General features: G+C 44.9%; 44 protein-coding genes (2 of these 44 cut by a window edge). 31 read left to right on the top strand and 13 right to left on the bottom strand.

The window, feature by feature from the left end; translation table 11 throughout:
• From ABD894_RS18690 to ABD894_RS18675, 4 genes are all read left to right on the top strand, one after another.
• Window positions 1-796, top strand: partial view of a DUF3108 domain-containing protein gene (locus ABD894_RS18690; RefSeq protein ID WP_345212594.1) — the 3' portion only. Its footprint begins 2 nt before the window's first position; 796 of the gene's 798 nt are visible here — the last part of the coding sequence; the start codon is cut by the window's left edge — 1 of its three bases falls inside, at window position 1; its stop codon occupies window positions 794-796.
• A 14-nt stretch (window positions 797-810) separates the two neighbouring features.
• Window positions 811-1,374, top strand: a complete 564-nt coding sequence (locus ABD894_RS18685; protein WP_345212593.1) for a DUF3109 family protein — start codon at window positions 811-813, stop codon at window positions 1,372-1,374.
• Window positions 1,375-1,982: 608 nt separating this feature from the next.
• Window positions 1,983-3,119, top strand: a complete 1,137-nt coding sequence (gene gmd, locus ABD894_RS18680) for a GDP-mannose 4,6-dehydratase (protein WP_345212592.1) — start codon at window positions 1,983-1,985, stop codon at window positions 3,117-3,119.
• Window positions 3,120-3,141: 22 nt separating this feature from the next.
• Window positions 3,142-4,761, top strand: a complete 1,620-nt coding sequence (locus ABD894_RS18675) for a gliding motility protein RemB (RefSeq protein WP_345212591.1) — start codon at window positions 3,142-3,144, stop codon at window positions 4,759-4,761.
• A 642-nt stretch (window positions 4,762-5,403) separates the two neighbouring features.
• On the opposite strand, the gene dxs is transcribed toward ABD894_RS18675, so the two are convergent.
• Entirely contained in the window at window positions 5,404-7,332 is a 1,929-nt protein-coding gene (gene dxs, locus ABD894_RS18670) for a 1-deoxy-D-xylulose-5-phosphate synthase (protein ID WP_345212610.1), read from the bottom strand.
• Between the two features lie 141 nt (window positions 7,333-7,473).
• On the opposite strand from dxs, the gene ABD894_RS18665 reads away from it, so the two are divergent.
• The 3 genes from ABD894_RS18665 (at window position 7,474) to ABD894_RS18655 (ending at window position 12,890) form a co-directional block, all read left to right on the top strand.
• Window positions 7,474-8,226, top strand: a complete 753-nt coding sequence (locus tag ABD894_RS18665; protein WP_345212590.1) for a segregation and condensation protein A — start codon at window positions 7,474-7,476, stop codon at window positions 8,224-8,226.
• A gap of 240 nt (window positions 8,227-8,466) precedes the next feature.
• Window positions 8,467-9,741: a serine hydroxymethyltransferase gene (gene glyA, locus ABD894_RS18660; protein WP_345212589.1), complete on the top strand. Its 1,275-nt coding sequence runs from the start codon at window positions 8,467-8,469 to the stop codon at window positions 9,739-9,741.
• A gap of 17 nt (window positions 9,742-9,758) precedes the next feature.
• Window positions 9,759-12,890, top strand: a complete 3,132-nt coding sequence (locus tag ABD894_RS18655) for a PAS domain S-box protein (RefSeq protein ID WP_345212588.1) — start codon at window positions 9,759-9,761, stop codon at window positions 12,888-12,890.
• A 209-nt stretch (window positions 12,891-13,099) separates the two neighbouring features.
• On the opposite strand, the gene ABD894_RS18650 is transcribed toward ABD894_RS18655, so the two are convergent.
• Window positions 13,100-13,798, bottom strand: a complete 699-nt coding sequence (locus ABD894_RS18650; protein WP_345212587.1) for a ComF family protein — start codon at window positions 13,796-13,798, stop codon at window positions 13,100-13,102.
• A gap of 23 nt (window positions 13,799-13,821) precedes the next feature.
• A complete protein-coding gene (rlmN, locus tag ABD894_RS18645; protein WP_345212586.1) occupies window positions 13,822-14,877 on the bottom strand; it encodes a dual-specificity RNA methyltransferase RlmN in 1,056 nt (351 codons plus the stop codon).
• Between the two features lie 162 nt (window positions 14,878-15,039).
• Between rlmN and ABD894_RS18640 the strand changes: the two genes are divergently transcribed.
• From ABD894_RS18640 to sov, 14 genes are all read left to right on the top strand, one after another.
• Window positions 15,040-16,221 (top strand): amidohydrolase family protein, encoded by a 1,182-nt coding sequence (locus tag ABD894_RS18640; protein WP_345212585.1) that lies wholly within the window; start codon window positions 15,040-15,042, stop codon window positions 16,219-16,221.
• 100 nt (window positions 16,222-16,321) lie between these two features.
• Window positions 16,322-16,609, top strand: coding sequence for an acylphosphatase (locus ABD894_RS18635; RefSeq protein ID WP_345212584.1), 288 nt, complete (start codon window positions 16,322-16,324; stop codon window positions 16,607-16,609).
• 30 nt (window positions 16,610-16,639) lie between these two features.
• Window positions 16,640-18,142 carry an oligosaccharide flippase family protein gene (locus ABD894_RS18630; RefSeq protein WP_345212583.1) on the top strand — a complete coding sequence of 501 codons (1,503 nt, stop codon included), beginning with the start codon at window positions 16,640-16,642 and terminating at the stop codon, window positions 18,140-18,142.
• Window positions 18,139-18,573 (top strand): dUTP diphosphatase, encoded by a 435-nt coding sequence (gene dut, locus ABD894_RS18625; protein ID WP_345212582.1) that lies wholly within the window; start codon window positions 18,139-18,141, stop codon window positions 18,571-18,573. The genes ABD894_RS18630 and dut overlap by 4 nt, the downstream gene beginning before the upstream one ends.
• Window positions 18,524-20,302, top strand: a complete 1,779-nt coding sequence (locus ABD894_RS18620) for a tetratricopeptide repeat protein (protein WP_345212581.1) — start codon at window positions 18,524-18,526, stop codon at window positions 20,300-20,302. The genes dut and ABD894_RS18620 overlap by 50 nt, the downstream gene beginning before the upstream one ends.
• Window positions 20,280-21,071 (top strand): lipoprotein insertase outer membrane protein LolB1, encoded by a 792-nt coding sequence (gene lolB1 / locus ABD894_RS18615; protein ID WP_345212580.1) that lies wholly within the window; start codon window positions 20,280-20,282, stop codon window positions 21,069-21,071. The genes ABD894_RS18620 and lolB1 overlap by 23 nt, the downstream gene beginning before the upstream one ends.
• 17 nt (window positions 21,072-21,088) lie before the next feature.
• The gene (locus ABD894_RS18610; RefSeq protein ID WP_345212579.1) at window positions 21,089-22,411 is read left to right on the top strand and encodes a murein hydrolase activator EnvC family protein; all 1,323 of its coding nucleotides are present in this window, start codon (window positions 21,089-21,091) and stop codon (window positions 22,409-22,411) included.
• A gap of 52 nt (window positions 22,412-22,463) precedes the next feature.
• Window positions 22,464-22,892 carry a Sec-independent protein translocase subunit TatA/TatB gene (locus tag ABD894_RS18605; protein ID WP_345212578.1) on the top strand — a complete coding sequence of 143 codons (429 nt, stop codon included), beginning with the start codon at window positions 22,464-22,466 and terminating at the stop codon, window positions 22,890-22,892.
• Window positions 22,893-22,932: 40 nt separating this feature from the next.
• On the top strand, window positions 22,933-23,112 hold the full coding sequence (locus tag ABD894_RS18600; protein WP_345212577.1) for a Sec-independent protein translocase subunit TatA/TatB: 180 nt from the start codon (window positions 22,933-22,935) through the stop codon (window positions 23,110-23,112).
• 111 nt (window positions 23,113-23,223) lie between these two features.
• Window positions 23,224-24,645, top strand: a complete 1,422-nt coding sequence (gatA, locus tag ABD894_RS18595; protein ID WP_345212576.1) for an Asp-tRNA(Asn)/Glu-tRNA(Gln) amidotransferase subunit GatA — start codon at window positions 23,224-23,226, stop codon at window positions 24,643-24,645.
• Between the two features lie 66 nt (window positions 24,646-24,711).
• Window positions 24,712-26,115, top strand: a complete 1,404-nt coding sequence (locus ABD894_RS18590; RefSeq protein ID WP_345212575.1) for a lytic transglycosylase domain-containing protein — start codon at window positions 24,712-24,714, stop codon at window positions 26,113-26,115.
• Between the two features lie 93 nt (window positions 26,116-26,208).
• Window positions 26,209-28,509, top strand: a complete 2,301-nt coding sequence (locus tag ABD894_RS18585) for an NADP-dependent malic enzyme (protein ID WP_345212574.1) — start codon at window positions 26,209-26,211, stop codon at window positions 28,507-28,509.
• A 22-nt stretch (window positions 28,510-28,531) separates the two neighbouring features.
• Complete coding sequence (gene ruvA, locus ABD894_RS18580; protein WP_345212573.1) at window positions 28,532-29,116, top strand: Holliday junction branch migration protein RuvA; 585 nt, start codon at window positions 28,532-28,534, stop codon at window positions 29,114-29,116.
• 225 nt (window positions 29,117-29,341) lie between these two features.
• On the top strand, window positions 29,342-36,334 hold the full coding sequence (sov, locus tag ABD894_RS18575; protein WP_486348230.1) for a T9SS outer membrane translocon Sov/SprA: 6,993 nt from the start codon (window positions 29,342-29,344) through the stop codon (window positions 36,332-36,334).
• Between the two features lie 519 nt (window positions 36,335-36,853).
• On the opposite strand, the gene ABD894_RS18570 is transcribed toward sov, so the two are convergent.
• Entirely contained in the window at window positions 36,854-38,614 is a 1,761-nt protein-coding gene (locus ABD894_RS18570; RefSeq protein WP_345212571.1) for a hypothetical protein, read from the bottom strand.
• Between the two features lie 385 nt (window positions 38,615-38,999).
• Between ABD894_RS18570 and ABD894_RS18565 the strand changes: the two genes are divergently transcribed.
• From ABD894_RS18565 to ABD894_RS18530, 8 genes are all read left to right on the top strand, one after another.
• Window positions 39,000-40,520 carry a MiaB/RimO family radical SAM methylthiotransferase gene (locus tag ABD894_RS18565; RefSeq protein WP_345212570.1) on the top strand — a complete coding sequence of 507 codons (1,521 nt, stop codon included), beginning with the start codon at window positions 39,000-39,002 and terminating at the stop codon, window positions 40,518-40,520.
• 79 nt (window positions 40,521-40,599) lie between these two features.
• Window positions 40,600-41,865 (top strand): sigma-54 interaction domain-containing protein, encoded by a 1,266-nt coding sequence (locus ABD894_RS18560; protein ID WP_345212569.1) that lies wholly within the window; start codon window positions 40,600-40,602, stop codon window positions 41,863-41,865.
• A gap of 6 nt (window positions 41,866-41,871) precedes the next feature.
• Entirely contained in the window at window positions 41,872-42,387 is a 516-nt protein-coding gene (locus ABD894_RS18555; RefSeq protein WP_345212568.1) for an LptE family protein, read from the top strand.
• A 21-nt stretch (window positions 42,388-42,408) separates the two neighbouring features.
• Complete coding sequence (locus ABD894_RS18550; RefSeq protein WP_345212567.1) at window positions 42,409-43,866, top strand: hypothetical protein; 1,458 nt, start codon at window positions 42,409-42,411, stop codon at window positions 43,864-43,866.
• A 9-nt stretch (window positions 43,867-43,875) separates the two neighbouring features.
• Window positions 43,876-44,238: a preprotein translocase subunit SecG gene (gene secG, locus ABD894_RS18545; RefSeq protein WP_345212566.1), complete on the top strand. Its 363-nt coding sequence runs from the start codon at window positions 43,876-43,878 to the stop codon at window positions 44,236-44,238.
• A gap of 247 nt (window positions 44,239-44,485) precedes the next feature.
• On the top strand, window positions 44,486-44,761 hold the full coding sequence (gene groES, locus ABD894_RS18540; protein ID WP_345212565.1) for a co-chaperone GroES: 276 nt from the start codon (window positions 44,486-44,488) through the stop codon (window positions 44,759-44,761).
• Between the two features lie 103 nt (window positions 44,762-44,864).
• Entirely contained in the window at window positions 44,865-46,502 is a 1,638-nt protein-coding gene (gene groL, locus ABD894_RS18535; RefSeq protein WP_345212564.1) for a chaperonin GroEL, read from the top strand.
• A 365-nt stretch (window positions 46,503-46,867) separates the two neighbouring features.
• Window positions 46,868-47,653, top strand: coding sequence for a mechanosensitive ion channel family protein (locus tag ABD894_RS18530; RefSeq protein ID WP_345212563.1), 786 nt, complete (start codon window positions 46,868-46,870; stop codon window positions 47,651-47,653).
• 3 nt (window positions 47,654-47,656) lie between these two features.
• Here ABD894_RS18530 and ABD894_RS18525 read toward each other — a convergent pair whose 3' ends face one another.
• Genes ABD894_RS18525 through ABD894_RS18500 form a run of 6 tightly spaced genes read right to left on the bottom strand, consistent with a single transcriptional unit; the run spans window position 47,657 to window position 53,790 of the window.
• Window positions 47,657-49,003: a DUF58 domain-containing protein gene (locus tag ABD894_RS18525; protein WP_345212562.1), complete on the bottom strand. Its 1,347-nt coding sequence runs from the start codon at window positions 49,001-49,003 to the stop codon at window positions 47,657-47,659.
• A gap of 11 nt (window positions 49,004-49,014) precedes the next feature.
• A complete protein-coding gene (locus ABD894_RS18520) occupies window positions 49,015-49,992 on the bottom strand; it encodes an AAA family ATPase (protein ID WP_345212561.1) in 978 nt (325 codons plus the stop codon).
• Window positions 49,993-49,995: 3 nt separating this feature from the next.
• Window positions 49,996-51,174 (bottom strand): DUF4350 domain-containing protein, encoded by a 1,179-nt coding sequence (locus ABD894_RS18515; RefSeq protein ID WP_345212560.1) that lies wholly within the window; start codon window positions 51,172-51,174, stop codon window positions 49,996-49,998.
• Complete coding sequence (locus ABD894_RS18510) at window positions 51,171-51,935, bottom strand: DUF4129 domain-containing protein (protein WP_345212559.1); 765 nt, start codon at window positions 51,933-51,935, stop codon at window positions 51,171-51,173. The genes ABD894_RS18515 and ABD894_RS18510 overlap by 4 nt, the downstream gene beginning before the upstream one ends.
• 3 nt (window positions 51,936-51,938) lie before the next feature.
• On the bottom strand, window positions 51,939-52,826 hold the full coding sequence (locus ABD894_RS18505; protein ID WP_345212558.1) for a hypothetical protein: 888 nt from the start codon (window positions 52,824-52,826) through the stop codon (window positions 51,939-51,941).
• Window positions 52,810-53,790, bottom strand: a complete 981-nt coding sequence (locus ABD894_RS18500; RefSeq protein WP_345212557.1) for a stage II sporulation protein M — start codon at window positions 53,788-53,790, stop codon at window positions 52,810-52,812. The genes ABD894_RS18505 and ABD894_RS18500 overlap by 17 nt, the downstream gene beginning before the upstream one ends.
• 95 nt (window positions 53,791-53,885) lie before the next feature.
• Between ABD894_RS18500 and ABD894_RS18495 the strand changes: the two genes are divergently transcribed.
• Complete coding sequence (locus tag ABD894_RS18495) at window positions 53,886-54,617, top strand: RDD family protein (protein WP_345212556.1); 732 nt, start codon at window positions 53,886-53,888, stop codon at window positions 54,615-54,617.
• On the opposite strand, the gene ABD894_RS18490 is transcribed toward ABD894_RS18495, so the two are convergent.
• A complete protein-coding gene (locus tag ABD894_RS18490) occupies window positions 54,599-54,952 on the bottom strand; it encodes a DUF2752 domain-containing protein (protein WP_345212555.1) in 354 nt (117 codons plus the stop codon). The two genes, ABD894_RS18495 and ABD894_RS18490, sit on opposite strands and share 19 nt — an antisense overlap.
• A 3-nt stretch (window positions 54,953-54,955) precedes the next feature.
• Window positions 54,956-55,408: a DUF5684 domain-containing protein gene (locus ABD894_RS18485; protein WP_345212554.1), complete on the bottom strand. Its 453-nt coding sequence runs from the start codon at window positions 55,406-55,408 to the stop codon at window positions 54,956-54,958.
• A gap of 107 nt (window positions 55,409-55,515) precedes the next feature.
• On the opposite strand from ABD894_RS18485, the gene ABD894_RS18480 reads away from it, so the two are divergent.
• Complete coding sequence (locus ABD894_RS18480; RefSeq protein ID WP_345212553.1) at window positions 55,516-56,943, top strand: L-serine ammonia-lyase; 1,428 nt, start codon at window positions 55,516-55,518, stop codon at window positions 56,941-56,943.
• Between the two features lie 3 nt (window positions 56,944-56,946).
• Here the strand turns inward: ABD894_RS18480 and ABD894_RS18475 are convergent, their stop codons facing one another.
• Window positions 56,947-57,671, bottom strand: the 3' portion of a protein-coding gene (locus ABD894_RS18475) for an SGNH/GDSL hydrolase family protein (protein WP_345212552.1). It continues 10 nt past the right edge of the window; the window shows 725 of its 735 coding nt (coding positions 11-735); its start codon lies off the right edge, out of view; the stop codon is at window positions 56,947-56,949.

The following is a 57,671-nucleotide window of genomic DNA, read 5'->3' as shown; positions in this document are numbered from 1 at the left end:
GCAAAAAGAACACTCTATAAAAAGATATATACTCGCCACGCTTTTGTTACTGGCAAGTGCTGTAAGCAGCTCTGCGCAGGACATCGATAAAGTGAACAATACCGTGTTTGGTGTTGGCGAGCAATTGAGTTATAAACTCAAATATGGTTTTTTTACCGCTGCCGAAGCGAATTTGCGAACAGAAGAAAGCAGTCAGAAGTTTAATGGTAAGCCCGCCTTTCATATCATCGCCGAAGGCAAAACTGCCGGAACCTTTGATATATTTTACAAGGTGCGCAATACCTACGAAAGCTTTGTAGATAAAAGCACGCTGCTGCCTTACCTCTACACCGAAAACCGTAAGGAGGGGAGCTACAAACATAGCGATAAGGTAAGCTTTGACCACGAAACAGGCAAGATCACCGCTGATAAAGGCGTGTTCCCGTTTAAGGGGCAGATGTTTGATTTTGTATCGGCCTACTATTTTGCCCGGTCGCTGGATATATCAAAACTGAAAATTGGCGAAACTATTGATATGCCCTACTTTTTAGAGGATGGCGTACATAAGTTAAACATCACCTACCTGGGTAAAGAGAAAATGAAATGTTCTATGGGGACTTTTAATTGTTTGAAGTTTAACCCGACAATTATTCCCGGTAAAATATTTAAAAAGAATAGTAAGCTATATTTGTGGATAACCGACGATGCCAACCGCATACCTGTACGCGCGCATGTTGAAGTAATTGTAGGGAGTTTAACAATGGACCTTACCGATGCCAAAGGGCTGAAGTATCCGTTAAACCCGATAAAAAAATAAGAAGAAAAATAAGGATGATCGAAGTAGGTAACATATTGGTGCACGAGGATGTGTTGAGAGAGAATTTTGTTTGCAACCTTAACAAGTGCAAAGGCGCATGCTGCCTCGAAGGTGATTCGGGCGCCCCTTTAGACTATGAAGAACTGGCCATACTCGACGAGATCTACCCTAAAGTAAAACCTTACATGACCGAGAAAGGCATAGCCACTATTGAGCGTGAAGGCACCTATGTAACCGATTTTGAGGGCGATTATACCACCCCATGTGTGGACACCAACAAAGAATGCGCTTATGTAACCTGGGAAAACGGCATCACTAAATGTGCCATTGAAAAAGCCTGGGAAGCCGGCGAAGTAAGCTGGAAAAAACCGATCTCCTGCCACCTGTACCCCATCCGCATTACCAAATACCCCGAGTTCGACGTACTCAATTACGACCGCTGGAGCATCTGTAGCCCGGCCTGTAGCTTCGGCAACGAACTCAAAGTACACGTATACGAGTTCCTGAAAGGACCCCTGATCCGCAAATACGGCGAGGAATGGTACAAGGAACTGGAAGAGGGTGTAGCGGGGATATAATTAAATTAGCCCACCTCATATAAATCGCGTCATTGCGGGGATTTTAAATATTTTGGACTTTGAAAGCAAAATGACGATCTGACAACCACTCTCCACTGTCATGCTGAGGAACGAAGCATCTATCGCAGATAAGTGTAGCGAAGAAGATTCTTCACTGCGTTCGGAATGACAGTTTTTTTAATTCGTCATTGCTGTAAGGTACGAAGCAATCTCTAATTAGGTTGAGCTTGTGTTGTAATTAACGTCAGTCTGCTCTTGGGCGCAGTACCCCATTACTTTTGTCGCCACAAAAGTAACAAAAAGGCTTGTCCAGCAATAGGCTTCTTTGCCGCACAAGGCCATGCCCTGCAAAACAGGCAAAACTTAGGGCTGGAACTTTTGCCCGCCACGCAATCCCTCCACACATGCAACAAGTTCGCTATGCCCGCCTTTGCGCTCATGGCCAACAAAGTTCTGCCCGTTTTCTCCCGAAGCTGTTTGCTGACTTTAAAAATATGGTTGTATTCTTATCGAAGAGGAGTGCTTAATCCCCCTCCCCAATAAACCCCAATCAACCATGCCTGTTTTTACAATTAAATTAGATAATATTGTAAAGTCTAACATTATCCATGAAGATTGCACTCATAACAGGTATTACCGGTCAGGATGGCGCTTATTTAGCAGAGTTTTTGCTGAAGAAGGGTTATGAGGTGCATGGGGTAAAACGGCGCTCGTCGTTATTCAATACCGATCGTATTGATCACCTGTACCGCGACCAGCACGAGCAGGGTGTAAAGTTCAAACTTCATTACGGCGATCTTACCGACTCAACCAATCTCATCCGTATTATTCAGGAAGTACAGCCCGACGAGATCTACAACCTTGCTGCGCAAAGCCACGTTAAGGTGAGCTTTGATACGCCCGAATATACTGCCAATGCTGATGGGATAGGTGTGCTTCGTATTTTAGAGGCCGTCCGACTGTTAGGGCTTACACAAAAAACACGCATCTACCAAGCCTCCACATCCGAACTTTATGGTTTGGTGCAGGCAGTTCCGCAAAGTGAAACCACGCCGTTTTATCCGCGCTCGCCGTATGCTGTGGCCAAAATGTATGGATATTGGATTACCGTTAATTATCGCGAAGCTTATGGCATGTATGCCTGTAACGGCATATTATTTAACCACGAAAGCCCTATACGCGGCGAAACATTTGTTACCCGTAAAATAACCCGTGCCGCTGCTAAAATAGCGCTTGGCCTGCAACAGTTTTTGTATGTTGGCAACCTTTCCGCACAGCGCGATTGGGGGCACGCCAAAGATTATATTGAGGCCATGTGGCTGATGTTGCAGCAACAAGTAGCAGAAGATTTTGTTATAGCCACCGGGGTAACCACCACCGTGCGCGATTTTATAAAGCTCGCTTTTGAAGAGCTGGGTATTGAAATTGAGTTCAGCGGAAAAAATGAATTTGAAAAAGGGGTGATTATTGACCTCGATGAACAAAAAATACACGATCTTGGCTTAAATGCCGATGCCTTGCGTTTTGGCCAAACGGTAGTAAAGGTTGATCCGAAATATTACAGGCCTACCGAGGTTGATTTATTAATTGGTGACGCTACAAAGGCCCGCGAAAAACTGGGCTGGATACCTAAATATGATTTGCAGGCACTGGTGACCGACATGGTGTTATCAGATCTGCATCTGGTGAAAAAAGACGACTACTTGCAAAAAGGGGGCTTTAAAACCCTTAATTATTTTGAATAGGTTTTAATGATAAATTTGATTTATGAAGAAGATATTTAGCAGCATTATACTTTTATTTTTAATTATTAATGTTGCGGGTGCGCAATCACAATATCAACCCTATTCATACCAGTTCTACCAAAAATTAAATGCCGACGTGTACTCTACCAAAACGCGGGTGCATACTTCATTGAAGCCATTTTTAGTGGATGACTCGCTGCTGCGTAAAGCCTATGATTCTGTAATGAACTACAATGTGGATGGCAGCACGCATAGCTGGGGATACCGCAAATTATTTACCGAACACCTGATTGATGAAAAATCGGCAAACAGTACTTTTTATGCCGACATTTTACCCGATATAACTGTTGGTCGTACTTTTAGGGGCGAAAAAAAGAATACTTACATTACCACCTACGGCCTGCAATTGGGCGGTACGGTTGGCAGCCAGTTCTCATATAACATTGGCGGCTTTTTAAACAGGGGTATATTCCCCGAATATTTAGATACTTACATTAACCAGGTGGGTATTGTGCCCGGCCAGGCTTATGACAGGAGCGGTGGCAAGGAAACCAAGGAGTGGTCGTACATTACGGCTAACGTATCTTACACGCCCATTAAATACCTGAATATCTCTGCGGGCAGAGACAGGACGTTTATTGGCGATGGTTACCGCTCGGTGTTTTTGTCGGACTATAGTTCGCCAGCGCCATTTTTCAGGTTGACCGGTACGCTGGGCAATGTGAAATATATGGCCATGTGGAGCTATTACAACGACCCGCAAAACGGATTGATCAATGATTATAGCCATGATCGTAAAAAGTGGGCCATCTACCATTACCTCGACTGGAACGTGACCAACAAGCTATCATTAGGCTTTTTCGATTGCGTAGTTTGGGCTAATGAGGACGATTTGGGCCACAGCCGCGGGTTTGATTTTTCGTACATCAATCCCATCATTTTCTTAAGGCCGGTTGAGGCCACAGGCGGATCGCCGGATAACGCGCTGATCGGCTTAAACAGTAAATACAAGTTTACCGATGGTATCACCGCTTACGGCCAGTTCGCGCTGGATGAGTTTGAGGCCTCTAACTTCTTCTCGAACGGTGGCAGCTCACGTAACAAATACAGCTGGCAGTTAGGTATCCGTGGCGCGAACCTGTTCCAGGTGAAGAACTTGAGTTACCTGGTAGAAACCAACAACATCAGGCCATATACTTATTCGGAACGTAGCACGGCTATTAACCATACCGGCAACAGCGAACCACTCGCACATCCATGGGGATCAAACTTCCGTGAGGTAGTGGGCTTGCTGAACTATTCTTACAAACGTTTTGATTTTTCTGCCGAAGTTGATTACGGTCACTACGGTTTAGATATGGACGGACTAAACTACGGTAAAGACCTCTTCCAAAGCTACCGCGATCCGGCAAAGGCCAACGGTAACTATATAGGCCAGGGCCTAACCACCAATATGGTATACGCCGAAGGCAAAGTAGCCTACCTGCTTAACCCTAAATACAATTTAAGGATAGAACTCGGTGGCATCATCCGCGATGAAAAGAACAGCCAATTTCATGATAAAACAGCCATGTTAACCTTCGGTATCCGCAGCTCGTTCCGCAATATTTATAATGATTTAGCAAGTTACAGGGCACATTAAATAGAAGTATCATTTAGCCAAATCGTCATTGCGAGGTGCGAAGCAATCTCGTCGCGTTCTGCGCTTCCTATATAAATCGCGTCATTGCGAGGAACGAAGCAATCTCTACTTAGGCTGTGCTTGTGCTATAATGAATGTTAGTCTGCTCTTGGGCGCAGGGCCCCATTACTTTTGAGGGCAAAAGTAACATACTAAGCGAAGCGATCTCATGAGTACCTATAAAAAACAAACAAACAGCGAATAAACCCTTGTCCAGCAAAAGGCTTCTTTGCCGCACAAGGCCATACCCCTGCAAGCCGTGCAGAACTTGGGGCTGGAACTTTTGCCCCGCCCCGCTATCCCTTCACACATGCAACAAGTTCACTATGCCCGCCTTTGCGCTCATGGCCACCAAAGTTCTGCCCGTTTTCGCCCGAAGCTGTTTGCTGACGGAGTAAATAAAAGAGCTGTCGCGAGTTTAGCATAGCGCAACTCGTGACTTAGCATGGCGTAAGCTTTCAGCTTACAGTTGAGGGTAATGGTTTTCGAGTAAACGACTCTGTATGCCGGGGATTGCTTTACTACGTTCGCAATGACGAGTTTTATATAAACAGGAAGAGCGGCCAATAGCCGCTCTTCCTGTTTATATATTAATATACTCCTTTACGAAGCTATAGTATGTGTATTCTTCTTAATGCCGATCTTTTTTACTTCTTCGGCGATGGAATTGGCATCGTAACCGCATTCGGCCCAAAGCTCGGGTTGTTCGCCGTGCTCAACAATAGCATCGGGCATGCCCAGGCGTTTTACTGTTGCACTGTAACCGTTATCGGCCATAAACTCTAATATAGCGCTTCCCATACCGCCATCAAGGCAGCCGTCTTCAACAGTAATAACCTTGCCGAATTTTTGGAAAACATCATGCAGCAGGTCGGCATCTAAAGGTTTTACAAAGCGCATATCATAATGGGCAGGGTAGTAGCCTTCTTCGTTAAGGGTAGCAATGGCCTTTGTTGCCTCGTTACCGATAGCGCCAATAGTTAATATCGCCACGTCTTCACCATCGCAAACCTTGCGGCCTTTACCTACAGGTATAGCCTTGAACGGACGTTGCCAGTCTACCATCACCCCATTACCACGCGGATACCTGATTACGAATGGCCCCATGTTTTCCTGCTGGGCAGTATACATCAGGTTGCGCAGTTCTTCCTCGTTCATCGGGGCAGATACCACTATGTTTGGAATGCAGCGCATAAACGCCAAATCATAAGCACCGTGGTGTGTTGGTCCGTCGGCACCGGCAATACCGGCACGGTCAAGGCAAAATATCACGTTGAGCTTTTGTATGGCCACGTCGTGTATCACCTGGTCGTAAGCGCGTTGCATAAAGCTGGAGTAGATGTTACAAAAAGGCACCATGCCCTGTGTAGCCAACCCGGCAGAAAATGTAACCGCGTGCTGCTCGGCAATACCCACATCAAAAGCGCGGTTAGGCATGGCCTTCATCATCAGGTTGAGCGAACAGCCCGATGGCATAGCCGGAGTAATCCCCATTATTTTAGGGTTTTGTTCGGCCAGTTCAATAATGGTATGCCCAAACACATCCTGGTATTTAGGCGGCTGGGGTTTATCGTATTTCGTTTTCTTGATCTCGCCGGTTATTTTATCGAACAAACCGGGAGCGTGCCACTTGGTCTGGTCTTTTTCGGCAAGGGCATAACCTTTACCTTTTACGGTGATGCAATGCAACAACTTAGGGCCGGGAATATCACGCAAATCACTCAATACTTTTGCCAGATGTTTTACATCGTGCCCGTCGATAGGGCCAAAATAGCGGAACTTCAGGGCCTCAAAAAAGTTGCTCTTTTTCAGCAGTGTGCCTTTAATGCTCTTCTCAATTTTTTGCGCTATTTTAAAAGCATCAGGCCCAATGGCCGAAAGCTTGTTCAGTACATGCGCAATATCATCGCGAAAGCGGTTGTATGATTTTGAAGTGGTAATATCAGTAAGATATTCCTTAAGCGCGCCCACGTTAGGGTCGATAGACATGTTATTGTCGTTAAGGATCACCAGCAGGTTTGAGTTTTCAATACCGGCATGGTTAAGCGCTTCAAAGGCTAAACCGGCGGTCATGGCGCCATCGCCAATTACGGCCACGTGCTGCCTGTCGGTTTCGCCTTTATATTGCGAAGCCACAGCCATACCCAAAGCGGCAGAGATAGAGGTAGACGAGTGGCCTACGCCAAAAGTATCAAATACGCTTTCGCCACGTTTGGGGAAACCACTAATGCCTTTATAAACACGGTTGGTATGAAAATCGTTACGGCGGCCGGTAAGTATTTTATGGCCGTAAGCCTGGTGGCCTACGTCCCAAACCAGTTGATCGTAAGGGGTGTTTAAAACATAATGCAGGGCCACGGTAAGTTCTACCACGCCAAGACTGGCGGCAAAGTGCCCACCGTTTACCGATACAACGTCAATAATATATTGGCGCAGCTCCTGGCAAACCTGTTCTAATTCCTCTTCTTTAAGCTGCTTTAAATCAGCCGGGTACTGTATTTTCTCCAACAAATTCCCGGCGGGTACCTGCATCGACATTAATTACAAATTTTAACCTGCAAATTACGGTAAATAATTATAAATATCACGACAAGCCGCAACATATAATTGTTTTAAATAAAACGCTGCCGGGTATTCATTTAAGTCTCAATTAACCTTAATTTTGAGCAGTTTATGTCTGACGATAATTTTGAAATAAAATTACCCCAGTTTGAAGGTCCGTTTGATCTGTTGCTTTTCTTCATAGAAAGAGATGAGCTCGATATTCAGGACATCCCCATCGCGCGCATTACCGACGACTTCCTGAACTACATTCACCAGATGACCATTTTGAACATGGAGGTAGCCAGCGAGTTTATTTTTGTGGCCGCTACCCTTATGCGCATCAAGGCCAAAATGCTGCTGCCCCGCTACGAAACCGACGAAGCCGGCAACGAAATTGATACCAAGGAAGAACTGATACGCAAACTGGTAGAATATAAACGCTTTAAAGACTTGTGCGAAGAAATTCGCCCATATGAAGATGAGCGCTTTAAGCAGGAAAAGCGCGGCAACATAAAGCAGGATTTGGAGCAGCTGGAAAAAGTTCCCATCCCCGGCGAAGAACTTTCAGACCTGAGCCTTTACCGCCTGATGGTAGTTTATGGCAGGTTGATGAAGAACTACTATAACCGTACCGAGGAAGTAAAGCATACTATTGTACAATACCCATATACTATAGAAGATCAAAAAACGGCCATCGGCGATTTGCTCCGCATAAACCGGATGATGGATTTTAAGGCGATGGTAAGCCAATCAGAAAATAAAGTGCATTTTGTATACAACTTTTTAGCCATGCTCGAAATGCTGCAGCAGGAACTGATAGATATACAGATAGGCTTAGGGTATAATAACTTTTGGATATCGGCCAAGGAGATTCAGGAATAAAGATTCAGGAGTCGGGACGACGTGGCTAAGCCAACCAGCGGAATAGATTAAAGAATAAGGAGATTGGGATAAGTCGAATCATATATAATCATAGCACTGCGAAGTGTAAATTGATTAAGATATTGTAAAGATCAGGTCATGAATACGTAAAACCAATTTGGTATTTGGTCTTGCCTCTTGATTCTTAACTCTTAATTCTCAACACAATTGCCTAACTTAGGGGCGTTTTTTAAATATAACATGAAAAGAGACAAATTAATTTTTAAGCTGCTTGACGAAGAACAGCAGCGCCAGGAAGAAGGCATTGAACTGATAGCATCTGAAAATTTTGTAAGCAAACAGGTAATGGAAGCTGCCGGTTCTGTAGCTACCAACAAATATGCCGAAGGCTTACCGGGCAAACGTTACTATGGCGGTTGCCAAATAGTTGATGAAATTGAAACCATCGCTATTGACAGGGCTAAGCAATTGTTTAATGCCGAGTGGGCAAACGTGCAGCCGCACTCTGGCGCGCAAGCCAATGCCGCGGTAATGCTGGCCTGCCTTCAGCCGGGCGATAAAATTCTTGGGTTCGATCTTTCTCATGGAGGTCACTTAACTCATGGTTCGCCGGTTAACTTCTCGGGTAAATTATATGAGCCTCATTTTTATGGTGTAGTTAAAGAAACAGGTCTTATTGATTACGCGCAGCTTGAAAAAGTGGCGCTGGAAGTAAAACCCAAAATGATCATCTGCGGTGCTTCGGCTTACTCACGCGATTGGGATTACGAATTTATACGTGCCGTTGCCGATAAGGTAGGCGCTATTGTATTGGCAGATATCTCGCATCCATCGGGTATGATTGCCCGTGGTTTACTGACCGATCCGCTGCCGCATTGCCACATTGTAACTACTACAACACACAAAACATTGCGCGGCCCGCGTGGTGGTTTAATATTGCTGGGTAAAGATTTTGAAAACCCATGGGGCATTAAAACGCCAAAAGGCGAAACAAGAATGATGTCTTCCCTGTTAGATATGGCAGTGTTCCCCGGTACACAAGGTGGCCCGCTTGAGCATATTATAGCAGCAAAAGCCATCGCGTTTGGCGAAGCCCTTAGCGATAGCTACATGAAGTACATTTTACAGGTTAAAAAGAATGCCGAGGCTATGGCGAAAGCATTTGTTGACAGGGGTTACGAAATTATATCGGGCGGTACTGATAACCACCTGATGTTAATTGACCTGCGCAACAAAAACATCACCGGTAAAGCTGCCGAAAACGCCCTGGTAACAGCCGATATCACAGTAAACAAAAACATGGTTCCGTTTGATGACAAATCACCATTTGTTACATCGGGTATACGTGTTGGTACGGCCGCAATTACCACCCGTGGATTGAAGGAAAAACAGATGGAGGAGATCGTAGAGCTGATTGACGCGGTAATTATTGACCCGGAAAATGAAACTTCTATCAAGAAAATACGTAAGAAAGTGCATAAGCTAATGGACGATTACCCTTTGTATAAAGAGTAAAAGTGTGGGAATAATAAATGGAGATAAAGCAACAATCTATTTCAGATATTGAACCTGAGCGCCTCCGGGCGCTTAGGTCTTACAATGTGTTAGATACATTACCTGAAAAAGAGTACGATGCCATTACCCGTTTAGCTTCCTATATATGCCAGGTGCCTGTTGCGCTCATCACCCTGATAGATGCCGACAGGCAATGGATAAAATCAAAAGTAGGCATTGATGCCGAAGAGATACCCCGCGCGGATGCTTTCTGCAATTACACCATCCTTAATGATACTATACTGGAGGTGCCCGATGCGCAGCAAAGCGAAATTTTTAAAGACAACGTATTTGTTTCGCAGGAGCCTAACATCAGGTTTTATGCCGGTGCCCCGCTGGTTGATCCGGATGGTTACCGTTTAGGTTCGTTATGCGTAGTTGATACCGTTCCGCGCGAACTGAACGATGAACAGCGCGATGCCTTAACCACGCTTGCAGGCGAGGTAATGTCGCACTTTAATCTGCGTAAGCAAAAACTGGAGCTTGAAGAAAGCCTTAAAGCTTACCAGGAGTTCTCCAATCTTTTCAATACCTCGCCCGAAATTCATTGCATAATGGATAAGGAGTTCAGGATTGAGCTGATCAATAAATCGGTTACCCGTATTTTGGGTTACGAGGTTGATGAAGCCATCGGCCATGCTATATGGGATTTCTTCCCGGAGGAAAACCGAGTAGCCTCGTTAAAAATATTAAAAGAAGGCCTTGGCAAACAGCAAAGGGCCATTGAGATGGAAACCCCCATCATCAATAAACTACAGGAAATTAAGTGGATAAGCTGGACAATTACCTTTAAGCAAAATAAATGGTATGCCAGCGGCCGCGATATCAGCTATCAAAAAAAGGTACTTGCCGATTTGGAAGAGCTATCGTTAGTAGCCAGTAAGATCAGCAATGGTGTGGTGATCAGTGATGCCAATGATAAGGTGACCTGGATAAACGATGCCTTTGAAACCATTACCGGCTTTAACCTTGCCGATGTAAAGGATCGCCGCTTGCGCGATGTGATACTGAAAGAACAGGGTCAAAACGCGTCGATAGATGAGCTGGATGAGTTGATGAGCCGTAAAAAGTCGTTCGAGATCGATCTGCTTAGTACCACCAAAGATGGCGAAGATCTTTGGATCACCGTGCTCAACTCCGTAATATGCGATCAGGATGGTAATGCCGATAAATACATCCGTGTAATTATCAATATTACCCCGCGTAAAAAAGCCGAGCAGGAATTGGAGATCATGTCGTTCGCGGCACGTAAATCGCCAAACGGTATCATCATTCGCGATGCTAACGGCGTGGTAATGTGGATGAACAAAGCCATGGAAGAGGTGATAGGCTATAGCTTTGAAGAGGTAGAAGGTAAAAGCATGGGCAAGATGCTGATAGGCGAAGAAACCGACCTTGACGTATTTAACTCGGCCGTAAAGGCAGTGCAGGAAAATAAGGCTTATGATGTTGAGCTGAACATATACCCTAAAGATGGCATTGTAAAATGGGTGAGCATGTCTAACAGTCCTCTGTTTAACGAAAGCGGTAAGGTAGAGCGCCAGATAGGGGTGATGTATGACATTACCGAACGCAAAAAATCAGACCAGCAACTGAAAATGCTGTCGCTGGTGGCCAGCAGCACTACGGGTGGCGTTATTATTAACGACCATAATGGCAATGTAGAGTGGATAAACAACGGTTTTGAAAAAATAACCGGTTATAATATAAATGACGTACGCGGCAGGCACCTTGGTGATGTGGTGAAGGGTGAATTAACCGACTTCAGCATTATTGAACGTACCCGCGAACTATCAAAAAATAAACAATCTTTTGAGGTTGATTTGCTGATATACCGTAAAGACGGGCAACCGCTATGGATCTCGGTGATCAATTCGGTAATTTTGAACGAGGTGGGTAAGGTTGATAAATACATTGAGGTAATTATTGATATCACCGCCAAAAAGAAGGTAGAGCTGGAACTGATAGCCGCCAAAGAAGAAGCCTTGCAACTTAACCGTGCTAAGGATATGTTCATATCGGTATTGAGCCACGAAATGCGCACGCCGCTGAACGCGGTGATAGGCATGTCGCACCTGTTGGTGGAAGATGCCGCTACCGAATCGCAGCGCGAAAACCTGAACATCCTGAAGTTTTCGGCAGAGAACCTGATGACGCTCATCAACGACGTGCTCGATTTCACCAAGATTGAAACCGGCAACGTGGAGCTGGAAAAAGCGAATATGAATATGCGCGAGCTGATACAAAGCGTTACCAGTTCTATACGCTACCGTACCCGCGAAAAGAACATCACCCTTACGCAGAATATTGACCCAACCATACCCGATGTAGTTATTGGCGACCGCACCCGCCTATGCCAGATACTGCTTAACCTGATGAGCAACGCGGTTAAGTTTACCGAAAAGGGTGGCGTAACAATTGATTTAAAAGTAATAGAACAAAGTAGATCGAGCGTACGTATACGGTTTGCTGTAACAGATACCGGCATTGGTATACCCAATAATAAGATAAACACCATATTTGAGTCTTTTAAGCAGGCAGATGCGGCTACCACACGCAAATACGGCGGAACAGGCTTAGGGTTGCCAATAAGTAAACGCCTGATAGAACTTCACGATTCACGTATTAACGTGGATAGTGTGCCCGAACAGGGATCTACCTTTTGGTTTACAATTACATTTAACAAGGCCGATGGCCAAACGCTTAGTAATAATAATACAGTGGAAACAGAACTAAATATTAACGTATTAGTGGTGGACGATAACCAGATAAACAGGTTGCTGGTTAACAAAGTGCTTACAAAATGGGGAGCATCAACAGATTTTGCCGAGAACGGACGTGAGGCTGTAGATAAAATTTTAGCTAATCATAACTACGATGCCGTACTGATGGATATCCACATGCCTGAAATGGGCGGACTGGAAGCCACCCAGCTTATCCGTTCAAACGACGAATCGTATTACCAGCAGTTGCCTATTATAGCGCTAACCGCGTCGATGCTGAATGCGGAGATCAACCAGATCACCGATGCAGGCATGAACGATTTCCTGCTGAAACCGTTCGACCCGAAAACGCTTTACAATAAATTGAGCCGCTACCAAAAGCAATAATTTGTTGAGGGGGGAGTAGTGAATGGTGAGTAGTTAGTGGTGAATAGTAGATTTTAGAATGATTTTTTATGCAAAGCGCGATGGGGAACCCATCGCGCTTTGTGTTTTACTTCCCCTGTCATGCTGAGAGAAACGAAGCATCTGTCACTTGCAAGGTATGGCAAAGAAGATCCTTCGTTTCGCTCAGGATGACAGGATATTTACAACCCTTACTCCGCATACGCAATCGCCGCTACGCTTAATTTTAATCCGGGTATTTTGAGGAGTTCCAATCCGCAGGCTTCGAGGGTTGAGCCGGTGGTTACAATGTCATCAACCAATAAAACATGTTTGCCTGCCAGTTGCTCGGGGTTTTGTACCGCGAAAACTTCCTGCATGTTCTCAAAGCGCGAAAAGCGGCTCTTTTTGGTTTGGGTTTCAGTCGCCTTTATCCTTACCAGGTTATCAATAACTACCGTGGCGGTTAGCTTACTTGCCAACCCATCGGCAAAGCAGGCACTTTGGTTAAAACCACGTTTACGCAGTTTGCTTTTATGCAGAGGGACAGGGATAATATGATCGATACTGTTGTAAGCAGATGCCTGGGTTAGCTGCTCACCCGCTATGCTGCCCAGTAGTACGCCTATTTGCTGCACGCCATCATATTTAAAACGGTGCACCATATTTTGCACCTTGCCGCCTTTGGCAAAGTGGAGCAGGGCATAAGCGCCTTCAATATTTATTTTGCCCCAAAACTGGCGCGCCAAAATATTATCGGTATGCTGATGGAAATTGGTGTAGGGGAGATTATAGCGGCAATCGATACATAAAATATCTTCGCCGCCAACCAGGCTGCCGTTGCAGGCCGCGCAAAGCTCGGGGAATATCAACGAAATAAAATCAGCAAGGTAACTGTTCCTTATTTTCATTAATATGCTATGGGCTGTATTTATTAAGAAACCTTTTCTTTTTCGTTCTCTTTTATAGCCAGCTGACCGCAGGCAGCATCAATATCCTTACCACGGCTGCGGCGCAGGTTGGTGGTGATGCCTTGCTTGCGCAGGTAATCGGCAAAGGCTTCTACTTTATCTTCACCGGCATTAATGTAGCTGGCAAAGGCTATCGGGTTATATTCAATAATGTTCACCTTACAAGGCAGGTGCTTGCAAAAGCGGGCCAGTTCTATAGCATCCTGTATGCCATCGTTCACGCCGTCAAAAATAATGTATTCGTAAGTTACCGCGTTTTTGGTTTTGGCGTAGTAATACTTTAATGCTTCGGCAAGCGCTTTAAGCGAATTTTGCTCGTTAATAGGCATAATAGTATTACGTTTTTCGTCGTTTGCGGCATGCAATGACAGGGCCAGGTTAAAACGCACCTGGTCGTCGCCAAGCTTTTTAATCATTTTGGCAATACCGGCAGTAGATACCGTAATACGCTTGGCAGCCATGTTAAGCCCTTCTTCCGAAGTGATCTTTTCTATCGACTTTAATACATTGGCGTAATTAAGCAGGGGTTCGCCCATGCCCATGTAAACAATGTTGGTTAAAGGAGTATTATAATTCTCGCGCGATTGCTTATCAATTAACACCACCTGGTCGTATATTTCATCGGGGTTAAGGTTGCGCTTGCGCTCCATGTAACCTGTAGCGCAAAATTTACACGTAAGGCTGCACCCAACCTGCGATGATACGCAAGCCGTCATTCTATCAGTGGTTGGTATTAAAACACCTTCAATTAAATGATTATCGTGTAAAATAAAAGAATTTTTTATAGTTTTATCTCCACTAAGCTGCGAACTGTGAATTTTAACATTATTAATTGTAAAATTTTCGTTTAACTTAGTGCGTAGTTCTTTTGAAATATTGCTCATTTCGTCGAATGAGAAGCACGATTTCTTCCATAGCCATTCATACACTTGTTTAGCCCTGAAGCTCTTTTCACCAATTTGTGTAAAGTGCTGTTGCAGACTTTCAAGCGTTAGATTGCGGATGTCAATTTTTGCCATTGTATTATTCACAATACAAAGGTACTTAAATTAAAAAAATTTATATTTTTTTAAAATCATTTCTTTTATTTGGTTTAAAAACAATAACTATAGGTTAATTGTATTTTATTAAATGGGCGATAAAGTAAAAAGGATGTTTATAGAAGATGCTAATAGATACCGATGAAAAGTTTTAAAGCCGATTACGTTTTCCCTGTTTATGCCGATCCGATAAAAAATGGAATAGTAACCGTTGACGATGCTGGTAAAATAATATCAGTAACTGATAATCCCTCCGCTGCCGGTGTAAAACCCGGCGATATCGAAAACCTGAACGGTATTATTTGCCCCGGTTTTGTAAACACCCACTGCCATCTCGAACTTTCGCACCTTAAAGATAAAATAGCCCAGGGTAACGGGCTGGTTAATTTCGTAAAGGAAATTATCACTATTCGCCGTAATGGCGAGGTAGAGGCCGATGCCATTGCCGCCGCCGAAAAGGCCGACCAGGAAATGTATGATAACGGTATTGTTGCCGTTGGCGATATTGCCAATACCGATGTTAGCCTGGCCATAAAAGCCAAAAGCAAATTATACTACCATACCTTTGTAGAGGTGCTGGGCTTTTTGCCCGATAAGGCTAACGAGATATTCGACAACGCCCTGCAACTGCTGCAAAAGTTTAAACCCGCCCCGGCATCAATTACGCCGCACGCGCCATACTCGGTATCTAAGGAATTGTTTAAGCTGATAAAAAAGCACAGCGATGCCAATAATAACCTCATTAGCATGCACAACCAGGAGTGTGAGGATGAGAACAAGTTTTATCGCTACAAATTGGGTAATTTTAATGAGCTGTATGAATTTTTAGGGGTTGATATCAGCCACTTTAAACCGCAGGCACGTAACTCCATACAATCAATAATACCGCTGCTTACCAGTAACCAGGATATATTGCTGGTGCATAATACCTGCACTAACCTGAAGGATATTTACTTTATTAAACGGTTTGACCGTAACATACACTGGTGCTTTTGCCCCAATGCTAATTTATATATCGAAAAACGCCTGCCAAAAATCAACCTGTTTTTAGATCAGGGTTTTAATATTACCTTGGGGACTGATAGTTTGGCCTCAAACACCAGGCTTTGCATCCTTAACGAAATGCGTACCATTCAGCAAAAGTTCCCGGCCATAACGCTGGAGAAACTGGTACAATGGGGTACGCTCAACGGTGCCGAATTTTTGGGTATAGCAGGTGAAATAGGCAGCTTACAGGCAGGTAAAACCCCAGGACTTAACCTGATCTCCGGCCTGGATGGCTTTAAAATTACTCCTGATACTAAGGTAAAACGTTTGATATAGCCTTAATTTTGCGGTTATTAGGTTGATTAAATTGTATTGAGTTAATTTGCATTAGTGTTGAAATAGCCACACACAATTTACATTCACCTGTTAACTATAAATGATAAAACATATTGATATTACGGTAAAAGGCAAGGTACAGGGCGTATACTTCAGGGCTACCACCAAAGCCGTTGCCGACCAGCTGGGCGTGCGCGGTTATGTAAAAAATCAGCCCGAGGGCGATGTTTTTATCGCTGCCGAAGCCGATGCCCCCACGCTTGAAATGTTTTTGGAATGGTGCAACGAAGGCCCCGAAGATGCCGAAGTAAGCTCGGTTGAAAGCCATGATGGCGAATTAAAAAACTATCGTAATTTTGAGGTCATGAAAAAGGACCGTGCCTGGTAACGGATTTTAAAACTTTTCTTCTTTACATCATTGTCAACTGCTAAAAAATTTGCCGGCCAAACCGCTATTTATGGTCTAAGTACCATTGTTTCGCGCACGCTGTATTTTATACTTACCCCTATACTGGCCAATATATTATCGGTAAAGGTGTACGGTATTTTTACCAAGATGTACAGCTGGGCATCTATCCTCGGTGCCATGCTTTCATTCGGTATGGAAACCACCTATTTCAGGTACCTCAATAAACGTAGCGATAGTAGGGATAAGGTTTACGCTAACTCTTTTATAGCCGTTTTGGCCATGAGCGTGGTGTTTTTAACCTTTAGCGTATTGTTTTCGCGCCCCATAGCCCTGTGGCTCAAAACGGGTAATACCAATACTGTTGAAGATTATGTTTTTTACGTACGCTGCTTCATCTATATTTTGACTATTGATGCTATTTGCGTAATACCCTTTGCCAAGTTACGTGCCGATAACCGGCCGATGCGCTACGCCTACATCAAATTTTTAAATGTGGTATTAGTGGTATCGCTCAACTTGTTCCTGTTGTTTGGTGTGCCGTACATTATCAATAATAACTTGCCGGGTGCCGCGTGGATGCAGCAATGGTACAGGCTGCATTGGGTAGGCTATGTGTTTCTGTCGAATTTGGTAGCCAGTGCTTTTACGCTGCTGATGCTGCTGCCGGAGATCTTCCAGATAAAATTGAAATTCGATAAGGCCATATTGAAGGAGATGCTGCTGTATAGCTTCCCGATATTGGTGGCCAATATGTCGTTCATCATTAACGAGAATTTAGACAAGCTTTTGCTTGATAAACTGTTGCCGCAAAACATCAGCGAGCAGGAGATTGGCATTTACGGAGCATGCGCCAAAATAGCGCTGTTCCTGAGCATATTTGTACAGGCGTTCCGCTTAGGTGCCGAACCTTTCTTTTTCAGCCATGCGGAAAGCAAAAATTCGGGCCAAACCTACGCCCGTATCATGAATTATTTTGTGATAGCAATATGCCTCATTTTTGTGGCGCTGATAGCCAATATCGAACTGCTTAAGTACTTCATCAGGGCGTCAAACCCGATACAGCGCGAGCTTTATTGGTCGGGATTGAAAATTGTGCCGGTGCTGCTTTTCGGTTATATCAGTTTGGGTATTTACATGAACTTGTCGGTATGGTATAAACTGTCTGATCAAACCAAATACGGGCTTTACATTTCGGGTATTGGCGCGTTACTAACCATAGTGCTCAATATCATCTTTATCCCTAAATACAGCTATGTGGCCTCGGCCTGGATCTCACTGGCGGCGTATGCTTCCATGATGATACTATCCTATTTATGGGGACAAAAGAACTACCCGATTCCTTATAATGTAAAAAAGAACCTCGCCTATATAATTTCGTCGGTAGCAATAGTATATTTATCTTTTGTTGTTTTTAAGCGCAACATCTTTATAGGTAACGCCATGCTACTGGCCTACACCGGCGTTGCATTTTATTTTGAACGTAAAGAATTGATGAGCATATTTAAAAGATGATTATAAAAGTAATTAACAAGTCGCAAAATATTTTACCGGCCTACGAAACGGCCCACGCCGCGGGAATGGACCTCCGTGCCGATCTGGAAGCAACAATAACGCTTAAACCATTGGAGCGTAAGTTAGTCCCAACTGGGTTGCATATCGAATTACCCGAAGGTTACGAGGCGCAGATCCGTCCGCGCAGCGGGTTGGCATACAAACATGGTATCGGTATTGTTAATTCGCCGGGTACTATTGATGCCGATTACAGGGGCGAGATCAAGGTATTGCTGGTCAACTTGTCTAACGACGATTTTGAGATCAATACCGGCGACCGCATAGCGCAAATGGTAGTGGCCCGCCACGAAACGGTACAATGGGAAGAAGTTGAACTGCTGAATGAAACAACCCGCGGTGCCGGCGGTTATGGGCATACAGGGCATAAGTAAAATGAAGAAAACGCTGTTCATATTAATGCTGGCATTACCTGCCGTTACCTTCGCGCAAAACGCGCCCGGGGGTGGGGTAGTTATGGTTGTATCCAAACCAATGTCATCAATGGACAGCATTATGGCCAAGCAACTGTTCTTTTCGGCACTGCGCGAAAAAACCATCGAAAATGATATGCTGGCTATCGACCTGTTTAACCGCGTGTTGCAGGTAAACCCGGCCAACGATGCCGCTTTGTTTGAACTGGCTAACCTGAAAAAGAAACAGGATAAACCCAACGAAGCGCAGCAACTGCTGGAGAGGGCCGTCACTGTAAATGCCGATAACGAATGGTATTGGGTGGCTTTGGCCGATAGCTACGAGAAAAGCAACAACATCAACAACCTCGAAAACGTATTTAACGAGCTCATCCGCATAAACCCTGATAAGCCCGATTATTATTACGATAAAGCCAATGTGTACTTCTTGCAAAAAAGGTATGACGAAGCGCTGAAAGTATACGATTTTGTAGAAACCCTTACAGGCATCAACGATGACCTGCTGGCGAGCAAACAAAAGATATATCTGAAACAGGGTAGGGTAGATAAAGCCGCTTCTGATCTGGAAGACATCATTGCCGAAAATCCGGGCGAGTTCAGGTATTATTTGCTGCTTTCCGAATTATATAACTCTAACGGCTTTAGCGATAAGGCGCTGGCTGTATTGGAACGAGCCGGTAAACTTAATCCGAATAACGGGATGCTGCATTTGGCATTGGCCGACATCTATCGCGATAAAAAGAATTACGAAGGTAGCTTTAACGAGCTGGTGCTGGCATTCTCCAACCCCGATGTTGATGTTAACCAAAAGCTGAAGATCGTGCTGGGCTATCTGCCTAAATTTCCCGATCCTAACGCCAAGGCAAGTGCTTTGGAGTTGAGCAAGATCCTGTCGGCTACGCACCCCTCGGATGCTAAGGCGCAGGCATTGTACGGAGATATGCTGGTGCAGAACGAAAAATATAAGGACGCCAAGCCGTTGTTCCGTAAAGCCATTCAACTATCTAACGATAACTATGCCGCTTTTGAGCAATTGGTGAGGTTGGAGCTATCAGACAGCGAATACGATGCCGCTATAAAAGACGGCGAAAACGCGCTGTCGTACTTTCCTAACCAGGTATGGCTTAATTATTTGGTAGGCGTGGCCTATCAGCAAAAAAAGAATTGCGATAAAGCGGTAAGCTACCTGCAAAACGCTATCGCTATTGACGATCAGGATAAAAGCCTGATGGGATATACCTACGCCTCATTGGGCGATTGCTACCACGAACAAAAGAACGATAAGGCATCTGACGATGCTTACGATAAGGCATTGGAATATAATCCGGATAATGCGTTCACCCTTAACAATTATGCCTACTATTTATCGTTAAGGAATGAAAGGTTAGACAAGGCCGCGTCAATGTCAAAGCACTCTAACGAGTTACAGCCCAATACGGCATCGTTTGAGGATACTTACGCCTGGATACTTTTCAGGCAAAAGAAATACGCCGAGGCACGGTTATGGATAGAGAAGGCCATTATGCACGATAAAACAAGTAGCGCCGTTCAGATAGAACATTATGGCGATATTATGTTTTACTTAGGCGACACCAACGCGGCCGTACAAAACTGGAAGAAAGCGAAGGAAAGTGGCAGGCAGTCGCCGGTTTTAGAAAAAAAGATAAATGAGAAAAAATATTCGGAATAGCCTGTTCATCATTTGCTGCCTGGCAATAATGGCAAGCTGTAAATCAAAAAAACAGGTAGTAGTAAATCGTAATGATAGCGCTGCAACCAAGCCCGCTAACGATGTAAGCCTTAAACTGGCTGCCATTCGGGCCAAACAGGTAAGCTTCAATACCTTTTCGGCCAAAGCTAAAACCGACTTGAACATCAATGGCGATAGCAAGGATGTCACCATGACCATCCGCATTAACCGCGATAAAAAGATCTGGGTATCTATCACCGCTATATTGGGTGTTGAGGTAGCCAGGGCACTGATTACGCCGGATAGCATACAGATCATCAATAAATTTCAGGGGCTGTACATTAAAAAGCCGTTCAGCTACATTTATAAATTTGCCAGCAGCCAGATCAACTACAATACTTTGCAGGCGTTACTGGTAGGCAACGCCATCCCCGAAACGTTGAACGAGGGCAGCAGTTTTGAGGTGGTTAACAACAATACCAACATGTCGGGCAGTTTAAAAGACCTCGTGTATAAGCTCATTTTAGGGCCCGATCTGCGGGTTACGCAAACCAGTTTAACCAATCAGCTGGCGCAGCAATCGTTACAGGTTACCAATAATGTGTTCATACAGGCTAATGACAGGGCGGTGCCATCGCAAATAGATATCGCTTCTGTTGTGAAAAGTAAAAAAATACAGGTTAATTTGCGTTACAGTAAAGTAGAGTTCGATCAGCAGTTAGAATACCCTTTCAGCATCCCTGACCGTTATTCGCCCGCTGCCGATTAATAATTATTATTGACTTGATGAGATTTTTAAAATTAGTACTCCTTATAGTTGTTGTTTTTACCGCTGTTGACGCGTTTGCCCAAAGCAGCGCCGAGCTGAAGCGCCGCCGCGAAAAACTGACACAAGAATTGGAGGACCTTAACCGCGAGTACCTTGAAACGGCCAGCAACAAAAAATCGTCATTAAAACAACTGAGCTTGCTAAAAGCGCAGATCACACTTCGCGAAGAAAAGATCACCAATATCAACTCCGAAGTAAGAAACTTAGATAATCAAATCTCCGAGAACAATAATTCCGTACGTAGTTTGCAGGGGCAGTTAGATCAGTTACGTAAAGAATACGCCGGTATGGTGCTCTTTACCTATCATAACAAAAGCGCCTACAATAAGATGATGTTTATTTTTGCCGCAAAAGACTTTAACCAGGCTTATAAACGTTTAAAATATTTACAGCAGTTTGCTACTTATCGCGAGCGGCAGGCCAGCTATATTGAGGGTACACAAAAGGATCTTCACGTTAAAATAAACGAGCTCGACAGGACAAAGAAAGAAAAACGCGACCTGTTGGCCGATCAGCAAAAAGAGAAGGAAACGCTGGGGAAAGAGAAAAATAACCAGGTAAAAGTAATATCCGACCTATCAAAGCAGCAGGGCGTTTTAAAGCAACAGCAGCGTGAGGTTCAAAGTAAGATAGCTAAAACCAATAAGGAGATAGCTGCAACAGTAAGAAGAGAAATTGCCGAGGCAAGGCGCAAAGCCGAAGCCGAAGCACGCGCGGCAGCCGCGGCCGAAAAAGCAAGGCTGGCAGCAGCAGCGGCGGCAGCAAGGGTTGATAACGCGCCGATAAATACGCCAACGAGGCCGGCGCCTAAAGCCATCACTAAAAACTCAAGTAATAGTGAGGTGCTTAACGCCACGCCGGAGGCAGCCAAGCTGTCGAACGACTTTTTGGGTAACCGCGGCAGCCTGCCATGGCCGGTAGCAAGCGGGGTAATTACCCAGGAGTTTGGTACTTATTACCTTGATGGAATCCGCACCGAAAATACCGGTGTCGATATTAAAACATCGAGCGGAGCGGCTGTAAGGGCGGTATTTAACGGCGAGGTAAGTAATGTGGCCAACATCAGCGGTACCTACGTAGTTATCATAAGGCATGGTGAGTATTTTACGGCTTACTCCAACTTACGGTCGGTAAGTGTATCAAAGGGGCAAAAAATAAGCACCAAGCAAACGGTGGGTACGGTAGCCACCGATGGGGCAACAGGCGAAACCGAGGTGCATTTTGATTTATATAAAGGTCAGAACCCGGTAAATCCTAAAATTTGGCTGGCGCCTAATTGATAAAAACTTTGTAGTTTTGTAATTGTATATATTTGTACGCTAATTGAATATCATGTTTAGTTCAGTTTTTTTGTTCTTGAATATTGGCACACCCGAAATGATTCTCATTTTGTTTGTGGCATTATTACTGTTTGGTGGTGATAAGCTGCCGGGTTTGGCCCGAGGCTTAGGGAAAGGGATACGTGATTTCAAAGATGCATCAGAAGATGTGAAGCGTGAGATCAATAACCAGATCAATAATTATGATGATAAGCGTGAGCAGCAAAAGCTTGTTGAAAAAGAAGCTGAAGTAACCGCGCCCGAGGCAGATGCCAGCGCGCCTGCCGACGATGTTGACCGGATGATAGCCGAGCATTCATCAGCCAAGGAAGAAAACCTAAACACCGATAATAACGTAGATGAAAGCAGCGTTGAAGAACAACCTGCAAAAGAAAAACCTGTTTTTACGCCGCCTGCCAATACGGTGGAGTATAAGGGTTAATTAATAGAATAATATAATACACACATAAAAAATTAAAATCATGGGATTAGGTGCACCAGAAATTATTCTGATCATTGTTGCAATTTTATTATTGTTCGGAGGTAAAAAAATTCCTGAACTAATGAGAGGTTTGGGTAAGGGCGTGAAGGAATTTAAAGACGCGAGCAATAACCCGGATGACAACGTGACCACAGTTCACACTGACGAGAAGAAAAACTAATTCGTAACTGAATTAACCATCTTTGTTCTGCAAAAAGCAGAAAACTTATTTTAAAACTTATCAGTTGATTATTTTTTATTTTTCAACGGATAAGTTTTTTATTTTAGCCGAATGACTAAATTTTATTCCTCTTTAACGGAGGTAAAGGGTGAGTTACAAAGCGGAAATACAACGGTTGAAAAACTGGTTAAGGGATATTTGAGCCGCATTGAGAAATATGCTCACTTAAATGTTTTTAACGAAGTATTTGCAGATGAGGCATTAACGCTTGCCAAAGCGGTTGATGCACGTATTAAAGAAGGCACTGCCGGTAAACTTGCCGGTATGGTTATCGGTATTAAAGATAATATTTGCTACAAAGGCCATAAGGTAACGGCCTCCTCAAAAATTCTTACAGGTTTCACATCAATATATTCATCAACCGTAGTTGAACGCTTACTTGCAGAAGATGCCATTATTATTGGACGCTGCAATTGCGATGAGTTTGCTATGGGGGCATCAAACGAAAGCTCCTACTTTGGCCCGGTAAAAAACTTTGCCGATAATACCAGGGTAGCAGGCGGTTCGTCGGGTGGTTCGGCGGTAGCGGTGCAGGCCGATATGTGTTTGGCGGCCATCGGTACTGATACAGGCGGTTCGGTAAGGCAGCCCGCGGCATTTTGCGGCGCCATAGGCTTAAAGCCAACTTACGGCCGTATATCAAGGCATGGCATTATCGCCTACGGTTCATCTTTCGACCAGGTGGGCCCTATCACCAAATCGGTAGAGGATGCCGCGTTGCTGTACAGCGTGATGGCCGGTCCGGATGCTTACGACAGTACACTTTATCAGCAACCTGTTGAAGAAGTAAAGGTTACGCCTGATTCATCAAAGAAACGCATTGCTTACTTACAGGAAGCCATATCGAGCCCCGGGGTTGATGAGGAAGTGAAAACATCGCTCATTAACGCTATTGAAAAACTGCGTGCCGAGGGCCATACGGTAGAACCTATCGCGTTTGAATACATCAATTACATAGTACCCACTTATTATATATTGGCTACAGCCGAGGCATCATCAAACCTGTCGCGGTTTGATGGGGTGCACTATGGCTACCGCAGCCCTAACGCTACCGATCTGGTATCAACCTACAAACGCTCCCGTTCCGAAGGTTTTGGTAAAGAGGTGAAGCGCCGCATTATGCTGGGTACTTTCGTGCTAAGTTCGGGCTATTATGATGCCTACTATGCCAAGGCGCAAAAGGTACGCAGGCTGATACAGGACAAAACAAAAGAGATACTGGCAGAGTACGATTTTTTGATGGTGCCAACCGCTCCGGAGCCTGCTTATGAGATAGGTAAAGGCGAGGCCGACCCGGTAAAATCATACCTGGCCGATATTTTTACGGTGCAGGCATCGCTTGCAGGGGTACCCGCTATTTCTTTGCCTGCCGGCAATAATAGTAAAGGATTACCGTTAGGTTTACAATTATTAGCAAAACATTTTGCCGAAAAGGAACTGTTAAATTTTTCTGAATATTTCCTTAAGCTGTAAAAAATTAATACTTTAGTAAAATGCATCCCTGTGAGCATTAGCTATTTGTATAAAAATCCCTAAAGAATGAAGAGATTATTTACGTTTTTTATCTGTCTGTTATTACTACAAATTGCCCAAGCCAACCCTACAGATTCTTCCCGTTACGCCCTATTAAAAGCTTATGCGCCCAACAATGGCGCGCCAACACACGATACCATATTTGTACCTGTTGCCAGCCAGATTATTCCGCCGGCATCGCACGAGTACAGCATTTTTAAGCGCAGGCTCGATTCTATCCAAAAAGATGTTCAGCTTGATTATAATGAATACGTACAAAGCTATATAGACAATTATGCCCGCCGTCGCGATGATATAGCATCTATATTAGGCAAATCAAAATATTACTTCCCTATTTACGAAAAGGCTTTCAGGGATGCCGGTATCCCCGAAGAAATAAAATTCCTGTCCATAGTTGAATCGGAGCTTAACCCGAACGCTGTTTCGAGGGTAGGAGCAACCGGGCCATGGCAGTTTATGTTTGCTACCGCGAGGTTGTACGGCTTAAACATGGATAACTATGTAGATGAGCGCCGCGACCCTATACAGGCCAGCTACGCTGCCGCCGCATACCTGCGCGATGCTTACCAGGATTTTGGCGACTGGCTGCTGGCTATAGCGTCATACAATTGCGGTAAGGGTGCGGTAACCCGCGCTATTGAAAAAGCAGGCGCTAACGATTTTTGGTCTATACGCCCATACCTGCCTGCCGAAACAAGGGGCTATGTACCGGCTTTCATCGCCATGAACTATGTAATGAACTATTACAAGTTTCATAACATTACGCCGCAGGCTTGCAACTTCTCAATAAAAACCGATACGGTAATGGTAAACAAGTTTGTGCCGCTACAAGGCATCGCCAAAATACTGGATATCGATGTTAAGGAAATTACCCTGCTAAACCCGGCCTACAAGCGCATGATCGTTAACGGCACTACAGCTGCTCCCCGCAGATTGATCATTCCGCAAACAGCAAAAGAAAATTACAGCGCTTTATACGAGGCATTGAACGGTCCGGGCTTTTCGGTACCTGACGCGCCGAGGGTGCAATATGCATCAAACACGGCTGACGATACAAAACCCGAGCGTACGCCAACTTCCCACAAAGTTCGCCGCGGCGAAACCCTCGCCAGTATTGCCGATAAATACGGCGTAGAAGTGCAGGACTTAAAAGTTTGGAACCACCTGCGCAGCAACAAGGCAGTGGTAGGTAAAGTACTTCGCCTAAGCGAAGGTGCCGAAGCCGATGAACCTGCACCAAGAGCTAAAAAGATCAAAGAATTTATTACCTACAAAGTTAAGCGCGGTGATACGCTAAGCGAGATCGCGGCTAAATTTGAAGGTAGTTCTGTTGAAAAGATCCGCGATTTGAATAACCTTAAAAAAGGCCGTATTCAGCCGGGCATGAAGCTTAAAATAAGCGGTGTATAACATTTAGTTTTCCCTTCTTTATTTATTTCGAAGCAATATTTTGTGCCGCTGTTCAAAATAGAATTGTAATTTTGGGCGCTTGATATTGAGAAAATGAACAAACCCAATCGTAAACAGGATGCTTTAGATTACCATGCTAAAGGCCGTCCCGGTAAGATACAGGTAGTACCTACCAAACCCACCAATTCACAACGCGACCTTACTATGGCCTACTCGCCCGGCGTTGCCGAGCCATGCCTGCGCATTGCCGAAAATGTGGAAGATGTTTATAAATATACCGCCAAGGGCAACCTCGTAGCGGTTATCAGTAACGGTACCGCGGTATTGGGTTTAGGCAATATAGGCCCCGAAGCCAGTAAACCCGTAATGGAGGGCAAGGGCTTGCTATTTAAGATCTACGCGGATATCGATGTGTTCGATTTAGAGCTTAACGCTAAAAATGTTGACGACTTTGTAAATATAGTAAAGGCACTTGAGCCAACTTTTGGCGGGGTGAACCTCGAAGATATATCGGCCCCAACCTGCTTTGAAATAGAGCGCAGGCTTAAAGCCGAAATGAATATCCCCGTAATGCACGACGACCAGCATGGTACCGCCATTATATCGGGTGCCGCGCTGATGAACGCCTGTGAAATTCAGGGCAAAAAGCTGGATAAGATTAAAATGGTAGTGAATGGCGCGGGTGCCGCTGCTGTTTCCTGCTCAAAAATGTACCTCTCGTTAGGCGTTAAAAAGGAGAATTTGGTAATGTTCGATATCAATGGACTATTATCAACCGAACGCACAGACCTTGACGAGATCCGGTCCGAATTTGCCACCACCCGTAAAGACATTAAGAACCTTACCGATGCCATGAAAGGCGCGGATGTGTTTGTAGGACTTTCGGCAGGTAACGTGGTTACGCCGGATATGCTGAAAGGCATGGCTAAAAACCCTGTTGTGTTTGCCATGGCCAACCCCGAGCCCGAGATCAATTACGATTTGGCCACCGCCGCCCGTAAGGATATCATTATGGCTACCGGCCGGTCCGACTATCCTAACCAGGTGAACAACGTATTGGGTTTCCCGTACATTTTCCGTGGTGCTTTGGATGTGAGGGCTACCGCCATTAACGAAGAAATGAAGATTGCTGCCGTGCACGCTATTGCCGAAATGGCCAAAAAGCCTGTGCCCGAAGCAGTGAACCTTGCTTATAATATTACCAACCTGAAGTTCGGTCGCGATTATATTATCCCTAAACCTATGGATCAGCGTTTGATCACCGAGGTGTCGGCAGCGGTAGCTAAAGCCGCTATTGATTCGGGTGTGGCACGCAAAACCATCAGCGATTGGGATGCTTACGCCGAAGAACTGCGAACCCGTTTAGGCGGTAACGATAAACTGTTGCGTAATCTTACCAACAAAGCCAAGCAAAACCCTAAACGTGTAGTATTTGCCGAGGCCGATACTTACAAAATACTAAGGGCTGCCCAGATTGTTAAAGATGAAGGCATCGCTACGCCGATATTGCTGGGTAATGTGGATACCATCAAAAAGATCATGCGCGAGAACGACCTCGACCTGGATGATGTAGAGATCATCGATCCGCGCGAGGGTACCGAGAAGCTGGAAGAGTATGCTCAATATCTGTACAAAAAACGTCAGCGCAGGGGGATAACCTTGTTTGAGGCGCGTAAATTAATGATTGACCGTAACTATTACGGCGCGTCAATGGTACAGTTTGACGAAGCCGACGCGCTGATATCCGGTCTTACAAAAAACTATGTTACTACTGTAAAACCTGCCTTGCAGATCATCGGTACCGAGCCGGGTGTAAACCGTGTGGCCGGTATGTATATGATGATAACCGCTAAAGGCCCCGTATTTTTTGGCGATACCACTGTAAACGTAAATCCAACGGTTGCCGAACTGGTAGATATTACCGTACTGATTGAACGCAGTGTAAGGCAGCTGAACATCGACCCAAGGGTGGCTATACTTTCGTACTCCAACTTTGGCTCTAACGAAGGCGAGATCCCTGAAAAAACCCGCGAAGCGGTAAACATACTGCACGAGAAATATCCGGATATGATAGTAGACGGTGATATGCAGGCCAACTTCGCCCTCAACTCCGATCTGCTGGCAGATAATTTCCCTTTTTCAACCCTTAACGGTAAACCGGCCAATACGCTGATCTTCCCTAACCTTGAATCGGGTAATATAGCTTACAAGCTGTTGCAGGAAATTGGCGGTGCCGAAGCAGTAGGCCCAATTTTGCTGGGCTTGAAAAAGCCGGTGCACGTATTGCAACTCGGCAGTTCGGTACGCGAAATTGTGAACATGGTTACTATAGCCGTGGTGAGCGCGCAGGAACGCGAAAGGGTTAACAATGCAAAACCTGTAAAACGTAAATAATACTTAATACAACAAAAACCTTATGTACGCATATATTGATGGTAAGTTAGTGTTCAAAAGTCCGGCCTATGTAGTTATTGAGGCCGGGGGAGTGGGCTATCATATCAATATATCTGTAAACACATTTTCACTTTTAGGCGAAGCCGAACGCTGCAAACTGTACACGTGGCTGCATGTTAAAGAAGACGCGCACACACTGTACGGTTTTGCTGATGAAGGCGAACGCCGCCTGTTTTTGCACCTGATCTCCATATCAGGCATCGGCCCAAACACGGGGCGGATGATGCTATCATCCATCACACCGCAGGAAATTCAAACCGCAATTGTAAATGGTAATGTTTCATTAATTCAAAAGATAAAAGGCATCGGCCCAAAATCTGCACAGCGCATAATTCTGGAGCTGCAAGACAAGCTGCGTAAGGAAGGACCGGAGACTTTATCTACCATTGCTGTAAGTAAAACAGCTAAAGATGAGGCACTTGCGGCATTGGTAATGCTCGGTTTTGCACGAAATGCCGTAGAGAAGTTTCTTGAGAACGAAATGAACAAGAATAATGCAGACATTACAGTAGAACAACTTATAAAGTCTGCGTTAAAAAGTTTATAATTACAGTAAATTTTCTACAACCAATTCCGGCAGTGGTGCGTAAAATGCACCAGTGAGCAATATTACGTGTGATGGGCAATACTACAGGAGATCGAAGGATCATGGCTGGTTAGGTCTGTATTTAAAAGTTATTATTAATATTAATTTGATTGACTTTTGATAAAGATTTCTACCGGTAAATTCATCGTCATTATACTTATCGCCTGTTTATTCAGCAGCGTTAAGATGACCTTTGCCCAGCAAGCCGGTGGTGCTAATCAGCCTGTTGACTCGGGTAAGGTAAAAATCCCTTTCACATTACCCAAGTCAAACCCGATGCGTGCGCGTGAGGGCTTCTTTCTGCCCGATCCGCCAAACCTGGAACGTACCCTCGAATACGATCAAAAAAATAACCAGTACATGCTGGTAGAGCGTGTGGGCAATTTGCAGGTGCGCCCTGCCCAATACCTCACCTTTGCCGAATACCTACGACTAAGCCAGCGCGCGGCACAACGCGAAAACTTCAAAAAAGCGGCCGATAGTTATGCCTACGACTCGCAGCAGGAGGGTTTCATCCCGAGGCTGAAGGTACGCAGCCGTACTTTTGAAAAAATATTTGGCAGCGGCGATATCAGTATAAAACCACAGGGTTCGGCCGAGATGATATTTGCCGGGCAGGTGAACAAGAATCAGAATCCGCTTTTTAATGCCCGCCAGCGCAGCCAGTTCAACTTCAATTTCGACCAGCGGATACAACTGAACGTAACCGGTAATATTGGCGACAGGATAAAGATTGCCACCAACTATAATACCGATGCGCAGTTTCAGTTTGATAACCAGCTGAAACTCGATTATACCGGTAAGGAGGATGATATTATTCAAAAGATAGAGGCCGGTACGGTAAGCCTGCCGCTGAATACCTCGTTGATCACCGGGAGTCAGGCGCTGTTCGGGGTGAAAACCAAACTGCGGTTTGGCAAGCTGGATGTAACCAGCGTATTCTCGCAACAGCGGTCGCAATCAAAAACCATTACCATTACCAATGGTTCGCAGCAGGGCGAATTCAGGGTAACACCTGCCGATTATGAGGCCAACAAGCACTACTTTTTGGCGCAATATTTCCGCGATAATTATAACAAGGCACTGTCGCGGATACCGCTCATCAGCTCAAATATTAACATTACCCGTATTGAGGTATGGACAACCAACCGTACCAATACCACTACCGATTCGCGCGATATCATGGCCTTCCTCGATTTGGGGGAGAACAAACCGTACAATACCACTTTGCTGCAACGCGGTACTTCGGGCCTGCCGGCAGGTTTCCAGGGGCCGGGCTTTCCGCAGCAATCAAACAGCCTGTTAAGTTTGCTATCGGCCAACGCGCGGTTAACTAACTCGAACGAGATCCCGAACCTGTTTCGTGGTACCGGCAATACCGATAACTACGCCAAACTTACCTATGCCCGCAAGCTGACCGACAGGGAGTTCACCCTCCATTCGCAGCTGGGGTATATCTCGCTTAATTATCCGCTTAATAACGATGAAGTGCTGGCGGTGGCGTTTCAGTATACTTACAACGGGCAAACTTTCCAGGTGGGTGAGTTCTCCAGCGATGTATCGGTTGATGCCAATACGCCCAAAATGCTGTATGTGAAATTGCTGAAGAACGAGTTGCTGAAACCATCGCTGCCCAGCTGGGATTTGATGATGAAGAACATCTACTCGCTGGGCGCGTTCCAGATCAGTCCGACAGATTTCAGGATGCGCATCGCCCGCCTCGATGATAAGAGCGGTATCGAAAAACCGGTGATGGACGAAGGGCAGAACCTGAAAGACAAACTGTGGCTGCGCATAACCGGCCTCGATAACCTGAACCAGCAAAACGATAACCAACCCGATGGCTACTTCGACTTTTTAGAAGGCGTTACCATCGACTCACAGCAGGGGCGCATCATGTTCCCGGTGGTGGAGCCATTCGGTTCCGATCTTGCCAAGCAATTTTTACCATCCGAGGCGGATATTGCCAAGCGTTACGTTTACCAACCGCTGTATGATTCTACCAAAACCATCGCGCAGCAATTTTTCCCGCAGCTTAACCGCTATGTGATAAAGGGTACGTATACCTCGCAGGGTGGATCGGAGTTTTTACTGAACGCGGTGAATATTCCGCAGGGTTCGGTAGTGGTTACGGCGGGTACCTTAAAGCTCACCGAGGGTAACGATTATACGGTTGATTACAGCGCGGGCCGTATCCGTATCATTAACCAGGCGCTGTTATCATCGGGCCAGCCCATTAATATCAAACTGGAAAATAATGAGCTGTTCGGCGTACAGCAAAAAACGTTGTTCGGTACAAGGTTAGATTATTTGGCCAGTCCTAAACTGGCATTGGGTGCCACCATGATGCACCTTACCGAGCAGCCTATTTCGCAAAATGAAGCCGTAGGCGATGAGTCGATCTCTAACACGATATGGGGTTTTGACGGTACATACAGTTCAACATCAAGGTTGCTTACGCGGATGGTTGATAAAATTCCGCTGATCAATACCAAAGAAGAATCAACCGTAAACTTTACGGGTGAGTTTGCTCAGCTGTTGCCGGGTACACCGGGCGTATTAACCTATGCGGGTTCAAAGAACGGGACTTCGTACCTGGATGATTTTGAGAACAGCAAATCGGTAATTGATGTAAAGAGTTATATCAACTGGCAAATTTCGGGCACGCCGCAGTTGTTCCCCGAATCGCAGGATTTTGATATGCTGAGCTATGGCTTTAACCGTGCCCGGCTTGCTTTCTATAATATCGACCCTATATTTTATAACAGTTCGGGCACATTCAACCTTTCACGTGCCGAACTATCAAACCATTACGTAAGGCAGGTGCTGGAAACGGAGGTGTTCCCTTACAAGCAGTCTATCACCGGGCAGCCGTTGTTTTTGCCAACGCTTAACCTTGCCTTTTACCCTAACGTGCGCGGGCAGTATAACTACACCACCACCGGTATCAATAACGATGGTACGCTGCAAAATCCGCGATCGCGCTGGGGCGGTATATTCCGCAAGCTGGAAACCAACGATTTTGAATCGCTCAATGTGGGCTATATCGAATTTTGGGTACTCGATCCGTTCATCTATAAACCTAATTCGGCAGGTGGCGATCTTTACTTTAACTTAGGTAGCATCTCCGAAGATATTTTGAAGGATGGCCGCAAGAGTTTGGAGAATGGCTTGCCTGCCGATGGCGACATCAGTAAAACCGACGAAACCTCGTGGGGGCGCGTACCTAAACTGCAACCTGTTATCAACGCTTTTGATAACGACCCTAATGCCCGTAAGTTACAGGATATTGGTTTGGATGGTTTAAATGACGATGCCGAGCGTAATAAATTTTCGACCGTAGTACAGCAAGTGACCGGGCAATTGGCACCGGCCGCAGCCACGACGTTCTCTGCCGACCCGTCGTCAGATAATTTCCAGTACTACCAGGGCAACGACCTCGACCAGCGCCGTGCGGGTATCCAGGAACGTTACATGAAATTTAACGGTACCGAGGGCAACTCAAAAACTACCGAACAGGCGCAGGCCGATCTGGGTGTTACCACATCGGCTTCAACTTCGCTGCCTGACGGGGAGGATATCAACCGGGATAATAACATGAGCCAAACCGACGAGTATTTCCAGTACCGGGTATCTATCCGTCCGCAGGATATGCTGGTAGGGCAGAATTTTATTACCGATAAAGTAACCTCGCAGGTGAAAATGGCCGATGGTACCACACAAGCGGTTAGCTGGTACCAGTTCAGGGTGCCTATTAACGAATACGAATCGCGCGCGGGTAATATTCAAGATTTTAAGGCCATCCGTTTTATGCGGATGTTCATGACCAACTTTGCCGATACCTCGGTATTGCGCTTTGCCACCCTGCAACTGGTACGCGGTGAGTGGCGCGCGTTTAACCGCGAGAAAAACCCGCTGAATATAATTGCCGATCCGGAGATAGCCAACCCAACGCTTGATAATACCATTATTGATGTACAAGCCGTAAATATTGAGGAGAACGGTAACCGCACGCCCATACCTTACGTGGTGCCGCCGGGCATTCAGCGCCAGCGTAACTACAACAACCTGAAAACCGATACCCGCCTGAACGAGCAATCGTTATCGTTATATGTGGATAAGCTGCGCGACGGTTATTCAAAGGCCGCTTTTAAAACTTTTTATAACGATTTGCGGTCGTACAAAAAACTACAGGCTTTTGTACACGCCGAGGGCGATCAGTTGAAGGATAATGACATTAGCGCGTTTATACGTTTGGGAATTGATTACCAGGATAACTATTACGAGTACGAAGTGCCGCTAAAGGTTACCATACCGGGCACCCGCGACCCTGATGCGATATGGCCTGCCCAAAACGAAATAGACCTGGAGCTTGAATTGCTTACCCGTGCCAAGCTGGCGCGTAACAAGGCGCTTTCGCGCAGGGACGCGGGTGTGGCTTTAAATTCGGTATTCGTGTATGTGGAGAACGGTAAGCGGGTGTTGCTGAAAGGGCAGCCCGATTTAAGCCGCTTGCGTACCATTATGCTGGGGGTACGTAACCCTTATAAAGGTACCGGCACTAATACGGCTGATGACGGGCTGGACAAAACGGCTACCGTATGGGTTGATGAGCTGCGCTTAACAGATTTTGACCAGCGTGGCGGCTGGGCTGCATCGGCAAGGTTTAATACCAAACTGGCCGACTTTGCCGATCTTACCCTTTCGGGCACTAAAAGCACGGTGGGTTTTGGTTCGCTGGATTCGAGGGTGAGCGAGCGGAGCCGCAGCGATAATCAGTCGATGGATGTGGCTGCCAATGTGGAGTTAGGTAAATTCTTCCCCGAGAAGAGCGGGATACATATACCGGCTTACGTTAACGTATCTACCCAAAAAGGTACCCCGCAATACGACCCTATCACCGGTGATATTGAGCTGAAAAAAGTACTGGCGGCAGAAGAAAACCAGGCACGGCGCGATTCCATCAAGAACATTGTAGAAGATTATAGCATTCGCAAGAGCATCAACTTTACCAATGTGCATAAGGCCAAAACAGACCCATCGGCACCAAGCCATGTGTGGGATGTGGAGAACCTGAGCGCGAGCTACGCCTATACTGAATACCGCCATCACGATTATATTACCGAGCTCGACCTGCAAAAAACTTACCGCTTCGCGCTGGCTTATAACTACAGCAATCAGCCTAAGTATTATGAGCCTTTCAACAAACTGATCAAGAGTAATATGCTGGCCCTGCTGAAAGATTTTAACTTTAGCATACTACCATCGCGGTTGAACTTCAGTATCAATTTTGATCGTTTTTACTCCGAAAATACACTCCGCACCAATAACGACCCGAACAATTCGCTGCCGCTGCTGGGTGCCAATGTGCCTACTACCTTCAACAAAAACTTTAATATTACGAGGGTATACGGTATAGGCTGGAACCTGTCGAAATCGTTGCAGATGGATATCGACGCTACCAACCTGTCGGTAGTTGACGAACCCGCCGGGCGTGTTAACGGGTTAAAACGTGATACCCTTTGGGAGAATTTGAAAAGGCTTGGCCGTACCACCAACTACAGCCATACTATCAACTTTAATTATACCACACCGATCAGTAAGATTCCGGGCCTAAACTGGACATCGGCCATTGTACGGTACAGTACCCACTTTAACTGGCAGTCGCAACCGGAGTTCTCCATTAACGACCCAAGCCTGAACGTGGGTAACAGCATCCAGAATGCCCGTACCATACAGGTTAATCCTACACTGAACTTCATGACGCTGTATAACAAATTTCCGTTTATACGCGCCGCCAATAACCCGAATAATAAGGACAAGAGCAACTTCCTGATAGGGTTATTAACCAGTATTAAAAACATAAGCGGTACCTATACCCGTACCGAGGGCACATTTTTGCCGGGTTACTTACCACAAACAGACGTGTTTGGACAGGATGTTGGTTTAGGTGCGCCGGGCCTGGGCTTTGTGCTGGGCAGCCAGGCTGATATACGCGGCAGGGCGGTAGCTAATGGCTGGCTATCGCAGGATACCTTGCAGAACCAATTGTACGTGAAAACCTATAATGAAGACATCCGCCTGAAGAGTACCATTGAACCGATAAAAGACCTGCGGATAGAGCTAACCGCTTTCCGTACGGAAGACAGGAACTATCAAACCAACTTTAAATACCTGCCCGAGAACAGGGGCTTTGAAAACCTGAGCCCGGTAACTACGGGTAACTACAGCGTGTCGTTCCTGTCGATAGGTACGGCATTTAAGAAGGAGCGGGGGATAGATAATACATCGCCGGTGTTCCAGGAGTTTTTGAACAACCGTAAAAAGGTATCGCAAAGGCTGGGCAGGCTTAACCCTAATTCGGGTGTAGCTAATGGTGAGTATGCCGATGGCTACGGTCCTAACTCGCAAAACGTGCTGGTAACGTCGTTCCTGGCGGCCTACACCGGTAAGGATGCCAATAAAATGAGCCTGAACCAGTTCCCGAAAATACCTATCCCTAACTGGCAGATCAACTACAGCGGTTTTAGCCGGATGGGCATGCTGAAAGAAGTTTTCGATTCGTTCGATATAAGGCATGGCTACCGTTCATCGTACAATGTGAGTGGTTACAGCACGTTGCTGCAATACACCGAGGCGAACGGCAATGTAAATTCGCGGGATGTGGATTCAGACTTTTTGCCTTACTACCAGTTTTCGCAGGTGACCATATTTGAGCAGTTTGTACCGCTGATAGGTATGGATATGCGTTTTAAAAACAGCATGACTGCCAACTTTGAGTACCGCAAAAGCCGTACGCTAAGCCTAAGCTTACTGAACAGCCAGCTGGCGCAGCAAAACGAAAACATAGTGGTGCTTGGCTTTGGTTACCGTACCAACAAGTTCAGGTTCCCTTTTGGCTTGTTTAGCGGTGTAAAAACCAATAACGATATGAACTTTAAGCTGGACGTAGCCCTGCGCGATAACAAAACGCTTATTTACCGTGCCGACGTACAAGCCGCCGAAGTATCATCAGGCGCGCAAAACATCACGCTAAGGCCATCGGTAGATTACGTGATCAATCAACGCTTCAACCTGAGCCTCTTCTACGATTCAAACATTACCAAGCCATACACCTCGCAAAGCTTTAATACGTCGTTCACCAATTTCGGGGTTAATTTGAAGTTGCTTTTGCAGTAAACATTCATAATCAAATGCTGTCGCGAGTTTAGCGCAGCGTAACTCGTGACCAACATGGGTTAAGCTTTCAGCTTAACTGACTAATAAAACAAACGTATTTGTAACCCGAAAGCTGAAAGCTTTCGTCATGCTTAGTCACGAGTTACGCTGCGCTAAACTCGCGACAGCGGGGGCCTCCCCGTCAGCAAACAGCTTCGGGCGAAAGCGGGCAGAACTGTGGTGGCCCGGAGCGCAAAGGCGGGCATAGTGAACTTGTTGCATGCGGGGCGGAAATGAGCGATGGGGCAAAAGTTCCAGCCCCAAGTTCTGCACGGTTTGGCAGCGCATAGGCCTCGTGCGGCAAAGAAGCCTTTTGCTGGACAAGGGTTTTGTTACTTTTGGGCTCAAAAGTAATGGGGCTCTGCGCCCAAGAGCAGGCTAACGTTAATTACAGCACAAGCATAGCCTAAGTATAGATTGCTTAGTACCTCGCAAGGACGATAGATTATAAAATGCAAGTGATCTCACGAAATACAAATATTATCTCTTCTTTTTCTTCTCCTCTTTCGCTTTTTTCTCTTTCTCCAAATCCTTCTCGCTCATGCGGGCGTTGGCTTTTTTCTCCATTTCTTCGCTTACGCCTACGCATTCTTTTACGCCTACAAACAGGGCTTTCCACATAATTTTAAAGAAGGGGTAACTCACCGGTCGTACGTAGGTTACGTTGGCAGACCGGGGTGCTTTGCCGGGATCGTCGGGGTTGTTGCGTTTTAGTACCAGCATATTGGCAATTAACGACATTAGCCCTTTCTTTTTCAGCTTACCATCGTCCTCGTCGAGCTTCATTACGTTTATCTTTAAATCGTTGTAAAGCAGGGTCACCTTGCCTTTGGCCACGTGGCGGTTCACGTTCATATCAAACGTAAAACGATCGAGGTTGCCCGATGTAGCCTTTACCAGTGAAAGGGGTACGATAGCCTTGTTCAATGCCGAAAGTTTCATCGGCCCCAATGTGCCGCTGTAGCTAAAGGCGGCATCTTTATCAAGCAGGTTAAGCTTAATGGCAACGTCCAGCCTGCCGCGATCCATAAAGTAGGTGGTGAGCTTAATATTGGTTATCGCGTTGTTTTTAAGCGCTTCTTCCTTATTGGTAATGTTATAAATATGCCCGTTGGTATTACTGAAAGAGAGCGTGCCCGCTTTTTTCGATTTTTTGTTGAATTCGCTGTAAGTAACATGCATGTTTTTCAGCAAAATGGTATCCACCTTTAGCCCGAAATTTAACTTGCGCAGGGCAACATGCGGGAAGCTGCTCACCTTGTCGGCGGTAAGATTAGGAACCTTATTAGGTGCGCCGAACACGCTCAAGGTGCCATTGGTAAAGATGATGCTCGACGCGCTTACCGAGCGGTACTTGTGATAGTTTAAAAAGTCGAACCTGTTAAGCTGCAAGGTATCGAGTGTGAGCGTAAACTTATCGCTATGTGTTTTGGTGAAGAAGAGTACGCTGTTGAGCGGTTTAAAGGTAAGCCCTACAATATTAAGCTGTGATGTTTGGGTGGAAAGTTTCAGGTTCTTGATCTTGTATGCGTAAAGCCCATCGGGCGTTTTGCCCGAGTAATGGTTGATCTCCGTATTGATATCGCGACAGTAAAAAAATCTTGATGTATCGTTTTGCGTGGTCGAATCAATAAACAGGTCTACCGCGTGCAGGTTCATTTCCCGCAGTTCGGTACGCAGGGCCCGCTTGCCGGAGTAATCGGTATGCCTGAATTTTACCTCGTTAAACAAGATCTCACCAACGCGTATGGATTTCATGGTTTTCGAGATCTTTTGCCAAACGGTGCGCTTATCGTTGGTGGTATCTTTGGTATGGTTCAGCTGGTAGCTCATATCCAGTTCGGGCTGGTCCATTACTACCTTACCTACTACAAGCTTCTTGGTAAAGTAAAACTTAAACGGACGGATACCCGAAAGTATCAGCCGTTGCACCTTTAAATCGTACAGGTTATTGGGGGCGATGCCTTGCTTTTTCTTTTTGTTGTAAACGGCACTATCAACCTTTAGGGTAGCGCTATCAATGGTGATGCGTCTTTGAAAAAGGTGTAATTCCGCATGGGCAAAGTCGGCCTTGTAAAGGCCGTCGCTGGCTTCGTGGATACTGCTTTTTATTTTATCCTCTAATAAAGGCGAAAAGTAACTGTTGATAAATATGGCAAACGCCACTAACGCGCCTATAAAAATGAGTGTTGAATAAAGTAATATCCGTTGCCATTTATGCTTCAAAAATTTTAATGCCATGCGTTAGTCCGTTTGTTTTAGCCGCGTATCTTTTATCCGCAGCCATAGCCGCTTCCTGTTCCACCCGCCTCTTTTATAGTTATTACTTAGTCGTATTTTTTCTTCTCACTTTCCCGCTTCTTATCTCACCGTCTCATAGCTTATGCCGCATATTCTTGATTCCTGCTTCTGTATTCTTGTTTCTTGTATCGCTTAAATTTATTAAGAAAAGCGGTTGTTTTAGCCATTTCTGCAAACTATTTGCGGATTCGATAACGGTTTTGCTTCAGTTGTTAGTTTAAAGCCAAGGTTATAACAATAAAAAAGTCATTTTGTTAAATACTGACAAACTGTCATTCAATATTTAAAAGTTTATGTATTTTTGCAATCTTAAAAAAATGCAAGAATGATCGATTTGGTTCTCCCGGATAAAACACATGATGAAAGCAGGCAGGGCGAGGCGTTGTTATTAGAACCGGTTACCGGTAAAAATAATGGCCGCAAGCTGTATATTGAAAGTTATGGTTGTGCCATGAATTTCTCCGACAGTGAAATTGTAGCCTCCATATTAGCCGAACAAGGTTTTGAAACCACTTCAGATTATAGCGTTGCCGATGTAATTTTCATCAATACCTGCTCTATACGAGAAAACGCCGAGCAGCGTGTACGCAACCGCCTTAAAGAGTTTACCGTAGCCAAGGTGCGTAACCCGGGTATGGTAGTAGGTGTACTGGGCTGTATGGCCGAACGCCTGAAATCGAAATTTTTAGAAGAAGAAAAACTGGTTGACGTAGTAGTTGGCCCCGATGCATACCGCGATTTGCCTAACCTGATAGACCAGGTAGATGGCGGACAAAAAGCCGTGAACGTGTTACTATCACGCGAGGAAACTTATGCCGACATCAGCCCGGTGAGGTTAAACAGTAATGGTATCAACGCTTTTGTATCTATTATGCGAGGATGCGATAACATGTGCTCGTTTTGCGTAGTACCATTTACCCGTGGTCGCGAACGTAGCCGCGAACCACTGTCGATAGTAGCCGAGTGTGCCGATCTGTTTGATAAAGGCTACCGCGAGGTAACCCTGCTGGGCCAAAATGTCGATTCATACAAATGGAACCCGGAAGCAAAAAATAAAGCCGCCAAACCAACCGACGAAGCCAGTAACGAAGAGTTGCAGGAGAAGTTTTTGGAGGATGGCACAACCGTAATTTCACATGGTGAGGATTTGGGCAAGGCGACTGTAAACTTCGCCAATTTGCTGGAAATGGTCGCTTTGATTAGTCCGGAATTGCGTGTGCGTTTTTCTACCTCGCACCCTAAGGACATTACCGACGAGGTATTGTACACCATTGCCAAGTACGAAAATATTTGTAACTATATACATCTGCCGGTACAATCGGGCAATAGCCGCATACTGGATATGATGAACCGTACGTATACCCGCGAATGGTATATAGACAGGATTGATGCCATCCGTCGCATTATTCCGGGTTGCGCTATATCAACCGATGTGATCACCGGTTTTTGTACCGAAACAGAGGAAGAACACGCCGATACCGTAAGCATGATGGATTATGTGAAATATGATTTCGCGTACATGTTCATGTATTCGGAAAGACCGGGCACTTTAGCCGCCAAACGTTATAAGGATGATATTCCGGAAGATGTAAAAGGTCGTCGCCTGCGCGAAATTGTAGCCAAGCAACAAGAGTATTCCTACTACCGTATGCAGGAGCAATTGGGCAAAGTACAAAAGGTACTGATAGAAGGTACCTCAAAAAAATCGCAGGATGATTATTGCGGCCGTAACGATCTGAACGCCATGGTAGTATTCCCGAAACAGGAAGGCTACAAACCGGGCCAATACGCCTACGTAATGGTTGAAAGAACTACTACAGCTACGTTGATAGGGAAAATTATTTAATGTGCAGATGTGAATATGTGCAGATATGCAAATAAAAGCATCTGCACATTTTCACATCTACATATCTGCACATCTAATTATGGATATACAAGAAATTAAACAACGCTTTGGCATCATCGGTAATTCGCCGTTGCTGAACAGGGCTATAAATATTGCCAACCAGGTTGCACCTACTGATATTTCGGTTTTAATAACCGGGGAGAGCGGTAGTGGTAAGGAGGTTTTTTCGCACATCATTCACCAGATGAGTCCGCGCAAGCACGGGCCGTTCATCGCGGTTAACTGCGGCGCTATACCGGAGGGAACTATCGATTCGGAACTTTTCGGGCACGAGAAGGGGGCTTATACCGGTGCCGTTGGCGAGCGTAAAGGGTATTTTGAAACCGTGAACGGCGGTACCATCTTTTTAGATGAAATTGCCGAAATGCCGCTGGGTACCCAGGCACGTTTACTGCGTGTTTTAGAATCGGGCCAATACATTAAGGTAGGTTCCTCCAAGGTAGAAAAAACTAATGTGCGTGTAATTGCCGCTACCAATGTGGATGTGTACGACGCCGTAAAGGCCGGTAAATTCAGGGAAGACCTGTACTATCGTTTAAATACCGTGCCTTTGCGGATACCGCCATTGCGCGACAGGAAAGAAGACGTTTACCTGCTGTTCCGCAAGTTTACGTCGGATTTTACCGATAAATACCGTAGCCCCGCCATTCAACTGGACGATGAAGCACAGCAGGTACTGATCAATTACTCGTGGCCGGGTAACGTGCGCCAGTTAAAGAACATGGCCGAGCAACTGGCCGTTTTAGAGCGCGACCGTATCATCACCGCGCCAATACTGCTTACCTATATTCCGCACGAAACCAGCGGCCGTAATTTGCCCATGCGGGTTGAAAATCAGCCTAAAGAAGATTTCTCCGAAAGGGACATACTTTACAAGGTGCTTTTTGATATGAAGCGCGATATGGTGGAACTTAAAAAGCTGGTAGCCAATATTATTGAACACGGCGGCGTATCAACAAATTATGCCGATCATACTCAGACACTTAGCCAGCTTTACCGCGATATTGAATTGCCTAATAATGCCGATACGCAATTTACACTGCAACAGCCCGTTAATAATTCGGTTAATGCCAATATAGGTGCCAATAACAACCTCAATACAGATGATTTTCATATCACCCATGAAGCCGAGGAAGTAGAAGAATCGCTGTCGCTGGTTGAAAAAGAATCAGACCTGATCAGGAAGGCGCTGAAGAAACACAAAGGCAAGCGTAAACTGGCGGCCAACGAACTTGGCATATCAGAACGTACCTTATACAGAAAAATAAAAGAGTTAAATTTATAAGGCCGAATGAAAAAGGGACTTGTTTTTTTTATGGGCGTTTTCTCGCTGATGCTTATTTCGCAATCGTGCAGTATAACGCTTAACGGCTCGTCAATTCCGCCGGGGTTAAAAACCATTAATATCGAATTTTTTGAAAATAACGCCCCCCTGGTAGTATCCAACCTTAGTCAGGATTTTACCGAGGCCTTAAAAGCACGAATCCGTTCGCAAACAAGGCTGAGCATTGTAAGGGGCGAGGCTAACGCCACCATGTCGGGCAATATTGTAAATTATACTATTACACCGGTATCGGTTGAGGCTACGGGCAGCAATACCCCACCTATAGCAAGTGGCTCGCGTTTAAGCATAACCGTTAACGTAAAGTACGTTAACGATGTGGATAAGAAGCTTAATTTTGAGCAGCAGTTTACCAAATACAGCGATTTTAAGGGTGATATATCATCTCAGGAGCAAAATTTGATAGTACTGATCAACCGTCAGCTAACCGAAGATATTTTTAATAAAGCCTTTGCTAATTGGTAGTCAATTTGTAGTTTCAACCTCGTGGATCAATATCAGAATAACAGGCAGAACGAACTCTTGTATGAATTATTGGCCGATCCGGCTAATACGGGGCAGTTTCATGCGCAAAATTTACAGCAACTGGTAAGTCAGTATCCGCAAAGCGGCTTTTTACACGCGCTGCTGGTACATGCCGGCGGAGGGCAAAACCCTGCGCAGGCAGCGGCCTATTTTGATACCCGTGCACTGCAAAAACTGATACAGGATGCACCGGGACTTCCGGCTGTACAGCTGGAGCAGGTATTTCACCAGAACGGCAGTATTGGTTTACGGGAGTATAATGATAATGCATCGCTGGCGGCCGAAATTGAAGCCAGGCCGGTACAGTACTTTGACGACGCGCAAGTGATCGAGCTAAGTACCGAAACTTATCCCGAAGCCATCATCACCCCGGTAGATGAAATTACTCCGTTAATTGAAGCACAGGCAGAAGAAGCGCCTATACAGAATGAACCGCAAGCGGAAGAAACACCTTTGCAGTTTATTGATGAAGAAGCCAACCCAACCGCTGTTGAAGATAGTTTACAACCTGTTCAGGGCGCTGTTGATATTGAAGACGAGGTATACGACGAGATAGTAGGGATAGAGCATATTGCTATTGATGCCGTAAATAATAACGCGATTGTTGCCGACAGTGAATCGGCCGTATTAACATACGCCGATCCGTTTAGCGCGGAAGATAGCCATAACCTGACTCACCCGCAAGAAGAGGCTACCCCCGATGTAACTGCTAAGGCCGAAAATACTTTTAACATAAAGGACGAAGCTGAAAAACTGTATGTAGGTAATATTGCCGCTACCGATTACTTTATGTTCGATCGTGCTTTTAGTGAGCGTACACCAACTAATGAAACGCCCGAACCCGAGGCGCAGCCGATAACCGGGCAACCTGCGGAACAAAAAACGGTAGCTGATGACGAAGAGGTAATGAAATACCACGACGACACCATGCCGTATACCTTTATGTGGTGGCTTAGCAAAACGCGTAAAGAACATGCCGGTGTAAACCAGCCTTACGCGCATTTTAAACCGCAGGCCGTGCAGGCTACTAAAACGGGTGCCGCTGTTCCTGATGCTTTACAGCACCAGTATGTTGAAAATATATTTCATATAACCTCGGTTGAGCAGCTTGATAAAAGTACCGCCCAGCATGTAGAGACTAACGTGAAACGCAAGGGCGATGAAATTGTGGAGCGCTTTATAAAAGAAGAGCCGCAAATTAAACCGCCAAGCAGCGAAAGGCTCGATAACGAGAACAAGGCCCGCAAAAGTTCGGAAGATCATGGTGAGCTGGTTTCTGAAACATTGGCTACTATTTATGCCGATCAGATGCTATATCACAAAGCCATATCTATTTACAAAAAATTGATGTTGAAATTCCCGGAAAAAAGCCGTTACTTTGCCGACCAGATTAAGAATTTAGAAAAAAGAACAAATTGATATAAAAAAATGTATTTAGTTTTATCCATCATCGCTATTATTGTTTGCATACTGTTGGGCCTTATCGTGCTGATACAGAACCCTAAAGGCGGTGGCCTGGCTTCAAATTTTTCAAGCTCATCACAATTGATGGGTGTACAAAAAACAGGCGATTTTTTAGAAAAAGGCACCTGGGTGCTTGCCATTACCGTGATGATATTATCGTTAGCTATTAACGTTGCCGTTAAAGGTGGTGGCGGTGCTAATGCTACTACCGGCGATCCTGATTTGAACAAGCAAATTGAAAATGCTTCAAAACCAACTGCTCCTGTAGCTGCTCCGCAAAGCTTCCCTGCCGCGCAACCAAAAGCACAGGATACTACTAAAAAGTAATCAGCCACAAAAAAATATTGAAAAGCTCCGGCGACGCTAAGTTGCCGGAGCTTTTTACGTTTATACCGCACTGCCATCATGACACCGCTAAACCGACGAGGTAACATACTGTTTAAATTAGGATGATATTAAACTGACAATACAACAGTACTTATGCCAATTAGTAAACAATGTGGTGCTTGGCACAATTGATGTAGCTTACATGCAATACATAAAAAACAATTTAAATTTTAAATAAGCATAAGTTATGTCGTTAAACATTAAACCTATCGGAGACAGAGTAGTAGTTGAAGCTGCTCAAGCCGAAGAAAAAACTGCTTCCGGAATCATCATCCCTGATACTGCAAAAGAAAAACCACAACGCGGTACCGTAGTTGCTGTAGGTGAAGGTAAAAAAGATGAGCCGTTAACTGTTAAAACAGGCGACCAGGTTTTATATGGCAAATACGCCGGTACCGAAATCAACTACGAAGGTAAAGAGTATTTAATTATGCGTGAATCTGATATCTACGCGGTACTGTAAATTTTTTGTTGAGTTGTTGTAACGTTACAAAGTTGAAACGTTGCTTAAAGCGTTAAACAACATTACAACATTCCAACCCCAAAACATTAAAACAAATAAAGAAATGGCAAAACAAGTTAAATACAATGTTGAAGCACGCGACGCACTGAAAAGAGGCGTTGATATTTTAGCCAATGCGGTTAAGGTAACTTTAGGTCCTAAAGGTCGTAACGTAATTATCGATAAAAAATTCGGTTCACCTGCTATCACTAAAGATGGTGTTACTGTTGCTAAAGAGATCGAACTGAAAGATGCTTTAGAAAACATGGGTGCGCAAATGGTTAAAGAAGTGGCATCAAAAACTGCTGATATTGCAGGTGATGGTACTACTACCGCTACTGTATTGGCACAAGCTATTGTAACCGCAGGTATTAAAAACGTAGCTGCCGGTGCAAACCCAATGGATTTAAAACGCGGTATCGACAAAGCAGTATCTGCAGTTGTTGAAAACCTGCGCTCACAATCACAAACTGTTGGCGAAGACAATAACAAAATAAAACAAGTTGCTTCTATCTCTGCAAATAACGACGAAGTTATCGGTTCGTTAATTGCTGAAGCGATGGGTAAAGTTGGTAAAGATGGTGTTATCACTGTTGAAGAAGCAAAAGGTACCGAAACTGAAGTTAAAACTGTAGAAGGTATGCAGTTTGACCGTGGTTACCTTTCTCCATACTTCGTAACGAATGCTGATAAAATGGAAGTAGAGCTGGATAGCCCTTACATCCTGATCTACGATAAAAAGATCTCTTCAATGAAGGAATTGCTTCCGGTATTGGAGAAACAAGTACAAACAGGCAAACCATTGTTAATTATTGCTGAAGACCTTGATGGCGAAGCATTAGCTACATTGGTAGTTAACAAGATCCGCGGTTCACTGAAAGTTGCTGCTGTTAAGGCACCGGGCTTCGGCGACCGTCGTAAAGCTATGTTAGAGGATATCGCTATCCTTACCGGTGGTACTGTAATATCTGAAGAAAGAGGTTACAAATTAGAAAATGCTGACCTTTCTTACTTAGGTACTGCTGAGAAGATTCTTATTGATAAAGATAACACAACCATCATCAATGGTGCTGGTCAGGCTGATGATATCAAAGCCCGTGTTGGTCAGATCAAATCTCAAATTGAAACTACTACATCTGATTACGATAAAGAAAAACTGCAAGAGCGTTTAGCTAAATTATCAGGTGGTGTGGCTGTACTTTATGTAGGTGCTGCTACCGAGGTTGAAATGAAAGAGAAAAAAGATCGTGTTGACGATGCTTTACATGCAACCCGTGCGGCTGTTGAAGAAGGTATAGTTGCAGGTGGTGGTGTTGCATTCATCCGCGCTGTTGAATCTTTAAACGACCTTAAAGGTGCTAACGAAGACGAAAACACAGGTATCCAGATCATCCGTCGTGCTATTGAAGAGCCTCTTCGTCAAATTTGCGAAAACGCAGGTATTGAAGGTTCAATCGTAGTACAAAAGGTTAAAGAAGGTACTGCCGATTTCGGTTACAACGCACGTACTAACGTATACGAAAACTTAATTGGCGCCGGTGTTATCGACCCAACTAAAGTAAGCCGTGTAGCTTTAGAGAACGCTGCTTCTATCGCGGCCATGCTGTTAACTACCGAGGTAGTATTAGCTGACGATCCGGAAGATGAAAAAGCCGGTGCCGGTATGCCTCCAATGGGCGGCGGCATGGGTGGTATGATGTAATACTTCCTGAGTTCTCCCGTAAAACGGAAACATATACTGAAAGCCTTGTATGTAATAGCATACAGGGCTTTCGTTTTTTTAGTGCGTTTATAATCGGCGTTTAAAGCGTAAAAAGCCAATAAATGACGGATATCAGCCTAAATGTTATCAAAAAATAAACTGCTTGTAATTATTCTACGTATTTGCACGTAAATGATGTTATATGCCCACTTAGGCATAGCATTTGATTATATGAGCACATGAAACGTCTAACCTTAAAAAGAAAATATTTACAAACCCGTTTATTTGAGTGGGTTGTGTTAAAGTCGCCGGAGTTCCTGGTGTCGCTTATGTAATAATTTGCTAATTTCGTGCTTATATTAAGTATGAAATTACAAGACTTTTACGACAGCGCTTATAAATGGATCCTGCTGCATGGCCCTGATATTGTTAGCGGATTAATAGTACTCATCATTGGCCTGTGGTTCATCAGGCTCCTTAAATCGCGTATCATCGCTCAAATGAGCAAACGCGAGGTTCATTCATCCCTTCAATCTTTCTTACTTAGTTTATCAATTACCGCCCTGCATATTTTGCTGGTGTTAACGGTAATGCAAATACTTAAAGTTGAGGCAACCATATTCACGACGCTTGTGGGCGCGTTTGGTGTGGCCGCCGGTTTGGCCTTATCGGGTACGCTGCAAAACTTTGCAGGTGGGGTGCTTATCTTATTACTGAAACCATTTGAACTAAACGATACCATCCGTGCGCAGGGGCAGGAGGGCAGGGTAACCACCATACAGATCTTTTATACCGTACTGTTAACCATCGATAATAAAACCATTATTATACCTAACGGAAAGTTGTTTAACGAGGTAATTGTAAACATTACCCGCGAAACCCAGCGCCGTTTGGATTTTGAGATAGAGTTGAGCTACGCCGCCAGCCCCGAAAGTGTGATGGAACTTATTGCCGATGCCGTTAAAACCGCGCCCGGCATACTGCCCGACAGGCCTGTGAAAATAGGTATAGTACGATTGGCTTTTGACCGCGTTACCTTTGTGGTAAATATATGGGCCGAGCCTGCCGAGTTTCTGAATGCCAAAACGTATATCCACGAAGAGGTAATTAAAAAGCTGATGGCCCAGGGTATAAAGTTCCCGGGTACCTGATGGTTATATACGCTGGCGTGCCTTAATTTCGAGGTAGCGGTTAACGGTATTGATGGTAAGGTTTTTTGGGGCGGTGAGGATGGATTGTATACCATGCTTGGCCAGTTCCTTTACAATCACCTTTTTCTCGTTGGCAAATTTTTCGGCAATGGTTTTTATGTAGATGTTCTCAACATCCTTAGCCGGTTGCTCGCTTATGGCTTTCAGTTCGGTATTCTCAAAAAATACCACCATCAGCAAATGGAACTTAGCTATCCGTTTCAGAAATGGCAGCTGCCTTTGCAGTGCCGACATGCTCTCGTAATTAGTAAAGAACACCACTAAACTCCGCTGCTTTATTACACTGCGTACAGTGCTGTACAGTGCTTCCATATTGGTTTCGAGGTAGCGGGTTTTCTCTTTGTACAAAACTTCCAGTATGCGGTTTAGCTGTACCGGCCGGCGGTCGGCAGGTATAACGGAGCCAATTTTTTCACCAACGGTGATCACTCCCGCCTTGTCTTCTTTTATCAGCGCCACGCTCGATAATACCAGGCTGGCATTAATAGCATAATCGAGCAGGCTTAGTCCGTCAAAAGGCATCTGCATTGACCTCGACTTATCTATTACGCAATACACATGCTGTGATTTTTCGTCGGTATAGGAGTTCACCATAAAGCTTCCCTGCCTCGCGGTGGCCTTCCAGTTAATGGTGCGGTAATCATCGCCGGGTACGTAGTTTTTTACCTGCTCAAACTCCATGCTATGGCCAAGCCTGCGGATCTTTTTGATCCCCACTTCGCTCAAGCGGTTTGATATAGCCATCAGCTCATACTTGCGCATTTGCAAAAATGAAGGGTAAACGGGCAAGGTTTCGGCCTGTTCAAAGGTATAACGGCGGCTTATTAGCCCCAAGGGCGACCGCACGTATACCCTGATATCGCCAAACTCATATTCGCCGCGTTTGGTAGGGCGCAAAAAGTAATTGATCTGTTTTTGCTGGCGCGACAGCAGGGTGGTTTTAAACCATACATCGCGTTTTTGAAACTGAAAGGGAATTTCATCAATAATACCTATCGTAGTAGTGAACGAATACAGGTTTTCGATATAGATGCCCAGTTCATTATCATCGCTGTTGCTAAGCCGCTCGGGGGCGTGCCTGCGTGCAAATATGCCTTTTGATGTATTGTAAAGCATCAGCACATCAACCAGTATCAATAGTATCAGCGTATAAAAAACCAGTTCGGGTATAATGCCTAACCATTTAAAAAAGAACCCGAATAAAAATACCACCACGCAAAGCGTTAGCCCCGCAAACAGGCGGTTGGTAAGAAATAGGTTTTTATAAAATAAACTGAATACTTTTTTCACGCAGTGCGGGCTTATCTTGGTACTTCAATTTTCTGGATGATCTGTGCAACCACATCATCGGTGGTAAGGCCTTCCATCTCTTTATCGGGGGTAAGCATCAGGCGGTGCCTTAACACCGGCGGTGCTACCCATATTACATCTTCAGGGGTGACAAAATCGCGGCCTTTAATGGCAGCCAATGCCTTAGCGGCATTAACAATTGCCAGCGACGCGCGGGGCGATCCACCTAAAAACAAGGCTTTATTGTTACGTGTTTCGTGAATCAGTTTGGCCACAAACTCCAGTATTTTAGGCTCCACATGAAAAGCTTTCACCTGCTCGCGCAGGGCTACAATATCATGAGCTGATAGCACCGGGTGTACATCGGCCAGTTGATCACTGGTTTTGTGCTGGTGCTGTTGGGTAATAATGGCTATCTCTTCTTCAAGCGAAGGATATTTTACTTCTACCTTAAAAATAAAGCGGTCAAGCTGGGCTTCGGGCAGGCGGTAGGTACCTTCCTGCTCAACAGGGTTTTGGGTAGCCAATACAATGAAGGGCTCATCCATTTTATAGGTATTGCCATCGTTGGTAAGTTGGCGCTCTTCCATCACCTCAAACAAGGCCGACTGTGTTTTGGCCGGTGCCCGGTTAATCTCATCTATCAGTACAATATTACCGAAGATGGGGCCGTGCTTAAATTCAAAATCGGCGGTTTTAGGGTTAAATACCTGCGTGCCCAAAATATCCGACGGCATCAAATCGGGGGTGAACTGTATGCGCGAGTATTTGGCGTTGATGGCCTTGGCTACCAGTTTAGCGGTCAGCGTTTTGGCTACGCCGGGTACACCTTCAATCAGTATGTGCCCATCGGCCAGTATCCCGGCAATAATAAGATCAATAGTTTCCTGCTGACCAACAATTATTTTGGCAAGCGTGGCTTTTATTTGCTCAACGGCAGCGTTAAGCCTGCTCATATCCGTTCTATTCTCAAATATTTCTTCTTCCATTGTCTATACAGATAAGGTATAAAATTTTTCGATCAGTTTGTTTAGTTCAATCAGCTCGCTGTCGCTAACCTGACTTTGGTGTGCTATGTAATTAATGTAATTCACCATATCGCGTACGAAATTTAGCTCGATGCCGCTTTTGGCTGCAAAGGTGTTCACAAATTCATTATCTAACTTGTTGGTTTTAATAAGGTAACGATCGCGCACATGTGTAAGAAAGTACAGTATCTTTTTATGGGCGATGTTTTGATTGTCGCGCTGCTCGTAGTATACCTGCCCAACCACATTAATAAAATCAACGGTGGAGTTTTTAAGCGGCTCAATAACCGGGATGATCCTTTGCCTGCGTTTTACCTCGTACAACACAAACAGCAACAAGCTGCCTAAGGTAATGTAATAAGCCCAGCGCAGTTCGGCATTGGTAAGGAAAACCTTCATCGGCGAACCTTCATTTGCTGTGCCCTGGGTATAGTACTCATCCCACAGGATTTGTTTAGGGCTGTTCAGGTAGGATAGGGCATAGGCAGAATACTCGGCACCCTGCGTTTTCAACAGACTATAATTACTGAACAGTTTAGGATTGCTGATAAGGTATAACGATCCCTTGCCGAATTTAAAGCGCACAAAGTTGGCCTTATGCTGTGTGTTTTGCCCAAGCAGTAAAGCGCGCGCGGTATCAAGCTGACTAAAGTACATATTGCCCGCCTGCCTGTCTACGCGGTATTTCTTTTCCGGGTCGAGAGCGGGGTTTACAAAACCTACCAGTTCATCGTTATTGGCAATGTCGTACTTATTATCGGTTGCTATCTTCAGGTTTTTACGGAACAAGGTTCCGAAGTTTTCAACGGCTATAAAGACATCGTTACCGGCTTTGATGTATGCGGTGAGGCGTTCATAATCGGGTTTTGATAACTCAATTCCCCCGCCTATAAGTACATAAGCCGTGTTTTTTAGGGTAGTATCGGCCAGGGTATTATAAACAGGTTCGCGCACCGCATGGATCTGCGATTTGGGGAATATGTCCTTAGCCCTGTCATACAAAATAAAGGTACCGAATGGGATTTTATCGGTATTGATATAGGTTTCCTTCCAGTTGGTAGGTTTGGGTTTGTTCAGCTGCACAACAATGTACAATACAAACAGCGATATGGTTACTATAAGATATATCTTCAGGCTCCTCATGCTATTTGCTGTTTAAATTGCTGAAATAGCACGTTAATATCTTTGTAAGCAGGTTCGTCAATTATAAAATTACCGTACCATACATATTCAAACCGGCGGGTTAATGAGCCAAAGGCCTGTTGCTTATCCGCGTCCTGTAACTCGTAAAAATAGGCTGTGTTGGTTTTGTCAATTTGCCAGTCTATCAGGTTTTTATCGCTTAGTTGTTTAAGGCATTTCAAATACAGCAAACGAACAGCTAGGCGATAATTGCCCTGCGTTACGGCAAGCTCTATTTCGGCATCAAAATCAATCTCGTGAATGTTTTCCAAGGTTTCGTGATAGGGTACCGAAGCCTTTTTGGGGCCTATGCCAAAAACACCGGTAATATCAATACCAACAAGTTTTAATATCACAAAAAGCAAACCCGCAATAGCTATAATTAAAAACGTATACTTCAGTATAATAAAAGCCTCGGGCGACATGTGGAAACCACGGAAAGGCGCCCCAAACCAATCCCAGAAACGATCCCACCAGGTAGGGCCCTCGGTAGCGCCATCATCATACCTGAAATCGCGCTGCGAGGCGTATTGTTCCAAACTGGCATCGTTAAACTTTTGGGGTTTAACGGCTGCGCTATCGGCATGCAATATAGCCGGTGTTTTCTTTACCGTTTTTATAACTTTTTTTACCGCAGGCGGATTCTTATCTACTGCCCATGCAAAAGAACATGGCAGTACCAGTAACAGTGTAAGTAAAAGAAAAGGAATTAACCTGCGCATAGTTTAGTATTGTTCGGTAGGCAGGTGCGATGCATCATCATCTTTCCCTAAGTTATTTATGCGGTCTAAAAGGCCTGTGCCTTCTTGTCGTTCGGTATAGCTAAAATAACACAAACTAAGTGCTATGGCCAGTAGCGAGTACGACAGGTACATTACGTTAACCAAAAAGGCAAAAAATACCAATAGTGGTGTGGTAAAGCTTTTGAGCACCAAAAAGAGTTTTAATACGGTGATTAATGTTATTGGCAAACTCGCTATACCCGCCGCGAAACCAATAATGAGTGACACCACGAATATAATACCGAAGGTCATCCACCAGTTATTACTGATCAATTTAAAGCATTTACTAAATGCGAAACTGAACGAGGTGTTCTCAAATATCATTATCGGCATAGCCAACGCAAATACGGTACTTACATAAATACCGGGTATAACACAAAGCACAAAACCCACTATTGTAAGCAGTATTAAAAGAAAGCTACTGCCTATGCATCTCAAAAAATAGTACTTTACATAACCCCAAACTTCTTCTAAAGTAGGTTTTTCCTGCTCTTTTTTTTCGCGATATACGGCTATATAACTAAAGGTTACCAAAAAAATCAGAAAATAGTATAGACCCACCGCTACATAATATAGGCCCATGCCTAAAAAATAATCGTTAAAAATACCCGATCTGAAAACGTTGGGATTTGGCTGGTTTTTTATATCCATCATATTCATCATGCCCATTTGCATAAATGAATAAGCCACGGTACCTAACAGGGTAAAGGCGCCGCAAATAACTATCAGCGGAATAAAAAGGGGCTTAAAATTATCTTTCAGAAAAGTGAAGCTATCGCTGATTATCTGTCCGAAATCTCGGATGCTTCTTAACTCAAACTTCGGTGTCATCAATGTAAGGGGTTGCTTGGGTAAATTGTTTATTAAGTACGGCCGGATATATTACCACGTACCATAGTATAAATATAAAGGAGAGCACAAGAATGGTTACGCTTAACCATATAGGCATTTCGGTATGGCGGGTTACATAACCTTCAAAAAAAGCGGCGGTAACAATAATGGGTAAAATGCCGAGGGCAATCTTGATCGCGTCCTTTCCACCCGCTTTTAATGATACCAGGCGGCTGTACGTTTTAGGGAAAAGCAGGCTGTTACCTAAAATTAGCCCCGCGGCGCCGGATATGATGATGGTCGATATTTCGAGCGTACCGTGTATCCATATTACCAATACCGATTGAAGGCCAAGTCCTTTACTGAAAAAATAGTATTGGAACGAGCCCAGCATAATGCCATTGTATACCAGCATATATAAACTGCCAACTGACAGGAATATGCCGGATACTACCAGCTTCAGTTCAACCCAAATATTGTTGAGCCCAATCATTAAGAACATTTCAAACTCCCCCATCTTTTTATATACCCCGAACGGATCGCCTTTGGCAATGTTATCATTGGTCATGTTCACATAGCCGTCGCCCAATATGAGGTTTACAAAATGTCCGTCGTATTTGGCTGATAGGACTCCCATCAATGTTGAAACCAAAAAGAAAGCGAAAGAATATAGTAACAACCTGCGATGTTTAAAAAATATCAACGGTAATTCGTATCGCCAAAATAATATGAAGCGGTTGCTTTTCTCTTTTTTGTTTCTGTAGATGGATTGATGGAAACCCGATGCCAGTCCGTTAAGATATTTGGTAGTATTTGAACGCGGATAAAAAGTTTTGGCATAAGCGAGGTCATCAGTTATGCTGATAAAGCTTTCGGCCAGTTGATCGGGGTCGAGCCGTGATTTATCGGCTTCGTAAGCTCTCCACCTGGCAGAATTTTGTTTTATAAACAGGGCCTCACGCATCGTTTACTCGGTATTAGGATTTTTTGTTCAAAATAGCCACAAATTTTTAAACTGCAAGTAAAAAATGCAATAACAAATTTATATTTGTTACTAACATGCAGACCGTAACCATTCACACCACGCAAAATATTGATATCGACTATGAAATTGCCAGCCTTGGCGACCGCGTGCTGGCGAGGTTGATTGATTATGGTATTTTCTTTGTTTTGGCGATAATAATAGGCATAGGCGGAGTTGCTGCGTTAGGTGACGGGCCGCTTGTGGGTTTTATATTTGTAGGCCTGTTTGCACTTTTTGTTTTTTACGATTTGATATGCGAAGCCATTTTTAATGGCCAAAGCGCAGGCAAACGTATTATGAAGATTAAGGTGATCAGTTTAGATGGCGCGCGGCCTTCTTTTGGGCAATACCTTATGCGCTGGCTTTTCAGGCTGGTTGATTTTGCCATAACCGGGCAATTGGGGGGGCTTATTTGCGCCGCAAGCACGAAAAACATACAGCGTATTGGCGATATAGTGGCCGGTACTGTGTTGATAAAAACTACTCCCCGCACTAAGATGGAGCACATCGTATTCAAACCATCTGAAGATACTTACGAACCTGTTTTTAAAGAAACCTCAATGCTTGGCGACAAAGATGTTGCCCTGGTGGGTGACGTGATCAATACTTATTATAAAACCGGTAACGCGGTTGTAGTATATAATATGGCTGCCCGTATAAAAACACATTTGAATATCACAGCCCCTGAAAACATGAATGACCTGGTGTTTTTGCAAACCATTGTGAAAGACTACAGCCATATCACCGCTCAAACCGATGCGATGTAATGCCCGTAGAGGTGCCACATTTTTAAACCATAACTTACCAGTATAATTGAAGCGGTAACCATGTATACCGTTTTTTTTATGAAATGGGTTGGAGTATCCAGGTTCCACTGCTTATCGGCAAATACGTATGCGAAAGCTATAAGAAGGGGAATGGCAGGAGGGTAAAGCGCAAGGCTATCATGCAAATTGCCTTGTAAAAGAGCGAGTACCGATCGTTGAAAGCCACAGCCGGGACAGTCAATGCCGGTTAAGTATTTAAAAGGGCAGGGGAGCAAATGACCTTTCAGCCAGTCGAAAACCGACCGGCCGAAAGATATTTGTGAATAATATAACATTTTTTATACCTGCGAAGGGGGGGGAGTATTAAAAGGATCGTTAGGGTTGAAACCGTTAAATGGCTTTGCAAAACCTGCACCGGCAGGGCCAATATATTGGTAATTACCAAAACCCAGTATTGGAATGAAGATAAATCCTAAAAGTAAAATACCAATTGTAAAGCCTTCGCTTTGGCCAAAGCTTTTGCTTAACAGGTTAATTACCCATACTGCAATAACAATATTTACGCAAGGCACTAACAGCAGAATTAACCACCATATAGGTTTGCCCACAATTTCGAGCAACACTATAGCATTGTAAATTGGTACAATTGCTGCCCAGCCTGGTTTGCCTGCTTTTTCAAAAACTTTCCATAAACCTATTACATAAATTACATAGGTAATTAGTAATGGTATCATTAATGCACCGAAAATTAATGCGGCTAAACCGCCTGAAGGATCATTGTAAGTTTCCATAAGAGATAAGTATTTTTTAGATTTTTTTGAAAGTTATTAAATCGATTTCAAATATTAAAACCTTTAATTAAAAATTTTATAGCCCTTTATGCTTAATTTTGCAAGCAATGCAAAGAGAGCAAATTTCGGTTTTTGATATGTTTAAGATAGGCATTGGCCCGTCGAGTTCGCATACGCTTGGTCCGTGGAGGGCGGCGCAACAGTTTGTACAGCTATTAAGCGATACCGATGCGTTGCCGTTGGTGGCGGGCATCAAGATATTGCTGTACGGCTCATTGGCCAAAACCGGCCGTGGCCACGGCACCGATATTGCCATTTTGCTCGGCCTTAGCGGAGATGACCCTGTAACCTTTGAGGTAGATAAGATCAACTCTAAAATAGCGCATATCACCCATTCGCATAAGCTGGAATTGGGTGGTACAAAAGAAATAAGTTTTTATACCGACGACGACCTGCTGTTCCTGTTTAACGAAAGCCTGCCCTTTCACCCCAACGGTGTAACTTTTCAGGCTTTTTTAAGTACAGGTAAGGCAGTATCTGCCACCTATTATTCAATAGGCGGAGGCTTTGTGGTAAAAGAAGGCGAAGACAAAAATGCCAAAGCAGAAGTTGATCTGCCCTTCCCGGTAGAAACAGCCGGCGACCTGCTGCACTGGTGCATGAAAACCGGTTTGAAGATCTCGGAAGTGGTAATGGAAAACGAACTGGCCTGGCGCAGCGAGCACGATACGCGCGACGGTGTGCTCAATATATACCGAGTGATTCGTGAGTGCATTTACCGCGGTTGCCATACCGGAGGTTCATTACCTGGCGGACTGAACGTAGCCCGCCGTGCCATCAACCTTAACAGAAGATTAACCGCGGGCCATAACTACAGCAATTATGATGAATGGATAGCCGTGGTACGCGAAACCGGCTGCACTTTTCAGAGTATATTAGATTGGGTAAGTTGTTTCGCATTGGCTGTAAACGAAGAAAATGCTTCTTTTGGCCGTGTGGTTACCGCGCCAACTAACGGTGCCGCGGGAGTGATACCGGCAGTGTTGCACTACTTCATCGCGTTTTGCGATGGTTATGAGGATAAAAAAATAGCCCAGTTCATTTATACCGCTTCGGAAATAGGGAGCATCTTTAAAAAAGGCGCTACCATATCGGCTGCTATGGGCGGTTGCCAGGCAGAGATCGGCGTATCATCAGCGATGGCTGCTGCTGCTTTAACCGAGTGTTTAGGCGGTTCGCAAAGGCAAGTATTAATGGCGGCCGAAATTGCTATGGAGCACCACCTCGGCCTAACCTGCGACCCTATAGGCGGATTGGTACAGGTACCCTGCATAGAGCGTAATACCATGGGGGCTATAAAGGCCATCACGGCATCGCAGCTTGCGCTGCAAAGCAACCCCGATAATGCCAAAGTAAGTTTAGATGCCGTAGTTAAAACCATGTGGCAAACCGCGCAGGACATGAACTCCAAATACAAAGAAACATCCGACGGCGGCCTGGCGGTAAACATCCCGATCAGCTTACCGGAGTGTTAATAGCTATTTGCTATTGAGGTGTTTGGCGACAACAGGTGCCAGTTTATTGATCCATTCGGAATACATTTTGCCCGATGGGTGCAACCCATCGCCGGCTACTAATGCTTTATCATAAAGTGCGTTGCGCGATATTTGGGTAATATCAACAAACGTTACACCTGCCTTGCCTGCTTCATCTTCGGCTATGGCGTTGTAGGCATTTATCTCTTTCTCAATTTTTTTAGTATCCGAGCCGGAAGCGAACGGCGTAACGCCATAATCCGGAATCGAAACCACAAATACGTGCTTGCTATTGTTACCCGCGTAGTTTAAAGCGGTGTTAAGCAGCTGCACAAATTCGGTACGGTAGGTGTCAATATTGTATCCACGGTACTGGTTGTTAACGCCAATAAGCAGGGTAACCATGGTGAACTTTTCCTTTATGTCTTTTTGTTTGATGGCCGCTATGAGCTCGTTGGTGGTCCACCCGGTGCGGGCAATAATTACGGGCGGCAGAATATTGTAATCGTTTTGCTTCAGTACAGCAGTAAGCCTGTTCGGGAAATTTTCGTCGGCAGGCACGGCTTCGCCAATGGTGTACGAGTCGCCCAGGGCAAGGTAAGTAACCGTGCCGGTATCGGTAGCTTTGGGTATGGTATCGTTATTGGCCACAGGCATGTTTTGACGCACGGGCATCAGCTTTGTTTTGCTGCACCCGCTAAGTATGGTTATCGCTATTATAAAATGTA

The organism is Mucilaginibacter gynuensis (assembly GCF_039541195.1).
In the GTDB taxonomy this organism is placed as follows: Bacteria; Bacteroidota; Bacteroidia; order Sphingobacteriales; family Sphingobacteriaceae; genus Mucilaginibacter; species Mucilaginibacter gynuensis.
This window is presented reverse-complemented; position numbering and strand designations above follow the sequence as displayed.

Excerpts from the sequence above, each read along its gene's own strand:
- ABD894_RS18685 (WP_345212593.1), top strand. The coding sequence starts at position 811 with ATGATCGAAGTAGGTAACATATTGGTGCACGAGGATGTGTTGAGAGAG.
- gmd (WP_345212592.1), top strand. The coding sequence starts at position 1,983 with ATGAAGATTGCACTCATAACAGGTATTACCGGTCAGGATGGCGCTTAT.
- ABD894_RS18675 (WP_345212591.1), top strand. The coding sequence starts at position 3,142 with ATGAAGAAGATATTTAGCAGCATTATACTTTTATTTTTAATTATTAAT.
- dxs (WP_345212610.1), bottom strand. The coding sequence starts at position 7,332 with ATGCAGGTACCCGCCGGGAATTTGTTGGAGAAAATACAGTACCCGGCT.
- ABD894_RS18665 (WP_345212590.1), top strand. The coding sequence starts at position 7,474 with ATGTCTGACGATAATTTTGAAATAAAATTACCCCAGTTTGAAGGTCCG.
- glyA (WP_345212589.1), top strand. The coding sequence starts at position 8,467 with ATGAAAAGAGACAAATTAATTTTTAAGCTGCTTGACGAAGAACAGCAG.
- ABD894_RS18655 (WP_345212588.1), top strand. The coding sequence starts at position 9,759 with ATGGAGATAAAGCAACAATCTATTTCAGATATTGAACCTGAGCGCCTC.
- ABD894_RS18650 (WP_345212587.1), bottom strand. The coding sequence starts at position 13,798 with ATGAAAATAAGGAACAGTTACCTTGCTGATTTTATTTCGTTGATATTC.
- rlmN (WP_345212586.1), bottom strand. The coding sequence starts at position 14,877 with ATGGCAAAAATTGACATCCGCAATCTAACGCTTGAAAGTCTGCAACAG.
- ABD894_RS18640 (WP_345212585.1), top strand. The coding sequence starts at position 15,040 with ATGAAAAGTTTTAAAGCCGATTACGTTTTCCCTGTTTATGCCGATCCG.
- ABD894_RS18635 (WP_345212584.1), top strand. The coding sequence starts at position 16,322 with ATGATAAAACATATTGATATTACGGTAAAAGGCAAGGTACAGGGCGTA.
- dut (WP_345212582.1), top strand. The coding sequence starts at position 18,139 with ATGATTATAAAAGTAATTAACAAGTCGCAAAATATTTTACCGGCCTAC.
- ABD894_RS18620 (WP_345212581.1), top strand. The coding sequence starts at position 18,524 with ATGAAACAACCCGCGGTGCCGGCGGTTATGGGCATACAGGGCATAAGT.
- lolB1 (WP_345212580.1), top strand. The coding sequence starts at position 20,280 with ATGAGAAAAAATATTCGGAATAGCCTGTTCATCATTTGCTGCCTGGCA.
- ABD894_RS18610 (WP_345212579.1), top strand. The coding sequence starts at position 21,089 with ATGAGATTTTTAAAATTAGTACTCCTTATAGTTGTTGTTTTTACCGCT.
- ABD894_RS18605 (WP_345212578.1), top strand. The coding sequence starts at position 22,464 with ATGTTTAGTTCAGTTTTTTTGTTCTTGAATATTGGCACACCCGAAATG.
- ABD894_RS18600 (WP_345212577.1), top strand. The coding sequence starts at position 22,933 with ATGGGATTAGGTGCACCAGAAATTATTCTGATCATTGTTGCAATTTTA.
- gatA (WP_345212576.1), top strand. The coding sequence starts at position 23,224 with ATGACTAAATTTTATTCCTCTTTAACGGAGGTAAAGGGTGAGTTACAA.
- ABD894_RS18590 (WP_345212575.1), top strand. The coding sequence starts at position 24,712 with ATGAAGAGATTATTTACGTTTTTTATCTGTCTGTTATTACTACAAATT.
- ABD894_RS18585 (WP_345212574.1), top strand. The coding sequence starts at position 26,209 with ATGAACAAACCCAATCGTAAACAGGATGCTTTAGATTACCATGCTAAA.
- ruvA (WP_345212573.1), top strand. The coding sequence starts at position 28,532 with ATGTACGCATATATTGATGGTAAGTTAGTGTTCAAAAGTCCGGCCTAT.
- sov (WP_486348230.1), top strand. The coding sequence starts at position 29,342 with ATGACCTTTGCCCAGCAAGCCGGTGGTGCTAATCAGCCTGTTGACTCG.
- ABD894_RS18570 (WP_345212571.1), bottom strand. The coding sequence starts at position 38,614 with ATGGCATTAAAATTTTTGAAGCATAAATGGCAACGGATATTACTTTAT.
- ABD894_RS18565 (WP_345212570.1), top strand. The coding sequence starts at position 39,000 with ATGATCGATTTGGTTCTCCCGGATAAAACACATGATGAAAGCAGGCAG.
- ABD894_RS18560 (WP_345212569.1), top strand. The coding sequence starts at position 40,600 with ATGGATATACAAGAAATTAAACAACGCTTTGGCATCATCGGTAATTCG.
- ABD894_RS18555 (WP_345212568.1), top strand. The coding sequence starts at position 41,872 with ATGAAAAAGGGACTTGTTTTTTTTATGGGCGTTTTCTCGCTGATGCTT.
- secG (WP_345212566.1), top strand. The coding sequence starts at position 43,876 with ATGTATTTAGTTTTATCCATCATCGCTATTATTGTTTGCATACTGTTG.
- groES (WP_345212565.1), top strand. The coding sequence starts at position 44,486 with ATGTCGTTAAACATTAAACCTATCGGAGACAGAGTAGTAGTTGAAGCT.
- groL (WP_345212564.1), top strand. The coding sequence starts at position 44,865 with ATGGCAAAACAAGTTAAATACAATGTTGAAGCACGCGACGCACTGAAA.
- ABD894_RS18530 (WP_345212563.1), top strand. The coding sequence starts at position 46,868 with ATGAAATTACAAGACTTTTACGACAGCGCTTATAAATGGATCCTGCTG.
- ABD894_RS18520 (WP_345212561.1), bottom strand. The coding sequence starts at position 49,992 with ATGGAAGAAGAAATATTTGAGAATAGAACGGATATGAGCAGGCTTAAC.
- ABD894_RS18515 (WP_345212560.1), bottom strand. The coding sequence starts at position 51,174 with ATGAGGAGCCTGAAGATATATCTTATAGTAACCATATCGCTGTTTGTA.
- ABD894_RS18510 (WP_345212559.1), bottom strand. The coding sequence starts at position 51,935 with ATGCGCAGGTTAATTCCTTTTCTTTTACTTACACTGTTACTGGTACTG.
- ABD894_RS18505 (WP_345212558.1), bottom strand. The coding sequence starts at position 52,826 with ATGACACCGAAGTTTGAGTTAAGAAGCATCCGAGATTTCGGACAGATA.
- ABD894_RS18500 (WP_345212557.1), bottom strand. The coding sequence starts at position 53,790 with ATGCGTGAGGCCCTGTTTATAAAACAAAATTCTGCCAGGTGGAGAGCT.
- ABD894_RS18495 (WP_345212556.1), top strand. The coding sequence starts at position 53,886 with ATGCAGACCGTAACCATTCACACCACGCAAAATATTGATATCGACTAT.
- ABD894_RS18490 (WP_345212555.1), bottom strand. The coding sequence starts at position 54,952 with ATGTTATATTATTCACAAATATCTTTCGGCCGGTCGGTTTTCGACTGG.
- ABD894_RS18485 (WP_345212554.1), bottom strand. The coding sequence starts at position 55,408 with ATGGAAACTTACAATGATCCTTCAGGCGGTTTAGCCGCATTAATTTTC.
- ABD894_RS18480 (WP_345212553.1), top strand. The coding sequence starts at position 55,516 with ATGCAAAGAGAGCAAATTTCGGTTTTTGATATGTTTAAGATAGGCATT.